Here is a 57,517-nt window from a genome sequence, read left to right as displayed (position 1 = left end):
GGCCCCGACCCCCTCGGTGAGCTTGTTGGCCATCGCCTCCAGCAGGGCCGCCTTGTTCGGGAAGTGCCGGTAGAGGGCTCCTCCGTGCACGTTGAGCGCAGCACCGAGCTTGCGCATGGTCAGTCTGTCGAGCCCTTCGGCGTCGAGAAATCCAAGGGCCCCTTCGACCACGTCGGCCTTTCGCAGCAGCATGCGTCGCTCCATCGTTGACAACCCCCGAATCATACAGCTAGCGTAAACGCTGTTCACAGTAAACAACGTTCACGGTGAACGACGTTCACCAGGAGGCGCAATGTCTGCATCCTTAGAGCCACCACCCACCCCCGCGGTCCTGCGGCCGAATCTGCCGCTCGGCGTCGTGGTGGCCATCTCGTGCGTGGCGCTTTTCATGGTGGTGCTCGACACCACGATCGTCACGCTGGCGCTGCCGCAGATGCGCGACGCACTGGACATGTCGGTCGGCCAGCAGCAGTGGGTCGCCACCGGCTACCTGGTCACTCTCGGCGGTCTGTTGCTGCTGGCCGCCAGGGCGGGCGACCTGTTCGGCCACAAACGGGTGTTCCTGTTCGGCATGATCGTCTTCACCGCCGCCAGCCTCACGGGCGGCCTGGCGACCGACCCCACCATGCTGATCGTGTCCCGGTTCATCCAGGGCGTCGGCGCCGCCGCGCTCACGCCCACCAGCCTGAGCCTCATCACCACGAGTCACACCGACGAGACCCAGCGGCAGCGCGCCCTGGCCCTGTGGAGCATCACCATCGCGTTCGCCGGCACGGCCGGCGTACTCCTCGGCGGCGTGCTCACCAGCGAGCTGAACTGGCGGTGGGTGCTCTTCATCAACATTCCCCCCGGCATCGCGCTGTTCGCCGCGGCACTCTGGTGCCTGCTCCCCGCCCGGGTCGGCACCAAGCCGGTCCGGCTCGATCTCCCCGGCAGCCTCTGCGTGACGCTGGGCATCGGGGCGCTCACCTACGGGCTCTCGCAGGCGGAGGCCGACGGGTGGGGGTCCTCCAATGTCCTTGTCGCCCTCGGCGCGGCGGTGGTCCTCATCGCGGGCTTCGTGGCCGTGCAGCTGACCAGCTCCCAGCCGCTCATCCCCCGGGCGCTGCTCCGACTGCGCAGTCTGCTGCTCGGAAACCTGATCATGCTCATGCTGGGAGTGGTCCTCAACGCGTCCTTCTTCTTCATCTCCCTGTACCTGCAGCAGGCCATCGGCTACAGCGCCCTGCGAGCCGGTATGGCCATGGTTCCGGTGACCCTCATCGTCATCGTCGGCGGCTTCGTCTCCCGCAAGCTCGTCCTCGTCCTCGGCCCCCGGAACCTGATCATCATGGGAGGGCTCGTGGTCGCGGCCGGTATGGCCTGGCTGGCCGCGGTGCCCGCCCGTCCCCCGGTCTTCCTGGCCCATATCCTCGGGCCGACCCTGATCGTCGGCATCGGCCTGGGCTTCCTGCTCCTGTCGATCACGCTCACCGGCACCTCCGACGTCGATCCCGAGGACGCCGGCGCGGCCTCCGGGCTGCTCAACACCTCTCGCCAGGTCGGCGGAGCCGTCGGCCTCGCCGTGCTGACCACCATCGCCGCCACCGCGACCACCGACGCGGTCGGCGACTCCGATCCCGTCGAGGCGCTCGTTCACGGGTACAGCGTCGCCTTCCTGATCTGTGCGGGTGTCATGGTGGTCGCCTCCCTGATCGCGCTGGCCCTGCCGAACATCAAGGCGCCCAGGCCGGAGGCCGAAGCCAAGGCCGGCGGAGTCGGCGAGGAACGGTCGGCGAACGCCACGTCATGAACCGGATCTCACGCGTCGACGGCGGTCCCGCCCGGCAGGACGGGAAAGCCGGGCCCCGCACCGCCGACACCCGGGCGGGGGCCGGTCCTGACCTCCCGGTTGGTGACGGAGAGCGGCCCCAGCCCCGCCAGGGCATCGAGCACCTGAGGCATCAGCGCCCCGGGGGCCGACCGGGCGGGAACCACGCCGATCGCGTTCACACCGGTCAGCCAGGCGGCCGTGAGATCACCCGCGGCCGCCAGGCGGCGGACGGCCCGGCCGCCCGCGGCGGCTTCCGCCTCCAGATGACCGGCGTCCGGATCGTCGGCGGCCCCCAGCACCAGCGTGAGGTCGACGGCCTCGGCCACCGAGCGGACGGCCGCCGCCCGGTCGGTGGCGGCGTAGCAGAGCGCGTCGTAGTGCTGCCCGCGCACACGGGGGTAGCGCTCGCGCAGCGCAGTGATCATCCCGGCCGCGTCGTCGACCGAGATCCCGGTCTGCACCACGAGGGAAAGCCTCTCCGGATCGACCCCGAACCGCTGAAGATCGGACGCCTGCGCGGCATCCCGCATCGTCAGCACCGACTCCGGGGCCTGCGACACCGACACCGATTCCCCCGCGGTGTCGCGGGCCCCGGTCATCAGCACCACCGTGTCGCCACGGTGGGCATAGGCCTCGACGTCGCGATGGGCCAGAGCGGCCAGCGGGCAGGTCGTGTCCACCACCTTGAGCCCGCGTGCGGCGGCCTCCGCCCGCACCGGCAGGGGTACGCCGTGCGGCGGGAACACCACCACTGCGCTGTCCGGTACGGCGTCCAGATCGTCCGCGAACGCGACACCTGCCTCGGTGAGCCGCGCGATCCGGTCGACCGCGGCGACCGGCCGGCCGTACACGTACACCGGCACGTCCCGCCGCGCCTCGCGGGCCGCCCGGAGGGTGGCCTCGACACCCGCCCGGGCACCCGCGCAGTCGGGTTCGGGCGCCGCCACCAGCAGACGGCGCGACCGCATCAGCCCGGCCCACTGCGCGACAAGCTCCGCGCAGATGTCCACGGCCGCGCGATCATCCGCGTGCGCGGCCGCGCCCAGGCCGACGGCCCGGCCGTCCAGCTCCAGGTAGGAGGCCATCACGAGCACTGCGTCGCCGGTGCCGGAGGCCTGCGCTGTCCCGTCCATCGGATGGAGCCGGATCCGCCGTCCGCCGGGATCGGGTTCGCCGCGTCCCAGCGCCGCGGCGAGCAGCGGAGCCGCGGGCGAGCCGACCGTTCCCCGCTCGGGATGCGTTGTTCCGGTGGCCACCACGATCTCCCCCGGCCGGACCCCGCTGGCGGAGAAGCGCTCCACCCGCATCGTTCGATTCATGATCGTTCACCTCGGATGGCTGCATCGGATGTCGTCGGCACTTACGAGGCCACCGTCTCCGGAGTCCAGGCGGTGGCGGTGCGGACCAGCAACTGCTTGACGGCGCGGTGGGTGCGCTGCGGATGAAGCCGGGATCGCAGGGCGTTCATCGCGGTGGTGGCGCGCCCGCACGTCAGGAACGTCGAGTCGTCGAGAAAGGCGTGCCAGACGGTGACGGCCTGGTCGAGATCGCCCTGATCCAGATGCAGCCCGGCAAGCCGGGCGTGGCCGAGGGCGCGCGAGCGGCGCTCCCGCTGCGGCCGGTGGCGGGCGGCCTCGGTGAGCGTGGCGATCGCTCCCTTACGGTCACCGAGCAGCGCCCGCACGGCCGCCTCCTGGTTCGCCAGCGACGCGGGGTGGTACCGGCCCATGGCGCCACCGCCGTCCGCCGCCGTCCGGGAGCAGGCCTGGGAGAGACGCCGTTCCGCGCCCGAGATCGCGGTCAGCGCGTGGTGCCGGTTCCCCGCGGCGGCGGCGGCCACCGCGACCTGGCCCAGGAAGAACGCCTGGCGGGCCGGTCCGGTGGCGGCCCTGCTGATCGTCGCCGCGGACTCGGCGAGGGCGACGGCGTGCTGACGGTGCCCCAGACTCTGCGCCTGAACCGACAGCCCCCGCAGTGTGACGGCGTAGCCGGCCGGGTCGTTGTTCTCGCCGGCCAGCCTCAGAGCGGCCCGGTAGTACTGCTGGCCCAGCCCGTGGCACCCGTCGTCGAAGCACATGAACGCGGCCAGATAGGTGAGCTGCGTGGCGGCCGTGAAGAACCTGCGCCGCAGCGCCGGAGTCCCGGCGGCATGAAGCCTGGGAGCGATGTCGAAGGCCAGATAGCAGGACAGTTCCGCGCGGGCATGGCCGCCGCCGAAGGAGTCGTCGAGGTCGGAGAAGAGCCGTACCATCTGCTCGGCCGTGGCCACCTGCCCCGGCTCCAGCCGCTGCGCGCACGACGGGTCCGGCCATGGCGGCAGCCCGGGCGGACCGGCTGCGGCCTGCGCCCACCCGGGCACGTCGAGAGCGGCGACGCGGTAGGCGGTGGCGGACAGCATCCGACGACGGCTCTCGCCGGACTGCGCCAGGCCGGTCAGCACCGAACCGACGTCCCGGGGCGGGGCATCGGCGTCCGGCGGCCGGTCGACAGCGGCGCGGGAGCGAGGTCTCGGCTCCCACTCCTCCCGGACGGCCGGACCGGTGGCCGGCCCGGCGAGCCCCAGGTCGGCGAGGCCGACCGGACGGCGCAGCCCGCGGGAGATCGCCTCGGCGATCAGCTCGGGCACCGGCGAACGGGGGCGCCGGCCGGCCAGCCAGTGCGTCACCGACCGCCGGTCCAGCCGCATCACCACACCGGACTCGGCGGCCACCGCGTTGACCTGACGGGCGAGGAAGTCCTCGGTCCAGCCCGCCTCGGCCAGCAGTCCCCGTAACAGCCTGTTCGGCACCTTAGGCTTCGTCATGACGCGTACCAGCCCCCCACGATCGCCGCGCATTCCCCGAGCCTTCTGTCGGCCCTTCTGTCGGCCAAATGGGAGGCTACCAATCTGATGGATCAGGAAATAGTGACGATTGCACCTGTGATCGTGAATTGTGGAGAACTCAACCGGGCGAAATGGCCAGGGCGAGCGATAGATCCTCGTCGGAGTCGATCCACACGGTCACCGGAACTCCGCGGTAGGACGCGGTCAAAGCGCCGTCGGCCGGGCGCAGTTCGATCCGCCAGAACAGGAAATCGCCCAGGGACCCGGTGCCGGACAGCGCTTTGAAAGCCGCTTCCTTGGCCGCGAACAACTCACGCGGCGTGTATTTTCCGGCCGGCGGCAGCAGTTGCAGCCGCTCCTGTCCGCTCAGGACGAACGCGGTCACGCGGGGGCTGATGACCGCGCTCTCGATGTCCACGCCGACCGCCGCCGCGCCGGGGACCACCACCGCGACCGCCAGGTGGTCGGTGTGGGAGATGGATCCGGCGAATCCGCGCGGGAAGCGCGGCCGGCCGCCGGGATCACGGGGGACGATCCGATCGGCCGCCCCGGCCGCCGCCAGCGCCGCCGAGGCCGCCCGGCGGCCCGCCGTGAACTGCTGACGCGGCCCGAACGGCCGGTGCACCGGCCGCCATCGGGCCCATGCGCCCGCCGCAGCCGCGCCGGCAGGAACCTCCAGCCCCGCCGCTCCGTACGCCTCGGTCAACGCAGCGACACGACGTGGTCGGCCAGCGACGCGATCGAGCGGAGCGCCTCGGGCCGGACGTCCTCGTCCCATTCGAAGCCGAACGCGTCCTCCATCGCCACCAGCAGGCTGACCAGCGCGGTGGAGGACATGCCCGCCTGACGGAGGGACACGGTGTCCGACACATTGCCGACGAGGCGGTCGTTGCCGAACAGATCGACGAGCAGCACCCGGATGCGCTGCCGGACCTCGAGTGTCCCGTCAGACACGCGATTCCACGTCCTTGACGAATTCGAGGATGATCGACTGGAAGGCCCCGGCGTCGTCGAAGAAGGGCTGGTGCCCGGCCTTCGGCATGATCCGGCAGGTGCCGTCCTGGAACTGGTCGGCCAGCTCCTGGGCGCCCGTCGGGCTCAGCAGGATGTCGTCGTCGCCCACGACGACCAGCGTGGGTGCGGCGATACGCGGCGGCAGGTCGGGGCTGTGGGTGTCGTTCGCGGCGCTCTTGAAGCTCCGGGCCAGCTCCTCCGGGTCGGAGACCGCCATGAAGGCCTCCCGCAGCCCCAGGAAGCCCGGGGTGCCGAGCGCCTCGTTCATCTCCGAGCTGAACATCTCGGGGTAGAGGTGGTCGAACACGGCCGCGAGACCGTGGCTCTCCAGCGTCCGCAGCCAGTTCCGCTGCAGCTGCTTCTGGCGGCGCATGCCCTGGGGGCCGAAGACCGGGCCCGACAGCACCAGGCCCTTGACGCGGTCCGGGTGCCACAGCGCCATGTCCCGGGCGAAGACCGTGGTGGTGGACGAGCCGATCAGATAGGTCGACTCGATCTCCAGCGCGTCGAGCATCGCGATCAGATCGGCCGCGTGCTCCTCCCAGGTCGGCTCCTTCTCGACCCGCGAGGAGGCCCCGTGATTGGCCAGGTCGTAGACCAGGACGCGGTGGTGCTGGGCCAGTTCCTCGGTGAACCCGCGCCAGATCGGCGCGGTCGCGACGAGATTCGGGAGCGGGGTGATGACGGTGCCTTCACCGCGGGACTCGCAGTAGAGCTCCACGCCCTCCCTGGTACGAATTCGCGGCGCGTCGTCACGGTATGACAGATCCAGCCGGGACATGTTCTCGACGATTGACATGAAATATCTATCCTGTTCCTGTTTCGAATATCTCGACACCTCGAAGGATGCGAGCGAAGTCGGCGACGATCTCGGCCGCCGGCCGTCCGCCGGAAATGGCGCCGCAGGACAGCCCGCAGTACATCGCCATTTCCTCGATTCGGCCGCTGGTCGCCTCCGTCGGCGCCGCGGCGCTGAACCGCGGTATCAGATACGGCTTTCCCTCGACCACCGTCCGGCCGATGAATTTCCTGGCCTGTTTCGCGTCGCGGGTGGCGGACGTCTCCAGCACACGGTGACGCCTGCCCGGCCACCCGATCTCGTAGACGTCGGTGATCACCGTGTCGGTCTCGTCGGCGGTGCTCACCGCTCCCTTGAAGTAGGAGTGGGCCCGCGACTCGTGCGCGACGACGAAGGCGGTGCCGAGCAGTACGCCGTCGGCGCCCGCGGACAGGACCCTGGCGGCCTTGGCCGGTGATCCGATGCCGCCGGCGGCGACGATGCAGGCCTCCGGCAGCTCCTCGCGCAACGCGGTGACCATGGCGTCCCGGCTCGCCTCGCCCAGGAGATGGCCGCCCGCCTCGATACCCTGCGCCACCACCACGGAGCCGTGTCCGGCGGCCCGCACACCGTCCTGCACGGTCCCGACCTGGACGACGAGGTGCCGTCCCGCCGCGTTGATCCGATCGAACACGGCGTCGTCCGGCATGCCGAAGAGGGACAGGTACACATGCCGGGGCGTCTCGTCGAGCACCTGCGTGATCTGCCGGTCCAGCTCTTGTGGCCCGACCACCTCCGGAATGAGGTTCACGCCGACGGGCCGGTCGGTCCCCGCGGTCAGTCGGGCGAGCACGGCCGACAGCCCGTCGCCGACCAGTTTGTAGCCGCCCACGCAGCCCGCCGCGCCGGCGTTGGACACCGCGCACGCCAGTTCCGGCCCCGCGACACCTCCCATGCCCGACTGGAGCAGGCTCACTTCGATGCCGAGCACCCCGGCCAGCGTGTTCCGCATCAGCCCAGACGCTCCACCGCGGACACGGCGGCCTCGGCGCTGCCGAACCGCTCCGTCAGGGCGTGCACCCAGCGCTCCAGGCCGAAGGCGAGACAGCTGGTGTGCGCCAGGTCGTCGCCGGCCCGGATCGAGCACCGTTCGCCGAAGAAGTTCCGGTGGTAGTTCACCGAGCCGATTGCCAGCCCGTCGACGACGAACTCCTCCTTCACCGGGAACAGACGCTGCATCTTGGCCTTGCCGCCGTTCTTGTCGAAGAACGGATCGGTGGCGACCTCCAGATGGACGTCCAGCCCGAGCTCGGCGCACAGGGTCGTCACGGCGTCCTTGGCACGGAGCAGATGCTGCTTGGCCCCGTCCTCGGGTCCGATGAAGACGATCTCCCGCATGGAGAAGCCGAGGAGCCGCTGCAGACCGTCGTAGTGGTCCTCGTTGCGGAAGCAGGTTCCGAGCGTGGTCCGCAGCGTCCCGTCCGGGGGCAGGTCGGAGCCGGCCAGATCGAGGTAGATCGCGTAGCACGCGGCCGACGGCAGCGCGAAGCCGGTCGGCTCCATCACCTCGGCCGGAATCCGGTCCAACGGCCGGGGCGCTTCGGCCAGCAGGGCCCCGAGGCGCTTCGGATCCAGCCGGGTGGCCGCCAGTCCCAGATGGGGGAAGTTGTCGAAGTAGTCGAAGGTGTCGAGGTCCTTGCTCCCGATCAGGAACGGGAACCGGTACTCCGGGGCCTCCCAGGTGCGGGCCAGGCGCAGGAACGCCGTGTCGATCGCCCGCAACAACCGCAGCTGGCCGCCGTCGAGTACTTTCAGGCCGTTGTCGGTCGTCGTGGTCATTGCACTGCCTTCTGCTTGAAGAATCGGGCTTCGATCGCATCGAGGCTGCGGAAGTCGTCCAGGTCCAGATCTTCCGGATCGATCGACTCGCCGGTCAGCTCCTCCAGCAGGAAGATGAAGTCGACGAAGGCCAGGGAGTTGATGGCCCGGCTGTCGATCAGATCCATCTGGGGGGCCAGCGGGCCGATCGCCGGGTTGCGCTCCAGGATGAAGGCCCGGACGGCCTGCATCGGATCGGCCGTCATACGATCAGTTCCTTTCCGGCGCCCGCCCTGGTCAGAAACTTCCTGGTCCGCTTCAGGATCTGATCGTGCGCCAGCAGCCGGGCGGGGTCCGCCAGCGCGCGTCGCCGCAGCGCCAGCCCGTCCGGGATGCCCGCGTCGCGGTAGGCGGCGGGGTTGTAGAGGGTGCCGATGCTGTACTGGAGATAGCTCTCCAGGTACGCGGCGACCGCCGGCACCTCCGCCGGGTCGCGCTTGGCCACCTGGCCCAGCAGATCGGTGAAGATCATCCGGCCGAACGCGACGTGCCTGCTCTCGTCCTGGTGGTGCACGCGGTTGATCTCGCGGGCGATGTGCGGCAGGGTCTCGTCGGTCGCCATGTGCGCGTTGAAGTAGTCGACGATCTCCTCGAAGATCAGGATGCGCGCGAAGATGATCGCCTCACGGGCCACTGGCGAGAGGTGGGACACGGAATCGGCCCGTAACGTCGGCTGCGCCGGGTACAGCTTGCCGCCGTACCGCAGGCAGAACCGGGCGAAGAACCACATGTGCTCGTTCTCTTCGCCGATGAAGTGGTGCAGAAACTCCGAGACGTCCGCATAGGCCCGCTCGTGGATGCGCATCACCACTTCGCTCATCAATTCGCGGATGCCGTGGATGTTGAGGCTGAAGAAGTTGATCGCTTCGTACTTGGTCAGCTCCAATTGCTGATCACGGGTGAGTTCGTCCCACATCGGCGTTCCCGCCAGCGTGGTCAGACTCTCACTCATCCACGGCTTTTCGGGCTCGATCTTCTCGGGCCAGTCGAAAATTGTGTACGGATTGTAGTAGCTGGATTCGGCCATTTGCTCGAGCCGATCCAGGTCGAGTGAGATCGGTTCAATGTCTCGTACGGCCATGTTTTCTCATCTTCCCCGTGGAGTGACGCGCTCTTCCGTGTTCAACGCACTGCCTGGATATCCGTACGAACCTGGATCGGCAGCTGCGAACCGCAGGCGTGATAAGCGAAGGGCGCGTTCCCGGATGCCGTGGACGGAATCACCTTGTTGTAGATCGACCCGAGGCACAGTTCCTGGAACTGCTCGGTGTCCGGCGAGAGTCGGGCGGCCAGCTGGGCCTTGGCGATGTCGACGGTCTTGACCGCACCGTCGTCGTCCTCGACCTCGACGCACGCGTGCGGCAGGTCGAGGGCCCCACCGAGCACGCCGCAGAACCAGCCCCGCTTCGCCTCGGCCCGGTACCCGGCCGCGCGAAAGCTCTCGGCCAGGTGCAGACTCGCCGCGATGCAGCTCGTGGCGCCCATGGCGTGCACCTGATCCGGGTGCGCCTGCATGGGTACGGGGATCATCTGCCAGCGGTAGCCGGCGTCCAGGTACTCGCCGGTCAGCCGCCGCAGCACGGGCGAGAGCACCGGGGTGCGGGCGCCGGTCGTCGTCACCGTCGCCGCGTACTGCGCCGACCCCCGGCTCACCGACGGCCCCGTCACACCGGCGACGTTCCCGCCGAACCGGAGGACGTCCGGCTCCTCCAGACGCCAGGGAGCCTCTTCCGGGCAGTCGACGCATTCCAGTGCGACCCGGAAGTCCCATTCCTTGGCACGCAGGAGATCGTCCACCGGCCGCCGGGCGAACCGGAAGAGCAGACGGAAAGTCAGCTCCGGCTGCGTCCTCGCACTGTTCGAGTACATGCCGAGGTTGTACAGATCGTTGGCGTCGAAACAGCGCACCCCGGATCGCCGCTCGAACGGAAGCCCCGCGTCGACGAGCCTGTCGATCTCTTCCGGCTCGCAGCGCAGCATTTCCTGAGCCACGGATTCCGGTTGGTTCCTGCTGGAATACTCGGCAGGCACGAACTCGATGGAGTTCGCCACCTTCTCCCAGGCAACCTTTTCGGTTGCAGCTTTACGCGACACAGTCAATCTCCCGAACGGAACGACCGCGCCGACGGCTCGGCGCCCGTCATCAAAGACGCGAGGTCACGGTGAATCTGCGGACAGCCTGACAGTAACGGCCGGGTGATCCCGCACGACAGATCGGTTCTCCACTGACCCCTATGGATTTCACATGGGCGATCATGGATCGTGCGGGCCCGGCCGCCCGGGGCCACACCTTGCCGACGTTTCGAGGATCACAAAGGAATATGCAAGAAAAGGCAATGGGTCACCGGACTTTCCGGGCCGCCGGTCGCCCCCGGCATACGGAGGAGCCGGCACGGGGCGGACGTGCCGAGGGGGTACGGGATCACCCGACGGCTCCCCGCCGGACGCGGGAGCTGCCACGGAACACGTATCCCCAGGCCAGAACGATCCCGACCGGGGACGCTCGCTGGGGCGCTCACGAGGGCGACACGGGTACGCTGCCCACCGTCACGGTGTTGCCCTCTCTGATGTATCCCCGCGGGTCGCGCAGGCGGTGGGCCGGATCATCCGGGTCAAGGAATGCCCGCCACGCCCCGTCGGATCCCGCGGCCGCCGCCATGCCGGCCACCCGGGCGCACGCCCGCGTGTAGAAGCGCAGCACCGCCTCGGACATCGGCGCGAAGTGCTCGATCAGCACGGTGTGCTGGCGCACCCCGGTCAGCCCAGCCTCAGCCAGCCACCGGTACAGCTCCCCGGTGCGGAGCAACTGCCTCGCGTACCCGGGCGTTCCGGCGGCCTCGCGGAAGAAGTCCGTGAATTGAAAGGGGTCTCCGGGGCGTACGGCGATCAGCGCGGCGTCGAGGTCCTTGACCGCCACGGTCCCGCCCGGGCGCACCACACGGCGGAACTCCGCCAGGGCGCGGGAGAGTTTCTCGTCGCTCAGGTACTGCGTGGTGTTGGCGCACCAGACGGCGTCGAACGAGTCATCGGGGTAGGGCAGTCGGAGGATGTCGCCCTGCCGGACATCCGGCTCCCACGGCGTGTCGTGGGTGCGCATGCGAGCGGCGGCGCGTTCGGCGTTCTCCTCGGCGAGGTCCAGGGCGAAGACCCGTCCCTCGGGGCCGACCGCGTCCGCCAACCAGGGCAGGAAGGCGCCGGTGCCGCATCCGGCGTCGAGCACACGCCACCCGGCCCGGATGCCGGCCGCGTCCAACGTCGCACGGTACGGGCCGGCACAGGCCTCGAAATGGGCGTCGACGATGTCCTCGTGGGTGAACCCGAGTCCGGTGGAGGCCGTGTAGCCCCAGGAGCTGTGGTCCGTCGTGAGCATCCCTACCGTCCTTCTCTCGCAGTGCGCAGCATGGCTGCGGCGTCGTCGTGCAGCGCGGTGAGCAGGTCCGTGGTCGGGTCGGGGGCTTCGAGCGGCGGGAGGTGGCCGACGCCGGGCAGGACGACGAGCTTCCCGCGCGGCAGCGCGTCCGCCGCCGTCCGGCCCTCGGCGACGGAGACGAGTTCGTCCTCGTCGCCCACGACGACCAGCGCCGGCACGTCGGTCGCCTGCAGGACGTCGAGCGAGTCGCGCCGCGCGGCGATGGCCTCCTGCGCCCAGGCGACCGCCTCGGGGTCGGCGGCCCCCGCGGTCGCGAGGACCTCGGCGAGCGTCGCGGGGCGCCGGTCCCGGCTGGTGGCGCCGAGGAGGGCAGGCGTGGTGGCCTCGACGAGCCGGTCACGCGTGGCAGTGTTCCGTATCCCGTCGGCGAAGGACCTGCGCCGGGCGGAGGCCTCGGGGCTGTCGGCCGTGGCGCGGGTGGACAGCAGGGCCAGGGCGCGGACCCGTCCGGGGTGGCGGCGCAGGAACGCCATCGTCGTGTAACCGCCCATGGAACATCCGACGAGAACCACGTGCTCGATGCCCCGCCGGTCCAGTGCGGCCGCGAGGTCGTCGGCGACGACGTCGAGGGAGGGCGACGCGGAGCCCAACGGCTCCTGACCGAAGCCGCGTTGGTCGAGTGCCAGGACGGTGTGTCCGCGGGCGGCCAGGGCCCGGGTCTGCGCCCGCCACATCGAGGAGTCCAGGGGCAGCGCGTGCAGGAGGACGATCGGCGTCCCGTCTGTGGCGCTCACCGGGCCGCGCTCCGTTCGGCGGCGGCGAGGAACGCGGCGAGTTCCGGCGGCGGCGGGGTGTCCCGCAGCCTGGCGAGGGAGACCGGGGCCGGCGGGAGGTCCGGCACGGGGACAACCCTGATCCCGGGCGGCACGACCGCCTCCAGCGACCGGAACGACAGGTGCACGGCGTCCGATCCGCCGAGGATCGCCGCCATGTCGGCGACGCTGCCCATGGGATGGATCCGGCGGATCGGCACTCCCCGCGGAGTGCGGGGCGGCACGACCTGGTCCCAGACGTAGGCGGGGAAGTCCCCCGGGCAGCGGAAGGCGTCGTAGGCGGTGAGGTCCTCGATGGAGACGGACTCGTGGCCGGCCAGGGGATGGCCCGTCCGGACCAGGACGGCTCTGTCGTCGAGGACGACGGTCCTGCCGGTGGCGATGTCCGGTTCACGCAGCCCGAACTTCACCAGCATGACGTCCAGTTGCCCGGCGCGCAGCAGCCGGAACGGCTCCCGGACGTCGTAGGGCACGTAGCTCACCCGCTCGTCCTCGTACCCGGCCGCGGCGACGATCTGCCGGGCCTGGTGGGGCGAGCCGTGGACTCCGATGCGGAGCGGGCGGACGGCGGTGGGGGGTGGGGCTTTCGACACGTCAGTTCTCCTGCGTCAGTCCGGCGTATGCCTGGAGTTCGTACGGGTGGCGGCGGTCGGTGTCGACGCGCAGGGCCGCGTAAGGCTTGGACAGTTCCGTCAGGCGTGGTACCGCACGCAGGGTCAGCCGGTCGCCGGGTCCGATCGTTCCGTCGATGACCGCCTCGGACAGCAGGTGTCCGAGGTGGACCAGTGCGTCGGAGACGGTGAGATGCGCCGTGGCGAGGTACAGGTCGCGGTGGACGGGTCTGCGGTTCCGGTGACGGTCCGTGCGCAGCAGGTCGACGGTGACGGGCCGCCAGGCCGTCAGCGGACCTCGTCCGCTGAACGTCTTGAGCAGTCTGCGCAGGCCGGTCGTGGCCTCGTCCGGCAGCGGACCGGCCCAGGCGGCCGAGCCGTCGGCGGCGATGTGCGCGAAAGTGAACCGCTCGCTCAGGTTGTCGGGGCGGCCGGCCAGGTAGAGGGTCCGGGTGAAGGAGCGGCGCCAGGCGTCGGCCTGCTCCGGCGGCAGGGACAGCACGAACGCGCAGGTCTCCCGTACCCAGGAGGCGAGTCGGACGTCGCGGACGACGACGACCGTCGACACCCCGCCGGTGCGGCCGACGGCGGCGTCGTCCTCGATCTGCTGCTTCGCTGCGAGCAGGGAGTGCGGGGTGACCGGGGTCGCGCAGGCCGAGAGGTCGGGGCGGGCGGCCCGCAGGCGCTCGGCGGCGACGGTGAGCAGCAGCTCGGGGGAGAGGGTCATAGGTACACCGTGGAGAGCAGGTCGCGGTCGATGGTGCGGCGGGTCCGGGCCAGCAGGGACGAGGTGAGCCGGTAGGGATCGACATGGGTGTGGTCGCGCCGGTGCCGGCGCAGGTCGTCCACGAGCGCCGAAGTGCCGGGCCCGCGCTCGGTCGTCCGGCGCAGCAGCTGCCGCGCCCGGTCCAGGCTCCTGTGAAGCAGGTCGGTGCGGAAGGACTGCGCCTGTCCGGGACCGAGGACGGCGACGAAGTACAGCCGTACGCCGAGACGGCGTACGTCCGCGTCGGCCTCCGTGCCGACGGCCCGGAGCAGGGCGCCCGCCGTGTGGGCGTGCCAGCCGCCGTGCCGCGCCGATCTGATCGTGCCGTCGATGGGCACGCGACCGATCGGGACGCGGTGCACCAGCGGCCCCAGCTGGGTCAGCGCGCGCTGCAGCAGCCGGTAATCCGCGTCGAGCTCGGTGTCGTACAGGAGCACGACCTCGTCATGCGCGGGTGCCAGCGGAAGCAGTTCCCGCAGGGCGCAGGCAAGGTAGTTGGGGCGGCCGTCTGCCGTCACGATCTGGCGCAGGGGCAGGCCGTGCCGAGTAGCGTCGAGGTACACGGGACCGCCGCTGGAGCGCTGGTCGAGCCCCAGGCCGAGGGCGACGAGCCGTTCGATCATCTCCTCCGTGCCGAGCCCGGGCGGTTGATGGACCATCAGGCCGGGATCGTGGAGGCCGAGCCGGGCGTAGTGCCCGCGCCACAGGCGCAGGACGCGTTCACTGGCCGGGTGCACCCAGCCGTTGTTCTCGACCTGGTGTGCGTAGGGGCGCAAGGCGTCGGCCGGTGGGGGTGCGCAGGCCCGGAACCGGACGTACAGCTCGCCGATCTCCTCCTCGGAAAGTGAGGCGTAGGGCAGGTCTTTCTGTGTGCGGTCGAGGAACTCCCAGAATCCCAGGGTTTGTTCGGTGAGGTGGTAGGTCGTGGGGCTGTAGCGGTAGGTCACGTCCGCGAGCGGCGCGGTGGCCCGGAACATGACGTCGGTCCACAGCAGACCTTTGAGGTGACTGGGTGTGAGCGGTTTGGCCGGGGTAACCGTGACGGGGGCGAGCAGCACCTTTCGACGGCGCGTCCGGGGACGGTCCGACGCGGTCATGCGCACACCTCGTTTCTGACGGCGGCGACCAGTTCCTCCCTCGTCGGTGGGCGCGGCGCGGCCGCGGCCGGTTCGGGGGCCGTCCGTACCCGTCGGCGGAACGCCTCGTCGTCGAAGACGTCCTCGACGGTCTCCAGGCCCATCAGCACGCGGGTGAGGCCGCGCCACACGGTCCCGTCGGCGGCGGCCGCCCGGGCGACTACGGACAGTGCTGCGCGGCCGGACTCCGATGCCGCCGGCGGCGGGCATCCCGTGACCCTCGCCCGCCACAGGGCTGTGCGTGCCGCGTTCTCGCGGACGGCCTGCTCGTACCACGACCGGTAGACGCCGTCGGCGATGCGTGCGGCTCGTTCACCCTGCTCCTCGGCCGCCGGCTCGTCCGCCAGGAACTCCGCCAGTAGGAACGCGTGCCGCAGTGCCAGCGACATGCCCCGCCCGAAGAGCGGGTCGGTGACACACGCGGCGTCTCCGACCGGGTACAGGCCCGCGATCGGTCCGGCGCCGGCGTCGGGTGCGCAGTGCAGCGTGTTGGGCGGCAGGGTGATGGGTCGCACCGCGCTGATCGGCTTCCCCATCGCGGGATCGGCCCAGGCGGCGAGGTGCGGCGAAAGACGGGCGACCGCGGTGAAGGCGGCCGGATGCCGCAGGCCTGTCGTCGCCGGATCCGCGGTGGGCACGCCGACGGTCAGGGCGTACGTGTCGTTGTCGGCGAGGTGTGCGACCGCCGCGTAGTGGTCCCAGATGCCGCCCGCCGCGTTGCCGCGGTTGAGCGGTCCGGGCAGCGTGCCGGGGGTCCTGAGCCGGTAGAAGCGGGTGAAGGCGCGTACCCGGGTGGGGGCGGTCCTCGCGGCTCGCGGGGGCAGTCCGGCGGCGGTGAGCCAGGACCGCGACGCCGACCGGCGTCCGGTGGCGTCCACGACGGCATGCGTGGGGATGTCCTCACCACCGCCGGTCACCAGGCCCGTCACCCGGTTCCCCGAGGGCGTCGTGCGCAGGCCTACGACCTTGACGTCATGGCTGATCGTGACGTTCGGCAGCGACCGCAGCGCCTGGCGGAAGACGAGTTCGAGGACCGGGCGGCGCACGGCGAGGGCCACGAGTTCCTCGTCGCCCTGGCGGCGGATCCCATCGTCGGCCCCTACCGGCAGCGCCCGCATGAGGTCGAGCATGCGTGCGCCGGCCTCCAAAGCGGCGTCGAGCACCTGAGGCACGTGGGCCCGCAGCACCCGTACGCCGAGCGAGGTCAGGACGTGGGAGTGGCCGCTCTGCGCGACAGTGGGCCTCTTCCACAGCTCGGCCGCCTTCTCCGGCGGCCCTTCCGGCGGTACGGGCGCCTGCTCCAGCACCCGGACGGGCAGGCCCCGCAACGCCATGGCGAGGCCGGCGGCGAGCCCCGCCACGCTGCCGCCCACCACGACGACGGGCCCGGTCACCGGCGTCGGCCGTGCACGAAGAACACCCGCCGCACGTCCTTGACGGCGCGGTCGGGGACCGGGTCCGGCCAGCGTCCGAAGTGGGCCCCGGGCTCACCGGGCTGGACCGCGGCCACGTCGAAGCCGTACCGCTCGAAAAGCGCCTCGGGCTCGTCGCTGCCGAAGAGCCAGGGGCAGCCCCAGCCGCTGAAGACGTCCAGGAGGGGACGCATGTGCGGGAGGGTGAGGGCCGCGGAGTTGACGAGGTCGGCGGCGATGCGGCTGCCCGGAGCGCAGAATGCGGCGACCCGCTCCAGCATGCGCTCGGTGTCCTTCTCAGGGATGTAGTACAGCAGCCCTTCGAGCAGCCAGGTGGACGGCGTGCTCGGGTCGTATCCGCAGGCGCGGAGCCGGTCCTCCCAGTCGTCCGCGGTCAGGTCGACGGCGACGGTGACGTGGTCGACGCGCTGGTCGACCCCGCGCAGGCGCTTTTCCTTGAACGTGAGCACCGGCTGCCGGTCGACCTCGAAGTACCGCAGGTGTCGCGGCCAGGGCAGCCGGTAGGCGCGGGAGTCCATGCCGGCCGGGGCCACGACGAGCTGGGTCATCGCCCGGTCCTGTACGGCCTCCTGGAGGAGGTCGTCGAAAAATCTGGTGCGGATCGCGTTGTAGTCGGGGGTACTGGGCACGCTCCGCGGCCGGTCCGGCGGGAAGGTCGCGGCACGGACCTCTGCCAGGAGCCGGGGGCCCGCGTCCCCCACCAGTGCGGCCGCGTACGGATCCGTATAGAGCCGGTCCTCCCGCCGGCTCTCGGCGGCGCGCAGGGCGGCGGTCAGCAGGGCAGTCTTCTCCACGGGGTCGACGGGATCCTGGACATGCGTCATGTGCCTTCTCCTCGTAGTGCGTCGGACGCGGCGATCAATCGCCGCCACTGGCTCTCGTCCTGCCGGAACAGCCGGTCCTTGACCTGGGTGGGCCGGACGCCGTCCGCCACGCGGGCGTGCCACTCGCGCTGGAAGGCGTCGATGTGCAGCAGCCGCAGCGTCGCGGCACCGAGCCGCCGCTCCCGCAGAGCCCTGGCGTATCCCGGGGACTCGGCGGCGAGCGCCGCATCGAGCAGTCCGGCGAACCGCACGGTCTCGGACTCCAGCCACGGAGCCTCCGGGGCCACCGCGAACACGTACCGGGGAGCCTCGCCCGCCGCTTCCTCCACCCGGCACGCCACGTTGCGCAGCGCGAGACCCGTGCTCGCCAGTGCTTCTCCCAACGCCCGCACCACCTGGGCCTCGCGCAGCCGTTCCCCGGCCGCGTCCGACCGGGTGGCACGGCCCGCGTACCGGACCCGCGGCACCCCCCGGACACGGTCCACCACGCGGACCACGTCCCCGACGGCGTACCGGTAGAGGCCTCCGACGTGGCTGAAGAGCACGTGGTAGTCCCGGTGCGGTTCGAGTTCCTCCGCGCCGAGTGTCTCGACGCCGGGGCCGAGGTCCTCGTCGGCGTCCACGAACTCGTACACGGCGGCGGAGGGGACGAGGCTGCCCGCGGCGGGGTGCCGGTCGAGCGGCACCGCCACCGGCCCCTCCGACGCCGCCACCGGCGCGGGCAGGACCCTGACTCCCGCCCCGAACCGCTCACGCAGGCCCGGCATGTACAGGGAGGCCACGCCGGTCGACCAGCCGAACAACGCGCGCACCTGCGGCCAGACGTGAGCCGGGCTCGGCCGTCCGAAGTGGCCGGCGAGGAGCTCCAGCCGGGCGGCGCGCTCCGGATCGGGGTCCGCGTACGGCACTCCGCCAAGGGTCCCGTCGCGGACCTCCTTGACGATGCGCTGCCACCACAGCTCGAGCTGATAGGGCACGGCCGCGATCATCGCCGGGTTGATCCCGATGAGGCCCCGCACGTCGCTCTGCACCGCCAGTCGCAACCGCAGGTACATCTTCTCCAGGTGGTCGTCGGGCGCGACGTCCACGGGAAGGGTGGCCCAGGGGGCGGCGGTGCCCAGTTCGGCCGCCAGCGGTTCGCCGAACGCCGCGCCGAAGTCGACCTGGCTGGCGCCCACATGGGGACGCCCGCTGGTCGTGACGGGGGGAACGGCGAGCGGATCGTGCTTGAGGTTCAGCACCGCGTCCGGGCGCTCCATGAGCTCCGGGAAACTCTCGATCAACGGCGCCCAGGCCGCGTAGTAGAAGGGGAAGAAGACGGTCTTCATGAAGCGGCGGGTGACCGGGATCTTCTTGTGGTCCCCGGTGCTTCCGCTGCTGGTGAAGTACACCACCGGCGCTTCCGGGGTCAGCAGGTTCGGCTCGCCCGCCGCCATGCGTTCGATCAGCGGGGCGTGCGCCGCGTAGTCCTGGACGGGCACGGCCGCCCGGTAGTCCTTCAGAGTACGGATCGCGGCGAAGCCGTGGCGGCGTCCGAACTCGGTACCGCCGGTGAACTCCAGCAGATCGTCCAGCACACGTTGTTGCTGTCGCGCCAGGTCGTCGAGGCCCGCGCTCAGCCGCGCCCGCTCGGCGAACACCCGGTCCCGGTAGCGGTCGGCGTGACCGGGTGTGCCCCAGCCCTGTGTCTCGCTCATGCCGCGAGGACCTCCCGCACGGCCGCGGTGGTCGCAGCCGTCCCGGAACGCTCCTCGACCACCGTGACGGGCAGTCGCCTCGTTTCCTCCAGCAACAGCTTCCCGAGGCTCTTCTGATAACTCTCGAAGCCGAACCACTCGGGCCGGTCGCCGAAGTGCTCGAGGGGGTTGAGCCGCGCTCCGCGTCCGGAGCGACGCCAGGCGGTCTCGGGCGAGACGTCCAGATAGATCACCCCGCGCGGCTGGGGAAAGGAACGCCACCAGGTGTACAGGGGGTGCCCTTCAAGCCCGGCGAGTCGGCACTTCGCGAGGATCTTGTAGTAGTAGGAGTCCATCAAGACCGGCACGTCCGGCTCCTGCCGTGCGAGCTGATCCCGCAGGTGCACGACGGCGGTGCCCAGCAGAGTCGCGAGGAAGTCGGCGGAGTAAGTGGGCCCCAGGCCCGGCAGTACGTCCAGGACGACGTTCCGGCGCAGCTGCGAGATCAGACGGTACTCCCCGGCCACGAGGTCGTCGTCGGTCGACAGGGTCTGCCAGCCGGGCAGCGCCGCCGAGAGCTCCGCCATCACCGAGGACTTCCCGGCGTAGTCCGGCCCCAGCAGCACATAGAATGGACGGTCTGTCACTTGTTCTCCCCTTGCCTCCGGAATCGCTTGCGTACCGGGGCACATGGCCGAGGTACGACTGGACGTTGCGCCGGGTGTCGGGCACCGAGTCGCCGCCGGACTCCTCCGCCACCGCGTCCGGCGCCTGGCCCGGGGGCAGCGCGGCCAGGGGGGAAGCAGCAGTCGGACCGGGCTCGGGCGGCACTCCCGCCTCGATGCGGTGGTGTCGCCGAGACACCTGCCCATCAACCCACCGGCCTGTGTTCTCTCACCACTCGACCAACGCGAATCCCGCCGACATGCCGCCGCCGAAGCCGGCCATGAGGATCAGGTCGCCGGGGGTGAAGGCGCCGGCGCGGGCGGCCGCGTCCAGGGTGATCGGGAGGGAGGCGGCTCCCGTGTTGGCGTAGTGCGTCAGTGTGCGGTGCATGGTCGCGCGAGGCAGTTCCAGGTCGGCGAAGACCCTGTCCAGCATGGTGCCGTTGGCCTGGTGCGGTACAAAGTGGTCGATGTCGCCGGGTACGACACCGCATTCGTGCAGGAATCCCTTGACCAGCTGCGGCAGGTGGTCACCGACGAAGTTCCGCACGCCTCGCCCGTCCATCGCGAAGTACTGAAGCCCTGCGTCGAGGACTGTCTGGTCCACGGGCATGCGACTGCCGCCGGCGGGCACCTCGATGAGCCCCGACAGTTCGCCGAACGAGTGCAGCGCGAGGTGCCGGATACGTGGTCCGTGGTCGACCGACGACCCCAGGATCGCCGCTCCGGCGCCGTCCCCGAAAAGGATCACGGTCCTGCGGTCGGCCCGGTTCAGGATGCGGGAGTACAGGTCCGCGCCGATGACCAGTGCGTGGCCGCCGGTGCGGGTGAGTACGCCCTCGGCCGCGGAGAGCGCGAACACCATGCCGGAGCAGACCGCGTTGACGTCGAACGCGGCCGCGTCGCTCGCGCCGAGCCGCTGCTGGACGTAGGCGGCGGTGGGCGGTTGCGGCCGGTCGGGTGTGGACGTGGCGACCACGATCACGGACAGCTCCTCGGCGGTGATGCCGGCCGACCGCAGCGCGGCACGCCCCGCGGCGGTGGCCAGGTCCGAGGTGGCCTGGCCGTCGGCAGCCCATCGCCGTTCCCGGATGCCGGTCTTACCGGTGATCCACGCGTCGTCGACCCCCGCCGCCGCGGCGACCTCGTCATTGGACACGATTCGCTCCGGCACATAGGCACCCGTACCGAGAATCCTGACGTCGGTCATACGGCTGCCCTCCCCTCAAGTGGTATGGAGAACGGTGTGTGAGAACTGGCGTGCGGCCGTAGCGGGGGCAGCCGTGGAGGCCACCCCCGCACCCGCGGGACCGGAGGTGTTCTAGCGCGCCTGGTAGATGCGCTTGTGACCGCTGAGGCCGGCCAGGCGGAAGGGGCCGGTGGTCTGCTGCGGGGTGAGGTGTTCTCCTCCGTCGGCCGGGAAGGACCGCTCGTGCAGCTCGCGGTAGCGGGCGTGGTCGACCGGCTTGCGCCGGGCTATCGCCTCCAGGTTCGCCTCGGTCCGCAGGTGTTCGCGGTAGCCGGGGGCGGCGGTGCCCGCGAAGAACTCGGCGACGCTGCCGGAGCCGTAGCTGAGGAAGCCGATGGGCCGGTCGGTCAGGTCGTCCGCCTGGTCGAGCAGCGCGGCGAGAGCGAGGTACACCGAGGCGGTGTAGCTGTTGCCGATGGTGGCGTTGTAGGCCACGGTCCGCCCGATGGCCTGCTCGATGTCGGTCTTATCGGTTTCGTGGCCCGCGTAGTTGAGCAGGTGGTGGTGTGCCTTGTAGGCCATCTTCGTGAACGGCTGGTGATAGCAGAACGCGGCGAACTCGTCGAGTGCGCGGCCGCCCTGCTCGCCGTAGTCCTTCCAGCTGCTCGCGACCGCCTGCAGGTACGCCTGGACGGATTCCTGCCCGTCGACCAGGGCGGTGGTGAGGTAGTTCGGCCGCCAGAAGTCCATGACGTCGGCGGTGAACAGTCCCGAGGGGTTCTCGATGCGGACCAGGGCGGGGTCGGCACCGACCAGCATCGCCACCGCGGCGGCGCCCTGGGTCGCCTCGCCGGGGCTGTCCAGTTCGTACTTGGAGACGTCGCTCGCGATCACGAGGACCTGCTGGTCGGGGTCGCGCCGTACGAGTCCGACGGCGAACTGAAGGGCGGCCGTGGCTCCGTAGCAGGCCTGCTTCAGTTCGACGACGCGGCAGGCCGATGGCAGGCCGAGCAGTGAGTGCACGTACACGCCTGCGGACTTCGCCTGGTCGATCGAGGATTCCGTCGCGAAGACCACCGTTCGGATCCGTTCGGAACCGTGCCGGGCGATGATCGGGGCGGCGGCGGCGGCACCCAGCGTCACGATGTCCTCGTCCGCGGCGGGCACGCTCATCGACCGCTGGCCGATGCCGATGTGGTACTTGCCGATCTCGGTGCCGTTGTACTCGGCGAGCGCCTCGTGCGACAGGACGTACTCGGTCGTCGCGAAGGACAGATCGTGGATTCCGAAGAAGGACTCGTGGGACATTCTCAGACACCGACCTTTGCTGTCTTGTTGTCGCGCTCCAGTTCGACGTGCGCGCGCATGAGTTCGCCCGGGTTGGTCTGCGCCGCGAGCAACGAGAGCTCGCCGCAGAGGACCGTCGCCGCCGCGATGACGGCGAGCCGGCGCGCGTTCTCGCCGGGGGCGCGGTCCTCGCGGCAGCCGAGGCGGTTCAGGTTCGTCTCCACGAACTCCAGGCCCTTGCCGTTGCCCACGGTGCCGACGATCAGGTTGGGCAGGTTGCAGGAGAAGTAGAGGTCGCCGTCGCGGTCCTCCGCCAGGGTGACGCCCTGGGAGCCCTCGACGATGTTGGCCGCGTCCTGGCCGGTGGCCAGGTAGAACCCGAGCAGCATGTTGGCGTAGTGGGCGTTGGCCGAGCGGATACCGCCGGCCAGCAGGGTTCCGAGCAGGTTCTTGCGGATGTTCAGCTCGACGATCCTGGCGGCGGTGGTGTGCAGGACGCGTTCCACCACGGCGCGCGGGACGAGCAGTTCCGTGACCACGTTCTTCCCGCGGCCGAGGATGCCGTTGATCGCGGTCGCCTTCTTGTCCGTGCAGTAGTTCCCGGAGATCGATCCGTAGGAGATTCCCGGAACGGTCCGCAGCAGGTGCGTCAGAAGGTTGTCGGAGGCGAGCGTGGCCATGTTGTGGCCGGAGGCGTCGCCGGTGCTGAACTCGAACCGGATGAACAGCAGGTTGCCCGCGATCTCGTGCCGGACCTGGAGAAGCTCGGCGAACCGGCTGCAGGTGCGGACCACGGCGCGCAGTTCCTCGATCCGCGCCTCGATGGTGCGGGCGGCGGTGTACGCGGTCTGGGCGTCGGTCGCCTCGACGAGCACCGAGCGGGTCATGCGCTCGTCGACGAGGGTGGCGGCGATGCCCTGCTCGGTGAGCATGGACACCTTCGCGCCGCGGCCCACGGAGGGCCACAGCGGCGTCTCGTAGGTGGCGAGGGGGACGTGGGTCTCGGTGTTGGCGACGTTCCCGGAGATGCGAAGCGGTCCGACCCATTTCATGGGGACCCTGGCAAGGGCGTGCGTGTCGGTCATCGTGCTCTTCCCGTCGAGTCGTGGAGGGCGTCGGCCGATCGGGAACGCCGGGCGAGTCGCCCCGCGTCGATGTCCCGGTCGGCGCAGAAGGTACGGAGGGTGCCGTGGATCAGCAGGTCCTTGCTCGCGAGCTCGGCGGGGGTGCGTGCGCCGAGCATGGTCTGCAGGGCCGCGAGCTGGTCCAGCCAGTTCGTGATCTGTGCGATCAGCGCCTCGACACCGCCGTCGAGCAGGGTGCGCAGGAACACTCCGGAGGCCCCGACGCCGGAGGCGCCCAAGGCCAGGGCGCGGGCGGCGTCGAGGGGATGGCGGACGCCGCCGGAGGCGAGCACGGGGAGACCGGCGCCCTGCGCGTCCAGGAGGCAGGCGGCGGTGGACTGGCCCCAGTCGTGGAGGAAGGCGTAGCCGCCGAGCGGGCGCCGGCCGTTCTCGATGCGGGCGAAGTCGGTGCCGCCCCGGCCGCCGAGGTCCGCCACGCGGACACCCAGCTGTCGCAGCGTCAGGACGGTCTCGCGGCTCAGGCCGTTGCCGACCTCCTTGACGATCACGGGCAGGTCGACGGCCGCCGTGATCTTCTCGATCTGCGAGACCCAGGATCCGAAGGACCGGTCGCCCTCCGGCATCGCCGTCTCCTGCGCCGTATTGACGTGGATCTGCAGGGCGTCGGCCTCCAGCAGATCGATGGCACGCCGGGTGTCGGCGACCGATGCCGTCGCGTTCACGTTGGCCATGACGAACCCGTGGGGATTCTCCCGGCGCAGGACGCGGAAGGTGTCGGCGCACGTCGGGTCCTTGAGGTAGGCGTGCACGGAGCCCGACGCGAGGGGTACCCCGGTCTCGCGGGCGGCCGTCGCCAGGCCCTGGTTGATGACGCCGGTCTTGGCGGTGCCGCCGGTCATCGCGTTGATGTAGAGCGGCACCTGCCAGGAGATCCCGGCGAAGCTCGTGCCCAGGGACACCTGCGGCCGGTCGATGCCGGCCAGGGCGTGGTGTATGAAGGACACCTCGTCGAACTGATTGACCCCGCTGCGGGTGTCCTGCTGCTCGATGGCGAGCCGGACGTGGTCGTCCTTGCGCTGAGCGCTCATTCCTCGATCCCTTCCGGGGCGGGCCGGACGGGCAGGGGCAGCACCCCGGCCGCGGCCCACCGTTGCCGTACGTGCGAGATGTCGTGCGTGGCTTCGGCGTCGAGCAGAGCGATGCCGCAGTCGCCGCCGCCCGCGCCCGACGGCTTGGCGGCGCCGCCGACGGTTTCGGCGACCGCGCACAGGGCCGTCAGCTCGGGTGTGAAGATGCCGAGCCCGACTTCGTCGTCGAGGCGGGCCAGCTCCTGCCGGGCACGGCGGATCTGGCGCAGCAGGCTCTGGTCGTCGCCGGCCTCGAGGGCGGTGATCGAGGCGCGTACGAAGTCGGTGGAGGTCTCCACGAACGCGCGGTGCGAGGCGGTGCCGCGCCAGGTCCGGCGGTGCAGACCGGACACGAGCGAGGTGGTCGAGGCCGGGCTGCCGGTCCAGCCGACTTCGAGGGTGAGGCCGCGTGGGGCCGGAAGCCTTCGGACCGCGAGGCCCGGCCAGGGGGTGCGGAGCGCTTCCTCGATGCCGTGGCGGCGGGTGAGGTCGAGCACGAAGGCCCGGTCGGGTGCCTGGTACGCGATCCAGCCGCCCCAGGTACTGGCGGCGAGGTCACCGCCGGAGCCCTTGGGGTCGATCCCGGCCGAGGAGATCACGGCCAAGCGGTACCGGGCGTCGAGCGAGAGGTCCAGTCCGCACAGGGACGTGAGGGCGTCGATCGTGGCCACGGTCACCGCACCGCTCGACCCCAGGCCGTACTTGCGGCCGTTGTCGTGCAGCCGGCTGCTGATCGAGATCTTGGGCCCGGGCAGGGGCAGGCCGCGTTCGGCCAGCAGTCTCCCCACGGTCTCGACCGCTGACACCACGTGCGCCAGTGCGCCGCGCGCGCCGTCTTTGTCGGCGTCCCCGTTCTTCGTGCCGGGAGCGTGGAGCCGCCCGTCGCGCCATCGCCACGTCACCGCTCGGGGGACGAGATCGGAGGAGATCACGATGTCGGCCGCGTCGGAGAGGGTCGCCATGACGGTGATCTCCCGGTCCACGGCCACCAGGACGGCCGGGGTACCGGGCTCCACCACCGCGTACTCGCCCGCGACGAACAGCTTGCCGGGCGCGCTGCGGACGACCGTTCGCCCGGAGGTCATCGTCCGTCCTCGTCCACCAGGCGGGCGCCCGGCCCCGTCCCGGCGATGTGCACGGTGCCGCCCGCGGCGGCGGCGCGCACGGCCCCGGCGACCCGGTCGGCGTCCGTACGACGGCAGAGCACCTTGACGTTCGGTCCGGCGTCCATGGTCGCGTAGGCCGATATGCCGTCGCGCCGAAGCCGCAGCACGCTGTCGAGGACGGTGAGCGAGGCGGGCGAGAGGTAGCGCACCGCAGGGCGCGCGCTCAGCATGGTCGCGTGCATGCCGAGCGAGTTGCGCTCGGCGATCTCGCCCACCGCGTCGAGGTCGGCGCGCAGGAGCGCCTGCCTCATCTCGGTCAGGTCGTCCCGGCTCGACGCGGCCCAGGGCTCGAACAGGGGTGAGGTCTCGACGGTGCGGCGCATGGCCGCGCGGCTGGACACGTCCTTGGGACCGGCGTTCACCACCGCGATGACCAGTGCGGGGTCGAGGTCGCCCGCCGGTACCGGCTCCGCGTAGGAGCTGAGGTCGGCCTCCGCGGGGGGCGCCGTGGGGGTGCCGGCGTGCCAGACGGCGAAGCCGCCGAAGATCGACCGCGAGGCCGAGCCGGAGCCGCGGCGGGCCAGGCGGGAGAGACCGGTGTCGTCCAGGTCCAGTCCGTACGCGGTGGCGGCGGCGACGGCGAGCGCGGCGAACCCGCCGGCGGAGGACGCGAGGCCCGCCCCGGTGGGTACGGTGTTGCGGGTGTCGACGACGGCCCGGTGCGTGAGCCCGGCCCGTTGGCGCACCAGGTCGAGAAATCCGGCGATGCGCCGCCGTTCCTCGCCCGCCGCGGGTGCGCCGTTGAAGGTCACTTCGTCGTCCGTGGCCTCGGCGTCGAGGCGGACACGGGTGGTCGTGGGGAAGATGTCCAGGGTCATCGACAGGCTGCTGGTCCACGGGAGGAAGAGGCGCTCGTCCCGCTTCCCCCAGTACTTGATCAGCGCGATGTTCGGCTGCGCGACGGCGGTGACCCCGTTCGCACCCGGCTGTTCCCGCGGGCGGAGCACGGTGATCTGTTGCTCAGACATGAGTGACGAGCCTCCTCAGGGGGACGATCCACGTCTGCACGGCCCCCGCTTCGTGCAGCCGCCGGGTGACCTCTCTCGCCTGCTCGGGCTGGGTCAGTGCGAGGACGCAGCCGCCCAGTCCGCCGCCGGTGATCTTGGCGCCGAGGCTGTCCGCGGCGAGCGCGGCACTCACCATCGCCTCGATCCGGTCGGTGCTCAGCCCGGCCTCGCGGAGCAGTCCGTGGTACTCCGTCAGCAGGGAGCCGAGTTCCTCCGGCTTGCCGGCGGCGAGGGCGGCCACGGCTTCGCGAGTCAGTTCCGACGCCCGGCGTACGAACCCCTCCTGCGTTCCGGCGTGGAGCCGGAACCTCTCCCGCAGCTTGTCGATCGCTTCTTTGGTGCTGCCGACGGCGCCGCTGTCCGCGATGACGAACAGCGCGTCGCAGCCGACACGCAGCGTGCGGGCCTCGCCCGCCTGGAACAGCAACGGGGCGCTCGCGCCGACGGTGACGGCGTCGACGCCGCTGGCCTTGCCGTGCATCACGTTCTCGGCGGTCTGTACCAGGTCGAACGTCGTCCGCTGCGAGACCTCGCGGCCGCAGAGGTCGGCCAGGGCGAGGACGACGGCACGGGCGCAGGCCGCGCTGGAGCCAAGTCCCCTGCCGAGCGGGATGGAACCGTCGATGATCACATCGAGGTGCCGCCCGTCGTCGATGCCCATGGACGCCCTGAAGTCGGTGGTCAGCCGGCGCAGCCCCTCGGATGCCTGCGTTCCGACCTGCTTCCAGGCGGATCCGGTCATCGTGAAGGACACGCCGGCCGGTTCTCCACCGCGGGTGGAGAACCCGGCGCTGGCGGTGATCGACAACTGCGGAACGGGCAGGGCGAGTGCCGGGGCTCCGTAGACGACCGCGTGCTCCCCCAGCAAAATGGACTTGGCGTGGGCGCGGCCGGTGCCGACCGAGCGGGCGCGGCGGCTTTCCGCTGTCCCCGCCACCGAGGCCGGTGGAGTCGACGTACTCAGCTCCCCTTGTCGAAATTTCATTGAGATCGCGTCATCCAGACGTCTAGGAAGGAATGAAGTAAGCCCGTTCGACCGCGTGTCGCGTCATGCTCCGGCCACTCACGGACCACCGTGGCCGGTGGTCGCGGCCGCCGGCGCCGGCACCGTCATCGCACGGGGCGAGTCAGGGCGTCGAGCCGCATCCGCCGGTGCGTGCTCGCGAAACCGCGTCCGTGGCAGGTGCCGGGCCGGTTCTCCTCCGGTTGCCCTCGGCAGCGAGTTCCGGACAGGGTGGGCACACGAGGCGAGCGACGCGTGTGGCGGCGCCGAGACGGTGGTGACCCGCGCCGACGTGGTGCTCAGGTGGTCCTGAGTGTTGTGGTGGTGACGAAGGTGTCGAGGGTCTTCCTGACCTCGTCCGGGAACGGGGCCTCCTCCAGGACCCGCCGGGCACGCTGCACCCGATCGGTGATCATCTGCTCCACCTTGTCGGCGGCGCCCGTGGCCCGTAGAACCCCGCGGACCGTCTCGGCGCCTGCTTCGTCCAGGTCCGGGTCGCCGACCAGGGACCTCAGCACCCGCGCCTGCTCGGCGCCGGCGGCGTGGAGGGCGTGTGCCATCAGGGCTGTCGCTTTGCCCTCCCGCAGGTCGTCCAGGGTCGACTTGCCGGTCTTGGACGGGTCGCCAAAGACGCCGAGCAGGTCGTCGCGCAGTTGGAAGGCCTCTCCGATCGGAAGAGCGTAGGCGGTGCAGACGTCCAGCAGGGACTGGTCCGCTCCGGCAAGGGCCGCGCCGATGTGCAGCGGCCGCTCCACGGTGTACTTGGCCGTTTTGTAGCGGATCACTTCCAGCGACCGTTCGACGTCCGCGGTGGGCTGCCCGGTGGCCAGCAGATCCCGGTACTGACCGATCATCACCTCGGTACGCATGGCGTCCAACAGCGGTCGGACGGCGGCCAGTTGCCGGTGGTCGAGGCCGCTGGAGTACAGCAGCTCGTCCGACCACACCATGACCAGGTCGCCGAGCAGGATCGCGCTGTTGGTGCCGAACCGCTCGGCGGTCGTGTCGTTCGCACCCGTCTCCAGCGTGCGGTGGAGGGTCGGACGGCCGCGCCGGGTGTCGGAGGCGTCCATCACGTCGTCGTGGATGAGGGTGAAGGCGTGGAAGAGTTCGAGCGAGGCCGCCGCGCCGATGATGGGCTCCGTTTCGCCGTATCCGCCCGCCGCGTGCCAGCCCACCATGCACAACAGCGGCCGTATGCGCTTGCCGCCCGCGGCCAGGAAGTCACGCAGGTGCTCGATGAGCGAGACCAGGTGGACATCCGTGTACCTGCCGCGCTTGGCGTCGAGGAAGGCGTTCAGTCGCTCGTCGATCAGGCCGCGCAGATGAACCGAGTCCAGGGCGTCGGATCCCAGCTCGTGAAGGCTGGTGGTGGGGCTCATGTGTCGTTGCTCCTGTTCGTCAAGACCGTGTGGGCCGCGTCCGTGAGGGCGTGGCACGGGGGGAACCGCCGAAGGGAAGCATCACTTTCCGGCCGGGCGGAGGAGGGTCCCGGCAGTCGCCGGGCCGCGCCGCGGGTGCGAGTCGCCCATGGAGGGGCGAGCGGTGACGGGCTGTTCGGACCGCGCCGCATGGCCGGCCCTCCGTACACGTGGGTTCACATGTCGGAGGGCAGGCCGGACAGCCCGGTGAGATCGCGGTCGGATCCCCATCCCCGGAAGTCGGCGCCGCTGTAGAAGGTGACCGACCAATCGAGCAGGCGGAGCAGTTCGACAGCGGGTGCGAACCCGGCCGTCGCCAGCGGGGCGAGCTGCTCCTGCGCCGTGCGGGAATGCCGGTCGAGTTCGTCGTGCACCCAGGCGGGTGAGGTGTCGTACATCAGGATGTTGTTCTGACCGGGCTCGGCCCGCTCCCGCTCGAAGGTGGCCAGGTCGTTGGAGAGGCGCACGGCGACCTCGATCGCCTCCAGGGCGTTGTCCAGGACCGGCAGGCCCTCGAGGAGATCGTCCCGGTCGCTGGTCGCCCAGCGCGGGAAGTGGGTTATCCACGCGTTGGAGCTGGCGGCGTACGTCAGGTACTCCTGCGGATCGGAAGGGCCCTCGCCGCGGTCCCTGGCCAGGCCCGCGGTCCAGTCGTACCGCTCGCCGCGCAGGGCCTCGGCGAATCGGTCGCCCCACAGGCCGGCCAGTTTCGGGTAGTGGGGAGCACGCTCCAGAGCGGACTGCCAGCCGGACAGGGAGGTCAGCAGGGGATGGCCGTCGTCCCGGTCGCCGCCCCGGACGATGGCCTCGCAGCGACCGAACAGGTCGTCGAGTTCGTCGAGGCTTTGGACGTTCTGCTCGACGTGGTCGTCCAGGGCGTAGGCCCACACGTACATCCGGGCCGACAGCCGGAGCTCGTCCGCGCCGCGCCACGGGCTGATCGCCGCGGTGGAGATCGCCAGGGCCTCGATCGGCGTGGCCCCGAGGACCTGCGGGTATTCCGCCGCCCAGGACCGCAGATCGGCCAGGATCTTCAGCGCCAGCACGGTGACGGGCACACATTGCGCCGCGGAGGGGAGGGAGAGGTCGCCAAGGGGCCGGGTCACGGTCGTGCCTGCTTCTCGGCCTCGGCCAGGCGCTGCGTCGCGGCCAAGGTGCCGAGGATCTCGGCGCGGATGACCCGGACCGGTGTGTACAGGTCCTTGTCGTGCCACAGCGGAGGATTCTCACGATCGTCCTCGACATGGCCCGACAGGAACGCCCTGCCCGCCCGGATCGCTTCGAGGGCCGGACGGTCGGGGGCGGCGCGGTGGTTCAGCACCTGAAGGGCGTAGGCGGTCTCCTCGCCGGTGCCCTCCCAGCGTCCCCATGACCCGTCGGCGTGCTGGGTGTCGAGCACCCAGCGGATGGCGTCGTCCAGGGCGGCGGACGTGCGCGGCCCGTCCAGGCGGGCCATGGCGGCAGCGCCGCAGGCGGTCGCGTAGTACGGAGAGGCGTGCCACTTGTCCATCCACCGGCCGTCCGGCTGCTGCTGCTCGACGAGCCAGCCTCCCACCCGCTCGGCGGCGTGGTCGTAGCGCGTGTCGCCCTCTCCGCAGCGATCCGCCAGGGCGATGAGGATGTGTGCGTTCGTCGAGGTGGAGGGGGTGCGTTCCTTCGGGAAGCAGGTGAAGTACAGGCCGGTGTCGTACTCCCACAGGCAATCGACCGATTCCGGCTTCCCGAGGAGATCGAGGGCGTGCAGGGCGGCCGACGTGTCGTCGGAGTCGGCCGGGAGACCCGGGCCGGCGGACAGTCCGTTCGCCCCCAGCGCGGTCCGCAGAGTGTCCGGGACCTGGGCGGGGATGTCCACGTCCAGGCCGGAGCCGGACAACGCCGTCACCACCCAGGCCAGTTCGAAGTAGCTGATCGAGGTGATGCCCGAGACCGGGCCGCCGTGACGTGCCTGGGTCTGATGCAGATACTCCAGGCACGCCTTCGCGGCGTCCGTATGAGGCGGATCGCCCAGCCAGGCGGAGGTGGCGGCGGGGGAGGCTCCCACCGCCCCGCCCGTCGGCGTCACCGTGCCGGACCGCACGGCCGGGGCGCCGAGGGCCTCCAGCGAGTGCCAGGTCTTCTCCGGTATGCCGGTGTTCCCACGCAGCAGCTCGCGGATCCCGCTCAGCGTTCCCGTATCGGCCCGGAGGTCCAGACGGCCGGGCAGAACGCCCCGGTCGTCCATCCGGGAGAGCCGCTGATCGATCTGCTCGATCAGCCAGGGCACCAGCAGCTCCACGGCGATGGTGTCCGGCAGTTCGACGTTCCGGGGGAACCGCCCGGCCAGCGCGGCCAGCCCCGACTCCACGGCCCCGGCGACCCGCCGCGCGTCCTGCGTACCGGCGACGGACAGCAGGGCGTCGACGGCGCTGAGCGTGGGCAGCAGCCCGTAGGCCGCAGGCCCGCCCCACGTTCCGTCCTCGTGCTGCTGGGCCAGCAGGAACTCCACGCGCTGCCGATGGCCCTCCAGCCAGGGGGCGGACGCCACCATCCGCGCGGTCTCGTACACCGACGGCGAGGTGAGTCCGCAGGGATCGGCGATCATCTCGTCGACGATGTCCTGAGCCGCGTCACGCAGGGCTGCGAAAGAGGTCACGTTCATGATCCGGCTACCTCTGGTCTCGGAGATCGGTGGTCGTCGCATTCCGCACCGGTTCGTGCGGGCGTTCCCGGAGCCTCATCGGAAGAGGGCCCGTCTTGAGCGTGGCGCGGGCGATGGGCCGTATCGGCCGGTCACCGACCGGGGTCAGGTTCCAGCGGCCGGCGATCGCCGCGACGGCCACCATCGCCTCGTTGAGCGCGAACTGGTCGCCGATGCACTTCCTGCCGCCCGCGCCGAAGGGCAGCACCGACCGGCGTGCGACGTCGCTCATCGCGCCGGGCCGCCAGCGATCCGGATCGAACCTCTCCGGCCGGGGGAACAACTCCGGGTCGTGCTGCAGGATGTAGGGGCTGAGCAGGAAGGTGGTTCCCTCGGGGAACGCGTGCCCGCCGAGTTCGCAGGCCGTGGTGGTGGACCGGGTGAACATCCACGCCGGCGGATAGAGGCGAAGGCTCTCCATGAGCACCTGCCTCGTGAACGTCAGCCCGGAGAGATCCTCGAAGCGGGGCGTCCGGCCGCCGAGCACGCCGTCGACCTCCTCCCGCAGGCGGGCGCCGATCTCGGGGTGCGCGCCGAGCAGATGGAAGGTGAACGCCAGCGCCGTCGCGGTGGTCTCCGACCCGGCGATCAGCAGGATCAGGACCTGGTCGAAGATCTCCTGCGTTCCGAGCGGGGCTCCGGTGGTCTCGTCGCGCGCGTTCATCAGGCTCGCGAGCAGGCCGGGGTCCTCGTCCTTCTTGTGCCGCACCTCGTCGATGATCTCTTCGGTGAGCTTGCGCATCTCCGCGATCGCGCGGGGGTATTGCCGGTTCGTCTTCGTGGGAACGAGGGACAGAACCCGCGCCGGCACGAACATGCGCCGGAAGAAGCCGTCCATGAGAATCGGCAGCCATTTCTCCACCTGGGCCACCAATGCGTGGTCCGCGGGCACCGAGAAAAGGGATCTGGTCGTGATGCGCAGAGTGAGTCTTGCCATCGCCTTGTCGACGTCGACGACCTCGCCCGACCGCCAGGAGCGCATCAGGGCTTCCGTCTCGTCCGCCATCAGTTCGGCGTAATGGCCGATGTGCCGGTGGTCGAACGACGGCTGCATCAGCGGGCGTTGCCGACGGTGATCGGCCCAGCAGCTGGTGACCAGGCCGTTTCCCACGGCCTCGCGGCCCCGGTCGTAGAACAGGCCGCCCTTGTCGTAGAGCCGGGTGTCCTTGAGTATCTGCCGGAACAAGGCGGGATCGCAGGGCACGTAGGCGTCGTCGGGACCCATCCTGACTCTCACCAGGTCGCCGAGTGCCGGGAGTGACCTCAGGAATTCCAGCGGCTGTACGAGCAGAGGTACGGCATGGCCTGCGAGAGGCAGGCTTCGAGGGGCTCTTCTGATGGCAGGTAGCTCCGGCATAACTCCAAGTACTGCAGAAAGGACCGCCTCCCCGACAGGGGAAGAACCCCCCCGGCCTGTCGCGCTTTCACCGCCTGTCGCGCTTGCCCGCACAGGCGCGACACGAGGCCGAAGCGCGACATGTCGGCCCGCCCGTGGGCCTTGCCGGTCGGACCCCGGAGCGCCGCCAATGGGAGTCGTGCGCGTACGGAATTCCCTACGGGAGGAGGTTTCGGGAGCCTGCGCCGCCGCCGGGGCCTGCCGGGCTACCCGTCGCGGGGGGAGTCCGTCCACGACTGGGTGGAGAACTCACACGCCTCGACCGCGTTCTTCCGCGCCCACGGCATCGCCGCCGGCCTCGGGCTCCACGACCAGTGGGCCGACCGGTCCGTGGCGGCGGCGATCGGGGACGGGGCGATGACCGGGGGCCTCGCCCGGGAGGGCCTGAACAATCCGGCCGGGCGCCCGAACTGCCGGTGGTGGTCGTCCTCGACGATGGTGAGCCTCGGGAGCGGTGGGGTGAAGCGGGTGCTGCCCGCCACTCCCGCCGATGTGGGCGTCGACTTTTCCCGAACCGGTTGAACAGCTCAGATATTCAGGCAATGATCGGGTCGAATCGAATACCATTGGTGATTGCACCCTGGGGGTTGAAGTGAGCGATGTGACCGTGCGGCCCATGGCTGCCGCCGAGTTGGAAGTCGCATGCCACATAGTCGGACTCGCCTTCGCCGACAATCCGAGCAATCTGGCCACCGTGCGCGGTGATCAGGAAAAAGCCACCCGGGCGATGGAACAGGGAACACGCATCATCAAGCTCGGGAGCCCTTTCAGTCATGTGCTCGGCGCCGAACGGGAGGGCCGGCTCGTCGGCATCCTGAACGCCGCGGAATGGCCGCACTGCCAGATGAAGCTGGGTGAGAAGCTCAGAACGGCGCCGATGATGATCCGGACGATCGGATTCAACTTGCCCCGCGCCTTCAAGGTGATGAGTTCGAGGGCCAAGCACGAGCCCCGCGAGCCCCACTGGCACATCGGACCGGTCGCCGTCCACCCGGACGAGCAGGGGCGCGGGGTCGGGACGGCGCTGCTCAGGACGTTCCTCGACGGGGTCGACAAGCAGGGGACACCCGTCTTCCTCCAGACGGATGTCGACCGCAACGTCGTGCTCTACCAGAAGTTCGGCTTCGAGATCGTCTCCCGGGAGACGATCCTCGACGTCGACACCCGCTTCATGTGGCGCGCGGCGCGCTGAACGACCTCAGCACCGCGTGCAGTTCCTCGACGACCAGCCGGCTGCACGCGGCCGCCGCGGGCACCATGTCCTGCATCAGGAAATAGCCGTGGACGAGACCCGGCCCGGGAACATGGCGTACGGAGACGCCCGAGGCCGCCAGCTTCTCGGCCAGCCGCACCCCCTCGTCGTGGAGCGGATCGAACTCCGCCGTGGCCAGCACCGTCGGCGGCAGGCCCCGCAGGTCGGCGTTGAGCAGGTCGACGGCGGGATCGCCGCGGTGCTCCGGATCGGGGACGTACATCTCGTAGTTCCAGACCATGTCCTCGACGCTCAGCAGATACCCCTCGGCGTGCTCGCAGGCCGCGGCGATCCGCAGGCTCGGATCCACCGGCGGGTACACCAGCAGCAGCGCGGCGAGGTCCGGGCCCTCGGTGTCGCGCGCGTCCAGGGCGACGCCCAGCGACAGGCTGGCCCCCGCGCTGTCGCCGGCCACCACATGCTCACGGCCCGGGAACGACTCGGCCGTCCAGCGGGTCGCGGCGACGGCGTCGCGCAGCGGAGTGGGGTAGGGGAACTCCGGGGGCTGTCGATAGCCGGCGGAGACGACGACGGAGCCCAGCGACGCCGCGAGCATCCGACAGGCCCGGTCGTGGCTGTCGAGGTCGCCCAGCACCCATCCGCCACCGTGCAGAAAAGTGATCACCCGGCGCTCGTCCGATTCCGGGGTGTACACCCTGCACCGGATCGAGGATCCGTCCTCGGTGTCGATCGTGCGATCGGCGGAGGCGACGGCCGCGCGGGGGTGTCCGTCCTCCCGGTGGGGGCGTGCCGAGCTCGCCCGGTACCGCTCACGGGCCTGCTCGACCGTCAGGGCGCGATCCGGAACCGGCGGCCCCCCGGCGCCCTGCCAGGCGATCAAACTGCGTAAAAAGCGGTCCAAAGGCATCGCGGGCCCCCTGCGGGCTGGTTCATGGAATCGATGATTAATGATAAATGGTTCGTTCTGGAAGAACCATGGTGAAGATCGCTCAAAAGGGAATGCGGATTGCACGGGCGCATATGGAAATTTAATGCTTCTCTGGTTCGGGCCCCTGCTGTACCTTCGAGAGGTGGTTCCAGGTCGGGGGAGAGGGTTGCGCGCATGTCCAATCCATTCGAGGACGACAGCCGAGAATATCTGGCGCTGTGCAATGACGAAGAGCAGTATTCGCTCTGGCCTCAGGGGTTAGAAATTCCCGCAGGCTGGCGCACGGTGTACGGGCCGGCCGCGCGGGAGAAGATTCTTGACCGTATCGAACGGTCATGGACGGATATGCGGCCGAAGAGTCTGCGGGACGCGGGCGGGCAAGGAGATTGTCCGTGACCGCCGATGTGAAGAGCTGGGTGAGATTCGTCCGCTGGCCCGCCGAAAGTAAAATCCGTGAGGAATGCCGGGCACGACGGCGGCTGTGCCTTCTGGTCGTGGAGCACGGCGCTCCGCCGCCGGAACAGATCGGACTCTACGAGGACTGGGTGCGCCCGCCCATCGTCCCGGAGGATCTCCAGGCCCGGGTCAGCCAGTTGGAGGCCCGAGTCGTCCTCAACGAGAAGCCCGTGCTCGACCCGGCGGGCATCCTCTTCTTCCGGGACTCGTCCGTCACACTCTCGACGCTCCAGTGCGAGATCCTGTCCCCGCTGATCTCCCGGTACTGCCAGGTGGTCTACCGCAATGAACTGGGGAAGATCCTGGAGCAGTGCGGAGCCAGCGCGTCCAGCAACGCGATCGACCTGCACGTGCTCCGGCTGCGCCGACGCCTGCAGCCCCTCGGCCTGACCCTGCGCAACGTCTGGGGACGCGGCTTCACCATCGAGCCGGACTAGCCGAACCGGCCGAACCGGTCGAACCAGGCGAACAGGGGTGTTCGACCCCCCTGCGCCGCGCACCACTTTTCGTAGCCATCACGCCGGAAGCCCGCGTCGGAGGCGGAGTTGAGAGTTCTCCCGGATTTCTTCGAGTCCCAGGTCGCCGAGGTGCCCGATGCTCCGTCGGTCCTCTTCGGTGACACCGTCGTCGACTACGCGGAGCTGAACGCCCGCGCCAACCGTCTCGCCAGACGGCTGATCGCGGCCGGCGTCGGACCCGACCGCCTGGTCGCGATCGCCGTGCCGCGTTCGGTGCGGCTGATCGTCGCGGTGCTCGCCGTACTGAAGGCCGGCGGCGCGTATCTCCCGCTCGACCCGGCCTATCCGGCCGATCGGCTGACGCACATGGTCGTGGACGCCGAGCCGGTCATGCTGCTGCGCACGGAGGACGTCACCTCGCTGCGCCTGGACGTGCCCGAGGCCGTGCTCGGCGACCCGTCCTTCGAGGCCGCCTGCGAGCAGGAGAGCGGCGGCGACGTCACTCAGGACGAGCGCCTCGCACCGCTGCGCCCGGCCCACCTGATGTACGTCATCTACACCTCCGGTTCGACCGGCGTGCCCAAGGGCGTCGCCGTCACCCACTCCGGCGTGGCCGACCTGGTCTCGACCCAGGCGAGGGTGTTCGGGGTCCGCCCCGGCGAGCGTGTGCTGCAATGGGCCTCCTTCAGCTTCGACGCCTGGTTCTGGGACTTCACGCTGGCCCTGCTGAACGGCGGGGCACTCGTCATGGCCGAGCAGCACGACCTGATGCCGGGGGAGTCGCTGCGCGAGACCATGCTGAAACACGAGGTCGACCACGCGGTCATGCCGCCGGTGGCGCTGGGCATCACCGACAGCGAGGGGCTGCTGCTCGGCGGCACGATCACCTCCACCGGCGACGTCTGCACGAGGTCCCTGGCGGCGGAGTGGTCCAAGGGCAGACGCCTCTACAACGGATACGGCCCGACCGAGGTGACCGTGGGCGCGTCGATCGGCGGGCCGATCGACGGCATACAGGAGGACGTGTCCATCGGGACGCCGTGGGACGGCGGCACGGTGTACGTGCTCGACGGGTCGTTGGGCGACCTGCGCGACGGCACGGACGGGGAGCTGTATCTGGCGGGCTCGGGCGTGGCCCGGGGCTATCTCAACCGTCCGGGCCTGACCGCGTCCCGCTTCGTCGCGGATCCGTACGGCCCGCCCGGCAGCAGGATGTACCGGTCGGGCGACCGGGGCCGACGCGGCTTCGACGGTGAGCTCTTCTTCACCGGCCGGGTCGACAACCAGGTCAAGGTGCGCGGCTTCCGCGTCGAACTGGGCGAGGTCGAGGCGCGGTTGGAGAGCCACCGGGCCGTGGAGATCGTCGTCGCGGTGGTGAGCGGCGAGGACGCCTCCTCTCAGCGCATCGTCGCCTACGTCAAGCCCTCGGCGCGCCACGAGGTGACGGGGGATCAGCTGCGCGAGCACGCCCGCGAGGCCCTGCCCGAGCACATGGTCCCGTCGGCCGTCGTCATGCTGGATCGGTTCCCGACCCTGCTGAACGGGAAGATCGACCGCCGGGAACTGGAGGAGCGGGCGGCGCGCGTCGCGCTCGACGCCACGACGCCCGGCACCGCGGTCCCCGCGGACGAAGGCGAGGAGGGATCGTACGAGCAGATCCTCTGCGTCATGGTGAACGAGACCCTGAAGATCGGCCACGCGGCGCCCGAGGACAACTTCTTCGACCTGGGCGGCCACTCGGTGCTCGCCGCGCAGCTGGCTCGGCGGGTGCGCTCGGAGCTCGGCGTGGCCGTGCCGATGCGCGACATGCTCGCGGCCGCGAACATCGCGGAGCTGGCGAGCATCGTCGAGCGGGCCGAGCGGGCCGAGCGGGCCGAGCGGGCCGAGCGGGCCGAGGGGGCCGAGGGGGCCGAGCACGCCTGATCCGGCGTCAGCGGCCCTCGAAGCGCACCGGCAGGTCGTCGTAGCCGTTGAGGAAGTTCGAATAGATCGGCCGGGGCGTGCCGCACAGCTCCATCCGGCCGACCTGGGCGACCAGGGCGGTCAGCAGCATCCTCAGCTCCGCGCGGGCGAGGAACGCACCCAGGCAGTAGTGCGGGCCGTGCCCGAACGAGAGGTGCTTGTTGGGCGAGCGGGACAGCGTGAACCGGCGCGGCTCGTCGAAGACCGTCTCGTCGTTGTTGGCGGAGACGGTCCACAGCGTGACGATGTCGCCGGCGCGCACCGCGCTGCCGTCGATCTCCAGGTTCCGGAGGGCGGTGCGGGCCACATGGAAGGAGGGCGTCGACCAGCGGAGGACCTCCTCCACCGCCGACTCGACGGAGACCTCGCCCGTCCGCAGGGCCCGCCACTGGTCGGGATGGTCGATCAGGGCGAGCACCCCGCTGATCGCCGAGACCCGGGACGTCTCGTCGCCGCCGAGGATCAGGCTGTAGCAGTTGACCGCGAGTTCCTCGGCGGTGAGCGGGCGGCCCTCCACCTCGGCGGCGGCGAGCAGGCTGATGACATCGTCACCGGGTCGGTGGCGGCGCTCCTGCGCCAGGTCCATGAAATAGAGCACGATCTCGTTGCGGGCGGCGATCGCGTCGAGCTCGTCGTACGCGGCGTCGACCGACGAGAGCGCCATCTTGTTCCAGCGCAGCAACTCCTCGCGGTCCGCCGCCGGGATGGACAGCAGATCGCAGATCGTGTTCATCGGGATCCGGTCGGCGATCTCGGCGGCGAAGTCGAAGGTGCCCCGCCCGACGACCGAGGACACCAGCTCGGTGGTGCGCCGCCCGACCTCCTCGACCACCTCGCCCAGGACCCGCGGGGTGAACGCGCTGAACAGGAGGTTGCGCAACGGCCGGTGGCGCGGGGCGTCGGTGACCGCCACCATGCTCCCGCCGGCCGAGTCGTCGCCGCGCAGGACGACGTCGAGGACGTTGCCCCGGGCGGAGCCGAGGGCCCCGTCGGTGTACAGCGGCTGCACATCGGCGTACCGCGACACCACCCAGAACCCCGGATTGCGGTCGGTCGGCTCGTGCCAGTGGACGGGATTGCGGGCCCGCACGTCACGCCAGTACGCGTGTACGTCGTTGTCGACGAACGCGGCCGGATCGGTGAGGTCCAGAGAGCGTGCGCCGAGATCGGTCCGGCTCATGTCCGATGGTTCCTTCCCGCTGGGTGGAGCGGCCCGGAGGAGTCCGGGCCGCGCGCCCGTCGCCGTACGCCGGGGCGTACGGCCGACGGGCGGATCACCGGCCCGCAGGGTGCGGCCGGTCCGGGGGCCGTGCGGGTCACCGCCCGGCCCGGGGCTCGGGATAGCGGGCGGCGACCTGTTCGCCGGCCTTCGGGCCACGGGCGAAGACGAAGCCGGCGGTGTCGACCCGGCGGCCGGTCGCCCGGTCGACCACGACCGGGTCCACCTCCCTGCCCGTCTCCTCGTCGACCAGGACGACGCTGCGGTCCTCCGGGGCCAGCCGGTGGTTCCCGAAGGCCGCCATCACCAGGAGGAGCGGGCGCAGCGAGTGGCCCAGATCGGTGGCCCGGTAGGTCGGGTCGCCCGGCTCGGCGGTGTCGTCGGCGGTGTCGTCGACCTCCAGCAGACCCTTCGCCCTCAGCGCGGCGATCCGGTCCGCCAGGACGTCGGCGGGGGTCTCCAGATCCCGGCGGATCGAGGAGAACCGGGTATGGCCGCCGAGGACCACGTGCAGGATCTCCAGGGTCCACCACCGGTCGATGACCTCGACCGTGCGGGCCAGCGGGCAGTCGGGGATACGCGCCCGGGTCACCGTCCGCTCCCGTCGTCGGCCGGGTCCGGCAGCGACCAGTACCGCCGCCTCCCGTACAGCAGCGGGCCGGCCGGCCGGGTCGCGTGGCTCGCCACCCGGTGCACCCGCCCGAAGACCACGACATGGTCCCCGACCGCCAGCGTCTCGCTGACCTCGCAGTCCGCGATCGTATGGGCGTCCTCGATCAGATGCGGGACCCCGGATTCCGGATCCGGGACCCAGGCGGCCTTCTCGAACCGGTCCGGGGCCCCGGAGGAGAACAGCCGTGCCACCGGTTCGGCCCGGTCGTGCAGGAGGTTGACGGCGAACGCGGACGTGTGCAGCAACGCGGCCAGCGTCGGACTCCGGTCCCGCAGACAGACCAGCAGGGTGGCCGGCTGGAGCGAGACGCCGCACAGCGAGGAGCAGGTCATGCCCCACGGCTCGGCATCGGGCCCCACGGTGGTCACGATCGTGACGCCGACCGGATGCGCCGTCATGAGGGAGCGGAAGGCCGCCGGGTCGACGGTCGCCCGTGTCGCCGTGCCGGCCGGGGAGTTCGCCATGCCGGTCATCCCTTCGCTTCGGCGGCGCATTCCTCGACGAACTCGATGAGCCGCCGCACACCGGTCTCCAACGCCACCGGATCCACGCAGAACGCGATCCGAACCAGATGCCGTGCCCAGGGCGCGTAGTCGTGGGAGCGGATGCGGCCCTGGGCGTCGACGTCGGGGCGCATGGCGAACCCGTTGCCCGCCACCACCGCGACGCCCTTGCGCTCCAGCAGCCGCATCGCGAACGACTCGGCGTCCAGGCCGGACCGGGTCACGTCGAGCATCGCGTACCAGCCGCCGGCGGGCAGCTCCCGCAGCAGCCCGGCCCTGATCAGCGGCGGCAGCGCCACGTCCCGGTTGCGCTGCACCAGCTTGCGGTTGGTCGCCGTCGAGTCCGCCCGGCTGTTCAGCGCGGCGATGCCCGCGTGCTGCACCGGGGTCGACGTGCCGATGATCCCGGCCTCCTGGACGACCTTCATGACGTCGGCCATGCGATCGGTGGCCGGCGCCACGTAACCCAGCCGGTAGCCGGTCATCGCGAAGCCCTTGGAGAAGGTGAAGACGCTGTGCACGATCCGCTCGGCGACCGGGACCTCACGCTCGAAGGAGGCGACCGAGATGTGCTCCCCCTCGTAGCAGAAGTGCTCGTAGGCCTCGTCGCTGATGACCTGCCAGCGGTTCTGGCGCGCCAGGTCCAGCAGGGTGCGGATCTCGTCGCCGTCGAGGACGGCTCCGGTCGGGTTGGCCGGCGAGTTGATCAGCAGGACCCGGGTGCGGGGCGTCGCGACGGCCGCGATCCGCTCGGGATCGGGCCGGAAGTCGGGGCCGAGCGGATACAGCACCGGCCGGAAGCCCGCGAGCAGGCTCTGCTGCAGATGGACCGGCCAGTGCAGCTCCGGCAGCAGGATCTCCGCGCCGGGCTCGGCGAGCGCCTGGAGGAGGCCGGTCAGACCCTGGGCCGAACCGGGCGAGATCAGCAGCCTGTCGACGTCGCTGTCCAGACCGTTGTCCGTACGCAGCTTCTCGGCCGCTGCCTCCCGCAGCGCGGTCAGGCCCTCGACCCCGGTGTACTTGGTGTCGCCGCGCCGCACGGCGTCCACGAAGGCCTGGGCGACGTCTTCGGACGGATCGAAATACGGGTCGCCGACGTGCAGCTTCACCACGTCGACGCCGGTCTCCTTCGCGAGCTTCTCCGCGGCCCAGAAGATGCTGACCAGGCAGGACGAAGGAATGGAGCCGGCGACGGACCTGTTCTCTGAACTCACGCTCGTACCCCTTTGCTTGCAGAGTGTTCTCGGCCGGTTGATCGGGTCATGCCGTACGTCCGCCGTCGACGGGCATCAGGGCGCCGGTGACCCAGCCCGACACCTCCGGGTCGATCAGCAGGCAGACCCACCGGCCGACCTCCCGGTCCTCCCCGAACCGCCCCATCGGGGTCGACGCGATCAGCCCCGCCCGCAGCCGCTCGGCGCCGGCCGCGTCCAGGCCGGTCCCGTCCCACATCGGCGTCAGCACCGGTCCGGGCAGGATGGCGTTCACCCGCACGTCCGGCGCGAGCTCCACCGCCAGGGAACGGGTCAGGCTGTTGAGGGCCGCCTTGGTCGCACCGTAGAAAGCCCGCCCCGGCATGGCCAGGACGCCGCCGACGGACGAGATGTTGACGATGCTGCCCCGGCGGTTGCGAAGATGCGGCAGGGCGCAGCGGACCAGTTCGGCGGGCGCACGGACGTTGACGGCGAACATCGCGTCGAACAGCGCGGGGTCGACCGCGTCCAGGGTGCCGAACCGGGCCAGGCCGGCGTTGTTGACCACGGCGTCGATCCCGCCGAATCGCTCTGTCGCGGCGGCGACGATCCGTTCGGCGGCCCCGGGCGCGGCGACGTCCTGTGCCACGACGTGGACCGCGTCCCCGAACCGCTCGGCCAGCTCCCGCAGCGGTTCCTCGCGGCGGCCGACCACCGTGACGTCGGCGCCCTCCTTCAGCACGCATTCCGCGATGCCCCGGCCGATGCCCGTGGCCGCGCCGGTGATGATGACGGACTTTCCGGCAAGGGTCATGGCAGTGTCGCGCCTTCCAGGAGGACTCCGGTGATGTCGGCGATCAGCTCCGAGGCCTCCAGGAGTACTCCGAAGTGCCCGCCGGGCCTGCCCCGTACGCTGGTCCGGCCGGTGGTGACCGCGGCCCAGAGCTCCACCCGTGCGGCGTCCACCAGCGGATCCTCGGTGTTGTAGTGGCAGTGGACCGGGCAGCCCAGGGGCTCAGGACGCGTCGGCGGCCGGTAGGTCTCGGTGAGCGCGATGTACGCCCGCAGGGTCGGCAGCAGCAGCTCCCGCAGCTCCAGGTCGTCCGCGATCGACGGGTCGATCCCGCCGAAGTCCCGCAGGGTGGACCAGAGTTCGGCGTCGCCGGCGAGATGCATCCGGCCGCCGAGCGCCTGCCCCGGCGCGAGCGAACCAGAGACGACCAGCCCGTGTGCGGGCCGGCCGTCCGCCTGGAGCAGTCTCGCCGTCTCGTACGCGGCCAGGGCGCCCAGGCTGTGCCCGTACAGGACGCAGCGGACCGGCTCCCGCCGGGAGAGTTCGGCGGCCACGCACGACGCGATCCCGGCGACGGAGCCCGCGGGCGACTCGCGGATACGGTCCGCCTGGCCCGGATACTGCACGGCGAGCAGTTCGACGCCCGTCGGCAGCGCGGAGGACCAGTCGCGGTAGGCCGCCGCGGTACCACCGGAGTAGGGGAAGCACACCAGCCGGGTCGTCGGGTGCTCCTCGCCGCTGATGACCCGCACCCAGTTCCGACCCTGCGCTCGCACTCGGTTCACGACTCGAGGTTCGCCAAGCCGTCGGCCTCCCCGGCCAAAACTTTCAGAGCTCTGTTGGGGATCGATGCGGTTCCGGAGCCCCTGCCCGACTCTGAAGGCGTCGCAACCGAGGAGGACGCATGCTGGACGGGTTCGTGCCGTGGCCACCCGACTTCGCGGAGAGATACCGGCGAGCCGGCTACTGGACGGGTGTCCCCCTCCGGCAACGGGTGGTCGACAGCGCTGAGCGCCACCCGCACAAGATCGCCGCCGTGGACGGCAGACGCCGGGTCACCTACGCGGAGTTGCTCGACGAGGCCGACCGTATCGCGTCCGGCCTGGCGGAGCTCGGCGTCCGCAGGCACGACCGGGTCGTGCTGCATCTGCCGAACGTCATCGAATTCCTTTCCACCATGATCGGGCTGTTCCGCATCGGGGCCATCCCCGTGATGGCGCTGCCCGGACATCGCCGGGACGAGATTCTCCACCTGGTCCGTGCCTCGGAGGCGGTGGCCTACGTCGGCCCGGACCGTCTGCAGGGCTTCGACCACCGCAAGCTGGCCCGCGAGGTGTGCGCCGACGCGCCGGGGCTGCGGCACATCGTGATCGCCGGAGAGGCGGAGGAGCACACACCGCTGTCCCAGCTGATCGCCTGCACGCCCCGGGACATGGAGCCGGTCGACGCCTCCGAGGTGGCGCTGCTGCTGCTGTCCGGCGGGACCACCGGGGCGCCGAAGCTGATCCCCCGGACCCACGACGACTACGCGTACAACATGCTCGCGTGCGCCGAGGCGACCGGGTTCGACGAGGGGAGCGTCTACCTCGCAGCGAACCCCGTACCGCACAATGCCGCGCTCGGCTGCCCCGGCGTGCTGGGCGCGCTGCTCGTCGGCGGAAAGGCCGTGCTGGCCGCCAACCCCAGCCCCGGCCTGGTGTTCCCGCTCATCGGGAAGGAGGGCGTCACGCACACCGCGCTGGTGCCCGCCCTGGCGCTGCTCTGGGCGGAGCAGGCGCTCGGCGACCCGGTCGACATGACCGGCATGACCATCCAGGTGGGCAGTTCGAAGTTCGGACCCAACGCGGCGGAACGGGTCAGCAAGAACCTCGGCTGCCGGATCATGAATGTGTTCGGCACCGCCGAGGGACTGATCACCCACACCCGGCTCGGCGATCCGCAGGAGGTCGTCTTCGGCACCGAGGGCAGGCCGCTGTCCCCCGACGACGAGATCAGGATCGTCGACGCCGACGACCACGAGGTCGCCCCCGGCACGACCGGCGAACTGCTCACCCGGGGCCCGTACACGATCCGGGGCTATTTCGCCGGACCGGAGGCCAACCGCCGGGCGTTCACCACCGACGGGTTCTACCGCACCGGCGACCTGGCCCGCACGACCGGCGACGGGAACATCGTCATCGAGGGCCGGCTGAAGGACATCATCCACCACCTCGGCGAGAAGGTCTCCGCCGAGGAGGTCGAGAGCCATGTGCTGACCCACCCGCTGGTCCGGGACGCCGCGGTCGTCGGCGTACCGGACGAGGAACGCGACGAGCGCCTCTGCGTGTTCGTCGTCCTCACCGCGGGCACCGACGCCGGGGCGCTCTCGCTGCGCACGGTCAGGGAGCACATCCGCGATCGCGGGCTGGCGACCTACAAGCTGCCGGACGACCTGGTCGTCGTGCCCGACTTCCCCCGTACGCCCGTCGGGAAGATCGACAAGAAGCTTCTGCGCGAGGAGCGGACGCGGTGAGTGACCGGGCGGAAGCCGGCCACTGTCCGGCGTACGGAGAACGACTGAGGCTGGACGAGCTCCTCGACGTCGCCCGGGTGCACGAGACCCCGGAACGCGCCCTGTTCTTCGGCGCCCACCAGGCCTGCGAGATCTGGTTCGCGGTCGTCCTGCGCCACCTGGAGGCCGCCCGCCGGGCGCTCACCGAAGGGCAGGGCGCACAGGCATGCGCACATCTCGACCGGCTGCCCCGGATCATGGCGGCGGTCGCCCAGCACTTCGACGCCCTGCACGCGTTGACGCCGGACGAGTTCGACGTCGTCCGGGCGACGCTCGGGACGTCCAGCGGCTTCCAGTCCGTCCAGTTCCGCGAGATCGAGTTCCTGTGCGGGGCCAGGGACCGGCGGATGCTGAACATCGCCGGGCTGACCGACCGCGACCGGGCCCGGCTGCTCGCACGTCTCGACGAGCAGTCGCTGGACGCCGCGTTCGGCGAATACCGCGACCGGGCCGCCGAGGACGTCAAGCGGATCCATGACGCGATGGCCGCCTTCGACGCCTCGATGCGCTCCTGCCGGGGGCGGCACGCCGCCCTGGCGGAGGCGCTGCTCGGCGGCGTGGTCGGCACGGCGGGCTCGTCGGGCGCCGCGTATCTGTGGCGCTCGATGGAACGCACCCTCTTTCCGGAACTCACACAAGGAGTGCGCAGTGATGACTGTTGACGGTGCTGGCAAGCAGCGGGCGAGCGAGCCGGGCAGGACGAAGCGGGTCGTGGTCGTCGGCGGCGGCACGGCGGGCTGGATGACGGCGTCCTACCTGGCGGCCGCGTTCGGCGAGCGGATCGACGTGACCGTCGTGGAATCGGCCCGGGTCGGCACCATCGGCGTCGGCGAGGCCACGTTCAGCGACATCAGACACTTCTTCGAGTTCCTCAGGCTGCCCGAGTCGGACTGGATGCCGGCCTGCAACGCCACCTACAAGCTGGCCGTGCGGTTCGAGAACTGGCGTGAGCCGGGCCATCACTTCTACCACCCGTTCGAGCAGCTCGGCTCGGTCGACGGGTTCCCGCTCAGCGACTGGTGGCTGCGCAGTCCGACCACGAGCCGGTTCGACAAGGACTGTTTCGTCATGGCGTCGCTGTGCGACGCCGAGCGCTCGCCCCGCTACCTCGACGGCAAGCTGATCGACCAGGGCTTCGTCGAGCAGCAGCGCGAGGAGACCTCGGCCCGGTCGACGATCGTGGAGTACCAGGGGACGCAGTTCCCGTACGCCTACCACTTCGAAGCGGCCCTGCTGGCCGAGTACCTGACGACCTACGCCACCCAGCGCGGCGTCCGCCACATCACCGACGACGTCACGGACGTCGTGCTCGACGGGGACGGGTACATCGCCCATGTGCAGACGGCCGGGCACGGGCGGCTGGAGGGCGATCTGTTCGTGGACTGCACGGGGTTCCGCGCGCTCCTGCTGAACAAGGCGCTCGACGAGCCCTTCGTCTCGTACCAGGACACGCTGCCCAACGACAGCGCGGTCGCCCTCCAGGTGCCGCTGGACATGGACCGCGAGCCGATGCGGCCCTGCACCACCGCGACCGCCCAGGAGGCGGGGTGGATCTGGACCATCCCGCTGATCAGCCGCATCGGCTCCGGCTACGTCTACGCCAGTGACTACACCACGCCCGAGGAGGCGGAGCGCACGCTGCGCGAGTTCATCGGCCCCGGTGCCGAGGACGTCGAGGCGAACCACATCAAGATGCGCATCGGCCGCAGCCGCCGCTCCTGGGTGAAGAACTGCGTGGGCATCGGACTGTCGAGCGGCTTCGTGGAGCCGCTGGAGTCGACCGGCATCTTCTTCATCCACCACGCCATCGAGCAGATCGTGAAGTACTTCCCCTCCGGCCGCGACGACCACCGCCTGCGCAACCTCTACAACGAGTCGATCGCACATGTGCAGGACGGCGTCCGCGAGTTCCTGGTGCTGCACTACGTGGGCGCCAAGCGCGCCGACAACCAGTACTGGAAGGACACCAAGACGCGCAGGGTCCCCGACGAGCTGGCCGAGCGCATCGAGAACTGGAAGCACAAGGTGCCGGACGCGCAGACCGTCTTCCCGCACTACCACGGGCTGCCGCCGTACTCGTACAACTGCATCCTGCTGGGTACCGGCGGCATCGAGGTCCGGCACTCGCCCGCACTCGACATGGCCGACGAGCGGGCGGCGATCGCGGAGTTCGAGCGCATCCGGCTGAAGGCGGACAAGCTCGTCCAGGAACTCCCCACCCAGAACGAGTACTTCGCCGCCATGCGCGCCGGCGCGGTCTGAGGGAGCGGGGACATGGACCTTCAAGCCCTGCGCGAAGTGGTATCCGGTGTGCTCGGCATCGAGCTGACCGCGGCGGACGACGACTGCAACCTCTTTGAGCTCGGCCTGCAGTCCATGGACCTGATGCGGCTGGTGAGCCGGCTCAACCGGGAGGGCCTCGACGCCTCGTTCGCCGAGCTGGCCGAGGACCCCCGGTTGTCGGCCTGGCCCGGGATGCTGACCCCCCTGGAGGGCGGCGAACCGGCGCCGGAGGCCGTCGAGAAGCACGACGACGAGGCGGATCGGAGCTTCCCGCTGACCGCGGTGCAGCAGGCGTATCTGATCGGCCGTGCCGAGGGCCAGCCCCTCGGCGGCGTCGGCTGTCACAACTACATGGAGTTCGACGGGGTCCGGCCGATCGAGCCGGACCGTCTGGAGCGGGCCGTGCGGGCGCTGCTCGCACGGCATCCGATGCTCCGGGCGCGCTTCGCGGACGACGCGACCCAGCAGGTCCTGCCCCGGTCCCCGTGGCCCGGTCTGACCGTCCATGACCTCCGCGCCCGGCCGGACGCCGAGGCGGCGGCGCTGGAGCTGCGCGAGCGGCTGTCGCACCGGGTGCTGGACGTCGGCCGCGGCGAGGTCATCGACGTCCAGCTGACCCGGCTGCCCGGCGGGGTCGACCGGCTCCACTTCAACACCGACCTCCTGGTCGCCGACCTGGCCAGTTTCCGGCTGCTGCTCGGCGAGCTGACCGCCCTGTACGAGGACCCCGACAGCCTCGACGAGGTCGGCTACACCTTCGGCCGGTATCTCGCGGACCAGGCCGCAGGCCGCCGGACCGAGAGCGAGCGGGCCCGCCCGTACTGGCAGCGGCGGGTGCCGTCGCTGCCGGGCGGCCCGAAGCTGCCCCTGGCGATCGACCCCCTGGCCGTCGCCGCCCCGCGCTTCGCCCGCCGGTACTTCGACCTCACGGCGGACGAGTGGACCGCCCTGGAGCGGCGGGGGAACAAGGCGGGCCTGACCCCGTCGGTGGTGCTGGCCACCGCGTACGCCATGGTCCTGAGCCGGTGGTCCGGCGACGAGCGCTTCCTGCTCGGCCTGCCGCTGTTCGACCGCGATCTCGGCGCGCACCCCGAGATCGAGCGCGTCGTGGGTGACTTCACCGGTCTGGTGCTGCTGGAGGTGGACCTCTCCGGGTCAGGCTTCCAGGAGTGCGCCCGCGCCGTGCAGAAGCAGGTGCACGAGGACATCGGACACGCCGCCTACAGCGGCGTCGACGTCCTGCGCGACCTCGCCCGCTCCGACCCGGACGCGCCCCGCACCGCGCCCGTGGTGTTCTCCCTGGACCTGTCGGCGCCGCTGATCCCGGACGTGTTCGCCGAGCGCTTCGGCGACGCGAGCTGGATGATCTCCCAGACGCCGCAGGTCTGGCTCGACCACCAGATCTACCGCACCCGGGACGGCAGTGTGCGGATGGTCTGGGACGCCGTCGAGGAACTGTTCCCCGACGGTGTCCTCGACACGATGATGGCGGCCTACGAGGCGCTGGTCCGCGACCTGATCGACGGGGAGTGGGAGACCGCGCCCCTGAGGACGCCGTTGCCCGCCGCGCAGCGGGCCACCCGGGAGGCGGTCAACGCGTCCACCCGGACCATGACCGGCAACCTCCTGCACACGGCGTTCTTCGAGCGGGCCGCCGACCGCGCCGGGAGGCCCGCCCTGCTCTGGGGCGACGACGCCTCGATGACGCACGACGAGCTGGCCCGGGACGCGCTCGGCATCTCCGCCGCGCTCGCCGGGCGCGGAATCGGCCGCGGATCGTACGTCGCCGTGGTCGCCCCGAAGGGACCGCGGCAGATCGCGGCGGTGCTCGGGGTGCTCGCCGCGGGCGCGGCGTACGTCCCGGTCGGCGTCGACCAGCCCGCGGAGCGGCGCGCCCGCATCCTGGAGCTGAGCGGCGCGGAGGTCGTCCTCGACGGCAGCGGGGCCCTGGGAGCGACCGAAGCGGGTGTCGAGGTGCTCCCGATCGAGAGGGCGCTCCTCACGCCCCCGCTGGGCGCACCGGTGCCGGCCGAACCGGGGGACCCCGCGTACGTGATCTTCACCTCGGGCTCCACCGGCCTGCCCAAGGGCGTCGAGGTCAGCCATCGCGCCGCGGTCAACACCGCCGAGGACCTCAACGAGCGGTTCGGCATCGGGGCGGACGACCGGGTGCTGGCGGTCTCCGCGCTGGACTTCGACCTCTCGGTGTGGGACGTCTTCGGCTTGCTCGCGGTGGGCGGGGCCGCCGTCCTGGTCCCGGAGTCCGGGCGGCGCGACGCCACCGAGTGGCTGACGCTGTGCGAACGGCACGCGGTGACCGTCTGGAACACCGTCCCGGCCCTGCTCGAAATGGCGTTGACCGCGGCGGACGGCTCGCCGCTCCCCGGCTCGCTGCGCCTGGCCCTGCTGTCCGGCGACTGGATAGCGCTCGACCTGCCCGAACGGCTGGCGCGGGCGACGGACGGCCGCTGCCGGTTCATCTCGCTCGGCGGCGCGACCGAGGCCGCGATCTGGTCGAACGCGTACGAGGTCACCGAGGTCCCGGCGGGCTGGCGCTCGATCCCTTACGGGAAACCGCTGCGGAACCAGAAGTTCCGGGTGGTGGACGGGCGGGGCCGGGACTGCCCCGACTGGGTGCCCGGCGAGCTCTGGATCGGCGGCGCGGGGGTCGCGCTCGGCTACCGGGGCGACCCCGAGCTGACCGCGGAACGCTTCCCCGAACACCGGGGCGAGCGCTGGTACCGCACCGGTGACCTCGGCCGCTACCGGCCCGACGGCAACCTGGAGTTCCTCGGACGCCTCGACCACCAGGTGAAGATCAACGGCTTCCGGGTCGAACTGGGGGAGATCGAATCCTGCCTCCAGGGGCACCCCGAGGTCGCCCAGGCCGTGGCCGTTCCGGTCGCCGAAGGGCGCGGGGAACTCGTCGCCGCCGTGGTCGAGCGCTCGTCCGCACCGGACCGGGTCCACGCGGAACCCGACCGTGGCCGGAACCCGTTCCTGCCGCCCGCGGCCAGCGGCGAGACCGACCCGCATCAGCTCGAACACCGCCTGGTGGAAGCGCTGTTGGCGCAAGTCGTCGCACCGCTGACCGGATCCGACGGCGTCCGCCCGTCGGTCTGCGCCGAACAACGCCCGGTCGTGGAGATCTGGTTCGCGTATCTCACCGAGCGCGATGTGCTCGTCCGCGCCGCCGACGGTACGCACCGGCACGGCGCCCGCTGGGACGAGGTCACGCGCCCGGAGTGGATCGCATCGGCCCGAGAGGCCGCCGCCGGGACCTTCTTCGAGACCGTCGCGGCCGCGCTGCGCTGGGCCGGACCGCTCCTGTCGGCCATCCTCTCCGGCGACGCCGACGCCACCGCGCTGCTGGACGACCCGGTACTGGCCCCGGAGGCGCTCGGCGATCTGATGCCGGCGACGGCCGACTGCCTCCGGGCCGTCGCCGAGGACCTGCGGGCACGCGGCGGCGACTGCGCGACCCCGCGCGTCGCGGAGTGGGACGTGGCCGGGGGCCGTGGCACCGCGCGCCTGCTCGCCGGACTCGGCTCCGCCCCGGTCGACTACACGCTGCTCGGCTCCTCGAAACCGGCGCTGGCCAGGACCCGGACGCTGCTGGAGGAGCAGGGCCACCGTACCCGCACCGCATGGCAGAGCCCCGACGCCGTCGCCGTACAGCACCTCCACACCTACGACGCCGTCGTGGCGAACAACGTCCTGCACCGCATGCCGGACCCGGATCTGGCCGTGGCCACCCTGGCCCTGCTGCTCGCCCCGGGCGGCCGCCTCCACCTCCTGGAGCGCGCACACCCGACGCCGCTCGCGCTCGTCACCGCCCTGCCGTTGGAGGCACGGGCGGGGAGGTTCGCGGCGGGCCGCCCCGAAACCCCCTGGCTCCACGGTGCCGAGCGGTGGCGGCAAGCCTGCACCGAAGCCGGCCTGACCGACGTGCGGGTCCTGCGCACCGAGCCCGGCGGCGGGATCCTGCTCTCCGCGGACCGGCCCGGGACGGCCCACGGGATCGATCCCGCCGGCCTGCGCGGCTGGGCGGCCGACCGGCTGCCGCAACACATGGTCCCGGCCCACTTCGCCGTCCTGCCCGCGCTGCCGCTCAGCGCCAACGGAAAGATCGACCGGCGGCGGGTGCGGACCATCCTCGAACAGTCCGTCGACCGGCCGCGTGACGTGGACGATCCGCCGCGGGGCGACACCGAGACCTTCGTCGCCGACCGGTGGACGAAGCTGGTCGGACTGGAGTCGGTGGGCCGCAACGAGAACTTCTTCAGGCTCGGCGGCGACAGCCTGCTCGCGACCCGCTTCGTCGCCGAGGTGCGCGGAGCCTGGGGCGTCGAACTGCCCATGCGCGAGGTCATCCGCACACCGACCGTCGCGGGACTCAGCGCACTGATCGACCGGCTCCGTGCCGCCGACGCATACGAAGAGGGTGCGGTGTGAACGCCAACGACCTGCTCAAGGAGTTCTCCGACGCCGGGATCCAGCTGTGGCGCGAGGGCGAGAACCTCCGCTTCCGCGCCCCCCGGGGCGTCATGGACGACCGGCGTCTGGCGGAGCTGCGCCGCCACAAGGCGGAACTGCTGACCCTCGTGGCGGACACCGGAGCGAGCCGCGAGGAGGACCCGGTCTGGCAGGACCGGCCCGACGAACGGGACCGGCCCTTCCCCCTGACCGACATCCAGTCCGCCTACCTCTTCGGCCGCAACCCGGCCTTCGGTTACGGCGGCGTCTCCTGCCACCTCTACCAGGAGCTGGACTATCCGGCCGGCCTGGACCCGGCCCGGCTGCAGAGCGCCTGGGACGGTCTGGTGCGCCGCCACGACGCCCTGCGGACCATCGTCCACGAGGACGGCACGCAACGCGTCCTGCCCGAACCGAAGGACACCCGTATCGCGGTCGCCGACCTGCGTGACGCCTCCGACGACGAGGTCGCCAAGGCCTTCGCCGGAGTGCGCGACGAGCTGTCGCACGCCGTGCACCCCACGGGCGAACGCCCCATGTACGAGCTGCGCCTGACCCTGGCCGCCGACCGGAGCGTCCTGCACCTGTCGGTGGACTTCATGGCGCTGGACTGGCTCAGCATCCAGCAGGTGCTCACCGAGCTGGACCGCCGCTACCAGCAGCCGGACTGCGCCCTGCCCGAGATCGACGTCACCTACCGGGACTACGTGTCCGCCGAGCACCGGCTGCGCGACACCGAGCGGTACGCGCGCGACCGCGCGTACTGGTGGAACCGCGTCGACGAACTGCCCGGACCACCCGTCCTGCCGCTGCGCGACGACCACGATCCGGTGACGACGGCACCGCGCTTCCGCCGGCTGACGACGACGCTCGACGACCGGGTGTGGCAGTCGCTCAAGACCCGCGCCGCCGAGCAGGGCAGCACTCCGGCCAACGCCGTGCTCGCGGCGTACGTGGAGACGATCGGCCGCTGGAGCGGCACTCCGCGCTTCTGCGTCGGACTGCCCGTGCTGCACCGCCTGCCGCTGCACCCGAGGGTGGACCGGCTGCTGGGCGACTTCACCTCGCTGAGCCTGCTCGCGGTCGACCACGGGGAAAGGACGAGCTTCGCGGAGCGCGCCCGCGCCCTGGGCGAGCGGCTCTTCGACGACCTCGACCACCGGCTGTGCAGCGGGGTCGAGGTACTGCGCGAGATCGCCCGGCGACGGGGGCGCGAGGAGGCGATGCTGCCGGTGGTGTTCACCGGCAGCATCGGTGTCGGCGGCGATGCGGTGTCGGCCGCGGGCAGGAAGCCGCGGCCGTCGTACGGCATCAGCCAGACACCGCAGGTGTGGATCGACTGCCAGGTGGGCGACCAGTTCGGCGGCCTGGACGTGAACTGGGACATCCGCGAGGGGACCTTCCCCGACGGCATGGTGGACGACATGTTCGCCGCGTTCGAGGCGTTGCTGCACCGGCTGGCCGAGGGCACCGAGCCCTGGACCGCGGTGGATCCCCAGCCGCTGCCGGAACGCCAGCGCACCCGGCGCGCCGAGGTGAACGCGACCGCCGCGCCGGTGCCCGAGGGCCTGCTGCACGATCCGCTCGTCGCCCGTGCGCGCGCGTTCCCCGACCGGGTCGCGGTGATCGACACCGCCGGGACGCTGACGTACGCGCAATGGCTGGGAGGGGCCGCCGCGGTGGCGGCGCGGCTCCGGGCCGAGGGGTGCCGCCCCGGTGACTTCGTCGGCGTCCTCATCGACAAGTGCCGGGACCAGGCCGTCGCGGTGCTCGGGGTGCTGCTCGCGGGCGGCGTGTACGTCCCGGTCGACTCCGGCCAGCCCAGGATCCGACGCGACCGCATCCTCACCGACAGCGGCGTCGGGTTCGCCGTCGCCGCCGACGCCGCGACCGGTGAACTCCCCGAAGGCGTGAGGGCGGTGACCGTGGCAGGGCTGCGGCCCATCCCGCTCGCCGAGATCCCCGAAGGCCCCCGCGTCGCGCCCGACGACCTCGCCTATGTCATGCACACCTCGGGGTCGACCGGAGTGCCCAAGGGCGTGATGATCAGCCACCGCGCCGCCCTCAACACGGTGCTCGACATCAACCACCGCTTCGGCGTCGGCGCATCCGACCGCGTCCTGGGGCTGGCGGCGCTGAGCTTCGACCTGTCCGTCTACGACCTGTTCGGCCCGCCGGCCGTCGGCGCGGCCCTCGTCCTGCCGGACCCCGCGCGCCGCGGCGACCCCTCGCACTGGGCCGAGGCCGTGGCCGAGCACGGAGTGACGCTGTGGAACTCGGTGCCCGCGCAGCTCCAGATGCTGCTGCACTACCTCGACGCCGAACCCGCCGGTCCGGAGAGCCTCCGGCTGGCGCTGCTGTCGGGCGACTGGATCCCGCTGACCCTGCCCGGCCACGCCGGACGGCACCTGCCCGGCACCGAACTGATCAGCCTGGGCGGGGCGACGGAGGCGGCGATCTGGTCGATCCACCACCCCGTCACGAACGTCGAACCCCACTGGCGCAGCATCCCGTACGGCATCCCCCTGGCGAACCAGCGCTTCCACGTGCTCGACACCGCGCTGCGCGACCGGCCCGACCTGGTCGCCGGCGAGCTGTACATCGCGGGCACCGGCCTGGCGACCGGCTATCTGAACGACCCCGAGCGGACGGCGGAGCGCTTCGTCCACCACCCGGAGACGAAGGAGCGGCTCTACCGCACCGGCGACCTCGGCCGCTACCTGCCGTCCGGTGAGATCGAGTTCCTCGGCCGCGCGGACCAGCAGGTCAAGATCCGCGGACACCGGATCGAACTGGGCGAGATCGAGGCCGTGCTCGGCGAGCACCCGATGGTGGGCACGTCGGTGGTCCTGGCGGCGGGCGACAGCGCCTTCGAACGGGCCCTGGTCGCCTTCGTGATCGCCCGGCGGGAGTCCGGATCCGTCGAGGCCGGGGAGCTCATCGGATGGGTGGCCGACCGGCTGCCGGCGCACATGATCCCCGCGCGGGTGCGCCTCGTGGAGACGCTGCCGCTCACCCCGAACGGCAAGGTCGACCGGAAGAAGCTGCTCGCCTCGGCCCCGACACCCACCGCGCCGCGCGACGAGCCCTCCGAGCCGCCGCACCCGGGCGTCGAGCGACGGATCGCCGACCTGTGGGCCGAGGCCCTCGGGGCCGAGCCGCCGAGCCGCGAAGCGGGATTCTTCGACGCGGGCGGGGACTCGCTACTGGCGGCCCGGTTCGTCGGGCGGGTCCGCGAACTCGTGCCCGAGGCGGCGCACCTCACCTTCGACACCCTGCTCCGCGCCCTGCTGGACACCCCCACGGTCGCCGGCCTGGCCCGGTGGCTGAGGTCCGACGCCGGGGCGGCTCCGGCCACGGGAGCGGCCCCGGCGGCCCGCACCTCGTCGCTGATCCCGCTCGCCGGATCCGGGGCGGGACCGGTGCGGCTGCTGGTGCACGACGGATCGGGCACCCTGACGCCGTACAACGCGCTCATCACCGAACTCGGCACGGAAGCATCCCTGTTCGGGATCGCCGTGCCCGACGGCGATCGCTGCATCGACATCGCCGCACCGGACCTCGTCGAGGAACTGGCCGGCGGATACGCCCGCGAGGTGCGGGCCGCCGGGTTCGACGGCGTGGAGATCATCGGCTACTGCCTCGGCGGCCCGATCGCCCTGGAGCTGGCCCGCGCCCTGAGCGAGGCCGATGTGACGGTACGGCGGCTGACCCTGGTGTCCAGCTACCGCATTCCCTCCCCGCCGCACGACGACCTCAAGGTCGGCCATGCCTTCACCCGGATGACGAGCGCCGATCCGGCGGTCCTCGTACCGATCCTCGACGCGGTGGCGCAGTACGATCCGCTGCCGTACGCGGGGGACATCACCTTCCTGCGCCCCGTCGAGCCCACGCCGGGCGTCCCCGGACCCACGGACGACACGAGCGCGTTCTGGCGCGGGATGTGCCTGGGGGACGTGACGGTGGTCGACGTACCGGGCGATCATTTCAGCTGCCTGCAGAGGCCTCATGTGACGCGCCTGGCGGACGCACTCTCCGCGCGGCCCGCGCAGCGCCGATGACCCGCCCGATGCGCGTCGTCGTCTGCGGCACCCGTTTCGGCCAGGTGTACGCCGCGGCCCTCGCCCGTGCGCCCGAGCGCTTCCGGCTCGTCGGCATCCTGGCCCGGGGCAGCGCCCGCTCCGCGGCGCTCGCCGAGGAGTACGGCGTCCCGCTGTACGACGCGGTCGAGCAGCTGCCCGACGACGTCGACGCGGCCTGTGTCGTGGTGTCGACCGCGGTCGGCGGCGGGCGCGGCGCGGAACTGGCCAAGGACCTGCTCGAACGCGGCGTCCATGTGCTCCAGGAGCATCCGGTCCACCCGGACGAGCTGGCGGACTGCCTGCGGGTGGCGCGCGGGTGTGGGACCCAGTACTTGCTGAACACCTTCTACCCGCACCTCGAACCGGTCCGGCGGTTCACCTCGGCCGCCCGCGAGCTGGTCCGGCTGCGCAGGCCGGTGTTCGTCGACGCCCTGTGCGCGGTGCAGGTCTCCTTCGACCTGCTCGACATCCTCGCCGGGATCTTCGACGGGTTGCGGCCCTGGTCGATCACCGGGGTCGGTGCGCGCGTCGGCCGCCCGCTGGTCGGGGTGGACGCCCAGATCGCGGGTGTTCCGCTGACGCTGCGGGTGGAGAACCGGATGCAGGCGGGTGACGACAGCACCAGCCTGTTCCTGCACCGGATCACCATCGGCACCGACGCGGGCAACCTGATGCTGGCCAACACCCACGGTCCGGTGATCTGGAGCCCGGTGCTGCGCCTGCCGTCGAACCCGGAGGGGCGGTTCTTCCCGGGCCGGTCGGGTTCCGCGCCGGGGTGGGCGGACGATTCCGGTCCCACCGGCGCCCATGTGGGTCCCACCGGGACGCCCACCTGGGAGGACGCCGTCCACGACGTGTGGGGCGACGGGGTGCTGACCGTCCTGGGCGAGCTGCGCGAACGCGTCGAGGCGGGCGTGGACCCGCTGCACGGCCAGCAGCGCCATCTGACCGTCGCCCGCGCCTGGAAGGAGCTGACCGAGGCCCTGGGCTATCCCGAGGCCGCCGAGCCCGAATCCGGGAAGCCGCTGACCGCCGGCGATCTCTGGCCGGAAACCCTGTCCCCCAGGGCCCACAGCCGAGTAAGGTGATATTCGTACGCGTACGATTGGAGAGTGATGAGCGCGATCGACGCTGTTGGAGCGGGGGAGCGGTCCACGCCGACGTCGGACTCCGACTCCGTGGAGAAGCAGAGCCTGTCCAGGCTGCTGCGTCCTCATGTCCGTAAGTTCGCGGCCGTCGCGATCCTGCAGGTGATCGGCGCTCTCGCGGGACTCGCGCCCTTGCTGGCGGTCGTCGAGCTGGGCCGCACCCTGCTGGCGCCGGGCCCGATCGACGAGGGGCACGTCTGGACGGCCGTGATCCTGGGCGCGGCCGGCCTGTTCGTGCGCCTGCTGTTCACCGCCGCGTCCTCGGGACTCGGCCATGTGCTGGACGGCCAGGCGCAGCTGACGTTCCGCCGGCAGCTCGCCGACCGGCTCGGCCGCGTGCCGATCGGCTGGTTATCCCGCCGCAAGACGGGCGAGCTGGCCAAGGTGGTGGGGGAGGACGTGAGCGCCGTGCACCCGCTCATCGCCCATGCGCCCGGCGAGCTCGTCTCCGCGTTCGTGGTGCCGCTGGTGTCGCTGGTCTACCTGTTCACCATCGACTGGCGGCTCACGCTGATCACGCTGATCCCGGTGGTGATGGCCATTGCCCTGGTCCCGCTGCTGATGCTCCCCGCCAGGACGCGCGAGCAGGAGGAGTTCGAC

Annotated in this window: 51 protein-coding genes (2 of these 51 only partly in view); 13 read left to right on the top strand and 38 right to left on the bottom strand. The window is 71.2% G+C overall.

Going from position 1 to position 57,517, the window contains the following annotated elements; genetic code table 11:
* A protein-coding gene (locus ACIP67_RS38225; RefSeq protein WP_401698179.1) for a TetR/AcrR family transcriptional regulator crosses the window boundary here: on the bottom strand, positions 1–192 show its beginning. Its footprint begins 480 nt before the window's first position; the window shows 192 of its 672 coding nt (coding positions 1–192); its start codon is at positions 190–192; the stop codon falls past the left edge of the window.
* Positions 193–292: 100 nt separating this feature from the next.
* Between ACIP67_RS38225 and ACIP67_RS38220 the strand changes: the two genes are divergently transcribed.
* Positions 293–1,792, top strand: a complete 1,500-nt coding sequence (locus tag ACIP67_RS38220; protein ID WP_401698177.1) for a DHA2 family efflux MFS transporter permease subunit — start codon at positions 293–295, stop codon at positions 1,790–1,792.
* Positions 1,793–1,800: 8 nt separating this feature from the next.
* Here ACIP67_RS38220 and ACIP67_RS38215 read toward each other — a convergent pair whose 3' ends face one another.
* The 30 genes from ACIP67_RS38215 to ACIP67_RS38070 all read right to left on the bottom strand — a co-directional run bounded on the left by ACIP67_RS38215 (position 1,801) and on the right by ACIP67_RS38070 (position 32,940).
* Complete coding sequence (locus ACIP67_RS38215) at positions 1,801–3,132, bottom strand: hypothetical protein (RefSeq protein ID WP_401698176.1); 1,332 nt, start codon at positions 3,130–3,132, stop codon at positions 1,801–1,803.
* A 41-nt stretch (positions 3,133–3,173) separates the two neighbouring features.
* Complete coding sequence (locus tag ACIP67_RS38210; protein WP_401698174.1) at positions 3,174–4,616, bottom strand: hypothetical protein; 1,443 nt, start codon at positions 4,614–4,616, stop codon at positions 3,174–3,176.
* Positions 4,617–4,755: 139 nt separating this feature from the next.
* Positions 4,756–5,262, bottom strand: coding sequence for a 4'-phosphopantetheinyl transferase superfamily protein (locus tag ACIP67_RS38205; protein ID WP_401698172.1), 507 nt, complete (start codon positions 5,260–5,262; stop codon positions 4,756–4,758).
* 77 nt (positions 5,263–5,339) lie between these two features.
* Positions 5,340–5,591, bottom strand: a complete 252-nt coding sequence (locus ACIP67_RS38200; RefSeq protein WP_401698171.1) for a phosphopantetheine-binding protein — start codon at positions 5,589–5,591, stop codon at positions 5,340–5,342.
* Positions 5,584–6,450 (bottom strand): alpha/beta fold hydrolase, encoded by an 867-nt coding sequence (locus ACIP67_RS38195; RefSeq protein WP_401698169.1) that lies wholly within the window; start codon positions 6,448–6,450, stop codon positions 5,584–5,586. Before ACIP67_RS38195 ends, ACIP67_RS38200 begins: the two co-directional genes overlap by 8 nt.
* 7 nt (positions 6,451–6,457) lie before the next feature.
* Complete coding sequence (locus tag ACIP67_RS38190) at positions 6,458–7,441, bottom strand: NAD(P)H-dependent flavin oxidoreductase (protein ID WP_401698168.1); 984 nt, start codon at positions 7,439–7,441, stop codon at positions 6,458–6,460.
* Positions 7,441–8,268 carry a hypothetical protein gene (locus ACIP67_RS38185; protein WP_401698166.1) on the bottom strand — a complete coding sequence of 276 codons (828 nt, stop codon included), beginning with the start codon at positions 8,266–8,268 and terminating at the stop codon, positions 7,441–7,443. Before ACIP67_RS38185 ends, ACIP67_RS38190 begins: the two co-directional genes overlap by 1 nt.
* Positions 8,265–8,513: an acyl carrier protein gene (locus ACIP67_RS38180; protein ID WP_401698165.1), complete on the bottom strand. Its 249-nt coding sequence runs from the start codon at positions 8,511–8,513 to the stop codon at positions 8,265–8,267. Before ACIP67_RS38180 ends, ACIP67_RS38185 begins: the two co-directional genes overlap by 4 nt.
* Positions 8,510–9,388 (bottom strand): diiron oxygenase, encoded by an 879-nt coding sequence (locus tag ACIP67_RS38175; protein WP_401698164.1) that lies wholly within the window; start codon positions 9,386–9,388, stop codon positions 8,510–8,512. Before ACIP67_RS38175 ends, ACIP67_RS38180 begins: the two co-directional genes overlap by 4 nt.
* Before the next feature lie 41 nt (positions 9,389–9,429).
* Complete coding sequence (locus ACIP67_RS38170; protein ID WP_401698163.1) at positions 9,430–10,359, bottom strand: hypothetical protein; 930 nt, start codon at positions 10,357–10,359, stop codon at positions 9,430–9,432.
* Between the two features lie 463 nt (positions 10,360–10,822).
* Positions 10,823–11,677, bottom strand: coding sequence for a class I SAM-dependent methyltransferase (locus ACIP67_RS38165; protein ID WP_401698162.1), 855 nt, complete (start codon positions 11,675–11,677; stop codon positions 10,823–10,825).
* Between the two features lie 2 nt (positions 11,678–11,679).
* The gene (locus ACIP67_RS38160; protein WP_401698160.1) at positions 11,680–12,471 is read right to left on the bottom strand and encodes an alpha/beta fold hydrolase; all 792 of its coding nucleotides are present in this window, start codon (positions 12,469–12,471) and stop codon (positions 11,680–11,682) included.
* Positions 12,468–13,103: a LysR substrate-binding domain-containing protein gene (locus ACIP67_RS38155; RefSeq protein WP_401698158.1), complete on the bottom strand. Its 636-nt coding sequence runs from the start codon at positions 13,101–13,103 to the stop codon at positions 12,468–12,470. The genes ACIP67_RS38160 and ACIP67_RS38155 overlap by 4 nt, the downstream gene beginning before the upstream one ends.
* Before the next feature lies 1 nt (position 13,104).
* A complete protein-coding gene (locus ACIP67_RS38150; protein ID WP_401698157.1) occupies positions 13,105–13,848 on the bottom strand; it encodes a DUF6182 family protein in 744 nt (247 codons plus the stop codon).
* On the bottom strand, positions 13,845–14,984 hold the full coding sequence (locus tag ACIP67_RS38145) for a hypothetical protein (protein ID WP_401698156.1): 1,140 nt from the start codon (positions 14,982–14,984) through the stop codon (positions 13,845–13,847). Before ACIP67_RS38145 ends, ACIP67_RS38150 begins: the two co-directional genes overlap by 4 nt.
* Entirely contained in the window at positions 14,981–16,417 is a 1,437-nt protein-coding gene (locus ACIP67_RS38140; RefSeq protein WP_401698155.1) for an FAD-dependent oxidoreductase, read from the bottom strand. The genes ACIP67_RS38145 and ACIP67_RS38140 overlap by 4 nt, the downstream gene beginning before the upstream one ends.
* Positions 16,414–17,280: a class I SAM-dependent methyltransferase gene (locus tag ACIP67_RS38135; protein ID WP_401698154.1), complete on the bottom strand. Its 867-nt coding sequence runs from the start codon at positions 17,278–17,280 to the stop codon at positions 16,414–16,416. Before ACIP67_RS38135 ends, ACIP67_RS38140 begins: the two co-directional genes overlap by 4 nt.
* On the bottom strand, positions 17,277–18,977 hold the full coding sequence (locus ACIP67_RS38130) for a GH3 auxin-responsive promoter family protein (protein ID WP_401698153.1): 1,701 nt from the start codon (positions 18,975–18,977) through the stop codon (positions 17,277–17,279). Before ACIP67_RS38130 ends, ACIP67_RS38135 begins: the two co-directional genes overlap by 4 nt.
* Positions 18,974–19,603: a hypothetical protein gene (locus ACIP67_RS38125; RefSeq protein WP_401698151.1), complete on the bottom strand. Its 630-nt coding sequence runs from the start codon at positions 19,601–19,603 to the stop codon at positions 18,974–18,976. Before ACIP67_RS38125 ends, ACIP67_RS38130 begins: the two co-directional genes overlap by 4 nt.
* Positions 19,604–19,850: 247 nt before the next feature.
* Positions 19,851–20,831 carry a 3-oxoacyl-ACP synthase III family protein gene (locus ACIP67_RS38120; RefSeq protein ID WP_401698149.1) on the bottom strand — a complete coding sequence of 327 codons (981 nt, stop codon included), beginning with the start codon at positions 20,829–20,831 and terminating at the stop codon, positions 19,851–19,853.
* A 111-nt stretch (positions 20,832–20,942) separates the two neighbouring features.
* Entirely contained in the window at positions 20,943–22,118 is a 1,176-nt protein-coding gene (locus ACIP67_RS38115) for a hydroxymethylglutaryl-CoA synthase (protein ID WP_401698148.1), read from the bottom strand.
* Positions 22,119–22,120: 2 nt separating this feature from the next.
* Positions 22,121–23,182, bottom strand: coding sequence for a hydroxymethylglutaryl-CoA reductase (locus tag ACIP67_RS38110; protein ID WP_401698147.1), 1,062 nt, complete (start codon positions 23,180–23,182; stop codon positions 22,121–22,123).
* On the bottom strand, positions 23,179–24,270 hold the full coding sequence (gene fni / locus ACIP67_RS38105) for a type 2 isopentenyl-diphosphate Delta-isomerase (RefSeq protein ID WP_401698146.1): 1,092 nt from the start codon (positions 24,268–24,270) through the stop codon (positions 23,179–23,181). Before fni ends, ACIP67_RS38110 begins: the two co-directional genes overlap by 4 nt.
* Entirely contained in the window at positions 24,267–25,394 is a 1,128-nt protein-coding gene (locus tag ACIP67_RS38100; protein ID WP_401698145.1) for a phosphomevalonate kinase, read from the bottom strand. The genes fni and ACIP67_RS38100 overlap by 4 nt, the downstream gene beginning before the upstream one ends.
* Complete coding sequence (mvaD, locus tag ACIP67_RS38095) at positions 25,391–26,443, bottom strand: diphosphomevalonate decarboxylase (RefSeq protein ID WP_401698144.1); 1,053 nt, start codon at positions 26,441–26,443, stop codon at positions 25,391–25,393. The genes ACIP67_RS38100 and mvaD overlap by 4 nt, the downstream gene beginning before the upstream one ends.
* Positions 26,436–27,419 (bottom strand): mevalonate kinase, encoded by a 984-nt coding sequence (mvk, locus tag ACIP67_RS38090; RefSeq protein ID WP_401698142.1) that lies wholly within the window; start codon positions 27,417–27,419, stop codon positions 26,436–26,438. Before mvk ends, mvaD begins: the two co-directional genes overlap by 8 nt.
* A gap of 365 nt (positions 27,420–27,784) precedes the next feature.
* Positions 27,785–28,867, bottom strand: coding sequence for a polyprenyl synthetase family protein (locus tag ACIP67_RS38085; protein ID WP_401698141.1), 1,083 nt, complete (start codon positions 28,865–28,867; stop codon positions 27,785–27,787).
* A 215-nt stretch (positions 28,868–29,082) separates the two neighbouring features.
* Entirely contained in the window at positions 29,083–30,012 is a 930-nt protein-coding gene (locus tag ACIP67_RS38080; RefSeq protein WP_401698139.1) for a terpene synthase, read from the bottom strand.
* Positions 30,009–31,544 (bottom strand): prenyltransferase/squalene oxidase repeat-containing protein, encoded by a 1,536-nt coding sequence (locus ACIP67_RS38075; RefSeq protein WP_401698137.1) that lies wholly within the window; start codon positions 31,542–31,544, stop codon positions 30,009–30,011. The genes ACIP67_RS38080 and ACIP67_RS38075 overlap by 4 nt, the downstream gene beginning before the upstream one ends.
* A gap of 7 nt (positions 31,545–31,551) precedes the next feature.
* Entirely contained in the window at positions 31,552–32,940 is a 1,389-nt protein-coding gene (locus tag ACIP67_RS38070; RefSeq protein ID WP_401698135.1) for a cytochrome P450, read from the bottom strand.
* Positions 32,941–33,060: 120 nt separating this feature from the next.
* On the opposite strand from ACIP67_RS38070, the gene ACIP67_RS38065 reads away from it, so the two are divergent.
* Both ACIP67_RS38065 and ACIP67_RS38060 read left to right on the top strand, forming a co-directional pair.
* Positions 33,061–33,501 (top strand): 1-deoxy-D-xylulose-5-phosphate synthase N-terminal domain-containing protein, encoded by a 441-nt coding sequence (locus ACIP67_RS38065; RefSeq protein ID WP_401698134.1) that lies wholly within the window; start codon positions 33,061–33,063, stop codon positions 33,499–33,501.
* 94 nt (positions 33,502–33,595) lie between these two features.
* Entirely contained in the window at positions 33,596–34,171 is a 576-nt protein-coding gene (locus ACIP67_RS38060; protein WP_401698132.1) for a GNAT family N-acetyltransferase, read from the top strand.
* Here ACIP67_RS38060 and ACIP67_RS38055 read toward each other — a convergent pair.
* Positions 34,149–35,099, bottom strand: a complete 951-nt coding sequence (locus ACIP67_RS38055) for an alpha/beta hydrolase (RefSeq protein ID WP_401698130.1) — start codon at positions 35,097–35,099, stop codon at positions 34,149–34,151. The genes ACIP67_RS38060 and ACIP67_RS38055 overlap by 23 nt on opposite strands.
* A 195-nt stretch (positions 35,100–35,294) precedes the next feature.
* Here ACIP67_RS38055 and ACIP67_RS38050 point away from each other — a divergent pair, with 195 nt between their 5' ends.
* The 3 genes from ACIP67_RS38050 (at position 35,295) to ACIP67_RS38040 (ending at position 37,957) form a co-directional block, all read left to right on the top strand.
* Entirely contained in the window at positions 35,295–35,516 is a 222-nt protein-coding gene (locus ACIP67_RS38050; protein ID WP_401698129.1) for an MbtH family protein, read from the top strand.
* Positions 35,513–36,013 (top strand): winged helix-turn-helix domain-containing protein, encoded by a 501-nt coding sequence (locus tag ACIP67_RS38045; protein ID WP_401698128.1) that lies wholly within the window; start codon positions 35,513–35,515, stop codon positions 36,011–36,013. Before ACIP67_RS38050 ends, ACIP67_RS38045 begins: the two co-directional genes overlap by 4 nt.
* 108 nt (positions 36,014–36,121) lie before the next feature.
* Positions 36,122–37,957 carry a non-ribosomal peptide synthetase gene (locus ACIP67_RS38040; protein ID WP_401698126.1) on the top strand — a complete coding sequence of 612 codons (1,836 nt, stop codon included), beginning with the start codon at positions 36,122–36,124 and terminating at the stop codon, positions 37,955–37,957.
* A 7-nt stretch (positions 37,958–37,964) separates the two neighbouring features.
* Here ACIP67_RS38040 and ACIP67_RS38035 read toward each other — a convergent pair whose 3' ends face one another.
* The 6 genes from ACIP67_RS38035 to ACIP67_RS38010 all read right to left on the bottom strand — a co-directional run bounded on the left by ACIP67_RS38035 (position 37,965) and on the right by ACIP67_RS38010 (position 43,162).
* Positions 37,965–39,176: a cytochrome P450 gene (locus ACIP67_RS38035; RefSeq protein ID WP_401698124.1), complete on the bottom strand. Its 1,212-nt coding sequence runs from the start codon at positions 39,174–39,176 to the stop codon at positions 37,965–37,967.
* A gap of 136 nt (positions 39,177–39,312) precedes the next feature.
* Entirely contained in the window at positions 39,313–39,807 is a 495-nt protein-coding gene (locus ACIP67_RS38030) for a winged helix-turn-helix transcriptional regulator (protein WP_401698123.1), read from the bottom strand.
* Positions 39,804–40,352, bottom strand: a complete 549-nt coding sequence (locus tag ACIP67_RS38025) for a flavin reductase family protein (protein ID WP_401698122.1) — start codon at positions 40,350–40,352, stop codon at positions 39,804–39,806. The genes ACIP67_RS38030 and ACIP67_RS38025 overlap by 4 nt, the downstream gene beginning before the upstream one ends.
* Positions 40,353–40,357: 5 nt before the next feature.
* The gene (locus ACIP67_RS38020; protein ID WP_401698121.1) at positions 40,358–41,605 is read right to left on the bottom strand and encodes a pyridoxal phosphate-dependent aminotransferase; all 1,248 of its coding nucleotides are present in this window, start codon (positions 41,603–41,605) and stop codon (positions 40,358–40,360) included.
* 46 nt (positions 41,606–41,651) lie between these two features.
* Positions 41,652–42,398 (bottom strand): SDR family NAD(P)-dependent oxidoreductase, encoded by a 747-nt coding sequence (locus ACIP67_RS38015; protein ID WP_401698120.1) that lies wholly within the window; start codon positions 42,396–42,398, stop codon positions 41,652–41,654.
* A complete protein-coding gene (locus ACIP67_RS38010) occupies positions 42,395–43,162 on the bottom strand; it encodes a thioesterase II family protein (protein ID WP_401698118.1) in 768 nt (255 codons plus the stop codon). Before ACIP67_RS38010 ends, ACIP67_RS38015 begins: the two co-directional genes overlap by 4 nt.
* A gap of 119 nt (positions 43,163–43,281) precedes the next feature.
* Between ACIP67_RS38010 and ACIP67_RS38005 the strand changes: the two genes are divergently transcribed.
* The 7 genes in view from ACIP67_RS38005 to ACIP67_RS37975 are tightly spaced (at most 27 nt apart) and all read left to right on the top strand, a layout consistent with a single transcriptional unit that may run on beyond the window.
* Positions 43,282–44,889, top strand: a complete 1,608-nt coding sequence (locus ACIP67_RS38005) for a (2,3-dihydroxybenzoyl)adenylate synthase (protein ID WP_401698117.1) — start codon at positions 43,282–43,284, stop codon at positions 44,887–44,889.
* Complete coding sequence (locus ACIP67_RS38000; RefSeq protein ID WP_401698115.1) at positions 44,886–45,590, top strand: tryptophan 2,3-dioxygenase family protein; 705 nt, start codon at positions 44,886–44,888, stop codon at positions 45,588–45,590. The genes ACIP67_RS38005 and ACIP67_RS38000 overlap by 4 nt, the downstream gene beginning before the upstream one ends.
* Positions 45,580–47,190 carry a tryptophan halogenase family protein gene (locus tag ACIP67_RS37995; protein ID WP_401698114.1) on the top strand — a complete coding sequence of 537 codons (1,611 nt, stop codon included), beginning with the start codon at positions 45,580–45,582 and terminating at the stop codon, positions 47,188–47,190. Before ACIP67_RS38000 ends, ACIP67_RS37995 begins: the two co-directional genes overlap by 11 nt.
* Positions 47,191–47,202: 12 nt before the next feature.
* On the top strand, positions 47,203–51,666 hold the full coding sequence (locus ACIP67_RS37990; protein ID WP_401698113.1) for an amino acid adenylation domain-containing protein: 4,464 nt from the start codon (positions 47,203–47,205) through the stop codon (positions 51,664–51,666).
* Positions 51,663–55,748 (top strand): amino acid adenylation domain-containing protein, encoded by a 4,086-nt coding sequence (locus ACIP67_RS37985; RefSeq protein WP_401698112.1) that lies wholly within the window; start codon positions 51,663–51,665, stop codon positions 55,746–55,748. The genes ACIP67_RS37990 and ACIP67_RS37985 overlap by 4 nt, the downstream gene beginning before the upstream one ends.
* Positions 55,745–56,857, top strand: a complete 1,113-nt coding sequence (locus tag ACIP67_RS37980) for a Gfo/Idh/MocA family oxidoreductase (protein ID WP_401698110.1) — start codon at positions 55,745–55,747, stop codon at positions 56,855–56,857. Before ACIP67_RS37985 ends, ACIP67_RS37980 begins: the two co-directional genes overlap by 4 nt.
* A gap of 27 nt (positions 56,858–56,884) precedes the next feature.
* Positions 56,885–57,517, top strand: the beginning of a protein-coding gene (locus ACIP67_RS37975) for an ABC transporter ATP-binding protein (RefSeq protein ID WP_401698109.1). Its footprint extends 1,158 nt past the window's final position; only the first 633 of its 1,791 coding nucleotides appear in the window; the start codon lies at positions 56,885–56,887; the stop codon falls past the right edge of the window.

This window comes from Streptomyces sp. NPDC088812 (genome assembly GCF_044750285.1).
Lineage (GTDB): Bacteria > Actinomycetota > Actinomycetes > Streptomycetales > Streptomycetaceae > Streptomyces.
Note: the sequence above shows the minus strand (reverse complement) of the source record. Positions and strands in the feature narration are given on the sequence as shown.

Bases quoted from the DNA above. Each gene is read 5' to 3' on its own strand.
- ACIP67_RS38220 (WP_401698177.1), top strand. From the start codon at position 293: ATGTCTGCATCCTTAGAGCCACCACCCACCCCCGCGGTCCTGCGGCCG.
- ACIP67_RS38215 (WP_401698176.1), bottom strand. From the start codon at position 3,132: ATGAATCGAACGATGCGGGTGGAGCGCTTCTCCGCCAGCGGGGTCCGG.
- ACIP67_RS38210 (WP_401698174.1), bottom strand. From the start codon at position 4,616: ATGACGAAGCCTAAGGTGCCGAACAGGCTGTTACGGGGACTGCTGGCC.
- ACIP67_RS38195 (WP_401698169.1), bottom strand. From the start codon at position 6,450: ATGTCAATCGTCGAGAACATGTCCCGGCTGGATCTGTCATACCGTGAC.
- ACIP67_RS38190 (WP_401698168.1), bottom strand. From the start codon at position 7,441: ATGCGGAACACGCTGGCCGGGGTGCTCGGCATCGAAGTGAGCCTGCTC.
- ACIP67_RS38185 (WP_401698166.1), bottom strand. From the start codon at position 8,268: ATGACCACGACGACCGACAACGGCCTGAAAGTACTCGACGGCGGCCAG.
- ACIP67_RS38180 (WP_401698165.1), bottom strand. From the start codon at position 8,513: ATGACGGCCGATCCGATGCAGGCCGTCCGGGCCTTCATCCTGGAGCGC.
- ACIP67_RS38175 (WP_401698164.1), bottom strand. From the start codon at position 9,388: ATGGCCGTACGAGACATTGAACCGATCTCACTCGACCTGGATCGGCTC.
- ACIP67_RS38165 (WP_401698162.1), bottom strand. From the start codon at position 11,677: ATGCTCACGACGGACCACAGCTCCTGGGGCTACACGGCCTCCACCGGA.
- ACIP67_RS38150 (WP_401698157.1), bottom strand. From the start codon at position 13,848: ATGACCCTCTCCCCCGAGCTGCTGCTCACCGTCGCCGCCGAGCGCCTG.
- ACIP67_RS38145 (WP_401698156.1), bottom strand. From the start codon at position 14,984: ATGACCGCGTCGGACCGTCCCCGGACGCGCCGTCGAAAGGTGCTGCTC.
- ACIP67_RS38135 (WP_401698154.1), bottom strand. From the start codon at position 17,280: ATGACGCATGTCCAGGATCCCGTCGACCCCGTGGAGAAGACTGCCCTG.
- ACIP67_RS38130 (WP_401698153.1), bottom strand. From the start codon at position 18,977: ATGAGCGAGACACAGGGCTGGGGCACACCCGGTCACGCCGACCGCTAC.
- ACIP67_RS38120 (WP_401698149.1), bottom strand. From the start codon at position 20,831: ATGACCGACGTCAGGATTCTCGGTACGGGTGCCTATGTGCCGGAGCGA.
- ACIP67_RS38115 (WP_401698148.1), bottom strand. From the start codon at position 22,118: ATGTCCCACGAGTCCTTCTTCGGAATCCACGATCTGTCCTTCGCGACG.
- ACIP67_RS38110 (WP_401698147.1), bottom strand. From the start codon at position 23,182: ATGACCGACACGCACGCCCTTGCCAGGGTCCCCATGAAATGGGTCGGA.
- fni (WP_401698146.1), bottom strand. From the start codon at position 24,270: ATGAGCGCTCAGCGCAAGGACGACCACGTCCGGCTCGCCATCGAGCAG.
- ACIP67_RS38100 (WP_401698145.1), bottom strand. From the start codon at position 25,394: ATGACCTCCGGGCGAACGGTCGTCCGCAGCGCGCCCGGCAAGCTGTTC.
- mvaD (WP_401698144.1), bottom strand. From the start codon at position 26,443: ATGTCTGAGCAACAGATCACCGTGCTCCGCCCGCGGGAACAGCCGGGT.
- ACIP67_RS38085 (WP_401698141.1), bottom strand. From the start codon at position 28,867: ATGAGCCCCACCACCAGCCTTCACGAGCTGGGATCCGACGCCCTGGAC.
- ACIP67_RS38075 (WP_401698137.1), bottom strand. From the start codon at position 31,544: ATGAACGTGACCTCTTTCGCAGCCCTGCGTGACGCGGCTCAGGACATC.
- ACIP67_RS38070 (WP_401698135.1), bottom strand. From the start codon at position 32,940: ATGCCGGAGCTACCTGCCATCAGAAGAGCCCCTCGAAGCCTGCCTCTC.
- ACIP67_RS38065 (WP_401698134.1), top strand. From the start codon at position 33,061: ATGTCGGCCCGCCCGTGGGCCTTGCCGGTCGGACCCCGGAGCGCCGCC.
- ACIP67_RS38060 (WP_401698132.1), top strand. From the start codon at position 33,596: ATGGCTGCCGCCGAGTTGGAAGTCGCATGCCACATAGTCGGACTCGCC.
- ACIP67_RS38055 (WP_401698130.1), bottom strand. From the start codon at position 35,099: ATGCCTTTGGACCGCTTTTTACGCAGTTTGATCGCCTGGCAGGGCGCC.
- ACIP67_RS38050 (WP_401698129.1), top strand. From the start codon at position 35,295: ATGTCCAATCCATTCGAGGACGACAGCCGAGAATATCTGGCGCTGTGC.
- ACIP67_RS38035 (WP_401698124.1), bottom strand. From the start codon at position 39,176: ATGAGCCGGACCGATCTCGGCGCACGCTCTCTGGACCTCACCGATCCG.
- ACIP67_RS38025 (WP_401698122.1), bottom strand. From the start codon at position 40,352: ATGGCGAACTCCCCGGCCGGCACGGCGACACGGGCGACCGTCGACCCG.
- ACIP67_RS38015 (WP_401698120.1), bottom strand. From the start codon at position 42,398: ATGACCCTTGCCGGAAAGTCCGTCATCATCACCGGCGCGGCCACGGGC.
- ACIP67_RS38005 (WP_401698117.1), top strand. From the start codon at position 43,282: ATGCTGGACGGGTTCGTGCCGTGGCCACCCGACTTCGCGGAGAGATAC.
- ACIP67_RS37995 (WP_401698114.1), top strand. From the start codon at position 45,580: ATGACTGTTGACGGTGCTGGCAAGCAGCGGGCGAGCGAGCCGGGCAGG.
- ACIP67_RS37990 (WP_401698113.1), top strand. From the start codon at position 47,203: ATGGACCTTCAAGCCCTGCGCGAAGTGGTATCCGGTGTGCTCGGCATC.
- ACIP67_RS37980 (WP_401698110.1), top strand. From the start codon at position 55,745: ATGACCCGCCCGATGCGCGTCGTCGTCTGCGGCACCCGTTTCGGCCAG.